This window comes from Nocardia spumae (assembly GCF_020733635.1).
Lineage (GTDB): Bacteria > Actinomycetota > Actinomycetes > Mycobacteriales > Mycobacteriaceae > Nocardia > Nocardia spumae.
This window is the reverse complement of record NZ_JAJFZL010000001.1, coordinates 1,325,820-1,381,186: the sequence shown is the minus strand read 5'-3', so window position 1 is coordinate 1,381,186 and position 55,367 is coordinate 1,325,820. Positions and strand designations below refer to the sequence as shown.

Here is a 55,367-nt window from a genome sequence, read left to right as displayed (position 1 = left end):
TCCACCGATACGCTGGCCCGCTTCAAACGGCTCGACGGCTACGACGTGTTCTTCATGACCGGTACCGACGAGCACGGCCAGAAGGTACAGCAGGCCGCGCGGGCCGCGGGCGTGAGCGTCGAGGAATACGCCGCCCGCAATTCGGATGTGTTCGAGCGAATGGACAAGGCGCTCGATATCTCCTACGACCGTTTCATCCGCACCACCGACGAGGACCACCTCGCCGCCAGCATCGCGATCTGGGAGCGGATGCGGGCCGCGGACGACATCTACCTCGATACCTATTCGGGCTGGTATTCGGTGCGCGACGAGGCCTTCTACACCGAGGAGGAGACCACCGTCACCGAGGACGGGACGCGCGTCGCGACCGAGACCCGGACGCCGGTGGAGTGGACCGAGGAGTCGAACTACTTCTTCCGGCTGTCGAAATACCAGGACAAACTGCTCGAACTGTACGAGACCACACCGGATTTCATTCTGCCCGCGACGCGGCGCAACGAGATCGTCAGTTATGTGAAGGCGGGTCTGAAGGATCTGTCCATTTCGCGCACCACCTTCGACTGGGGTGTGCCGGTACCCGGCGATCCGGCCCACGTGATGTACGTGTGGGTCGACGCGCTCACCAACTATCTGACCGGGGTCGGCTTCCCCGATACGGAATCGGCCGCCTTCCAACGATTCTGGCCCGCGAACGTTCACATCATCGGTAAGGACATCACCCGGTTCCACACCGTGTACTGGCCGGCATTCCTGATGTCGGCGGGTATCGAATTGCCGAAACGTGTCTTCGTGCACGGCTTCTTGTTCAACAAGGGCGAGAAGATGTCGAAATCGGTCGGCAATACCGTGGATCCGCTGGATCTGGTCGAGCAGTACGGACTGGACGCGGTGCGGTTCTTCCTGCTGCGCGAGATCTCCTACGGTCAGGACGGTTCCTACAGTCACGACGCCATCGTCGGCCGGATCAACAGTGATCTCGCCAACGAATACGGCAATCTGGTGCAGCGCAGCCTCAAGATGGTGGCCCGCGATTTCGGCTCCGCCGTACCGGCTCCCGGTGAATTCACCGCCGCCGACCGGGAACTGCTGGACCGGGCGAACGGACTGTGGGAACGCTGCCGCGAAGAATTCGACGGCCAGCAGATCCACCTCGCGCTCGAGGCGATCTGGCTGACACTGGGTGAGACCAACAAGTACTTCTCCGCACAGCAGCCGTGGGCACTGGCCAAATCCGGGACGCCCGAGGATGTCGCACGCGAGGCCACGGTGCTCTACGTGACCCTCGAGGTGCTGCGGATCGTGTCCATCCTGGTGCAGCCGGTGATTCCGGGCTCGGCGGGACGGATCCTGGATCAGCTCGGGCAGACCGCCCGCACGTTCGCCGATCTCGACACTCCGATCGAGGCCGGACTGGCATTACCCGCACCCGAACCGGTCTTCCCGAAGTACGTCGAGCCAAAAGACTAGGCGCACGGCCGGTATGGATCCGGAATTCGCCGAACGGCACCGCAGCACCCGCGCAGAGACGCTCGGTACGCCACGGGGCCGGCTCATCGACGCGATGGTCGAATGTGTCGGTGCCCGTGGTTACGCGGCCACGACACTGACCGATATCGTCGGCTCCGCCCATGTCTCACGCAGCACCTTCTACGAGCACTTCGTCAACAAGGAGCACTGTTTCGCCGAGGCGGTGCGTACGGGTGTGCAGATGGTACGCACCCGGATCGCCGAGGAATTGACCGAACTGCCGGCGGCCGCGGATCCGCGCCACCGGATCGCCACCATGATCTCCACGTTCTGCACGGTCATCGCCGCCGAACCGGATTTCTCCCGGTTGATACTGGTGGAATCCCTGTTGGTCGGCACCGCGACCGCGGAGCTGCGCGATGCCGCCGTCGACAGCTTCACCACGATGTACCGGCAGTTCCACGATCAGGCCCGTGCCCTCGACCCCGCCGTGCCGGAAGTGCCGGACGATCTGATCGCGCTGGTGCCCGACGCGATCGGTGAACGCACCCGGCGAGTACTGATCAACACCGGTGCCGGGCGGGTGCCCGAATTGGCCCCGACCTTCATCGAATTCGCCCATACGGTGCTCGGTCTGACGCCGGCGGCGGTGCACGCCTAGGCGTAACCGGCGACCGGGCTCACCGCGCGCGAGCGGCGAGTACGGCGTCGTAGAGCTCGCGTCGCGATACCCCGCCGACCCGGGCGGCCACCTGCGCGCAGGCATCCTTGAGCCGGGTGCCGTCGGCCACCAGCTCCTCGACCTCGGCGACGAGGTCGACGGGATCGGCCGAAACCGGTTGTGCCCCTTCGACCACCACCGTGATCTCCCCGCGCGCACCCTCGACGGCCCACTCGGCCAGTTCGCCGAGACCGCCGCGCACGACCTCCTCGTAGGTCTTGGTCAGCTCCCGGCACACCGCGGCGCGGCGATCGGGACCGAGGATGTCGGCGGCGTCGGCGAGACAGTCGGCGAGCCGGTGCGGGGACTCGAAGAACACCACCGCGCGGGATTCGGCGACCAGCGTGCTCAGCCATTGCCTGCGCTGCCCGGACTTGCGCGGTGCGAAGCCGTCGAAACAGAACCGCTCCATGGGCAGTCCGGACAGCGCCAGCGCGGTGGTCACCGCCGAGGGGCCGGGCAGGCAGGTCACCGGGAGATCGTGTTCGATACAGGCCGCCACCATCCGGTAACCCGGATCGCTGACCGAGGGCATCCCGGCATCGGTGACCAGCAGGACGGTCCGTCCGGATTCGATCTCGCCGAGCAGCATCGGAATTCGGGCCGTCTCGACGTGGTCGTAGAAGCTGACCACCCGGCCGGTGATCTCGACCTCGAGCGCCTTGGCCAGCGACCGGGTGCGACGGGTGTCCTCCGCGGCGACGATCTCGGCGCTCGCCAGCGCCTCCCGCAACCGAGCCGATGCGTCGCCCACATCGCCCATCGGCGTCGCCGCCAGCACCAAGCGCCCGCCGGGCTCGCCCATCGCCGTCCTTTCCCCGAAACACCGATCCGTACCCCGACCATCACACCGCACCCGCGCGGCGGGCCGCCACGCAGGTCGGCTCACCGCCGCGCGGCCCACCCGTGGACACCGCCTACGATCGGTGCGTGACCCAGCTGACCGATACGCGACCGGCGATCGGCGGGGGCCCGGCTTCGTCCAGCCCGGCGCCGCTGCGCCCCACCCCCGATTTCGGGCCCACCGATCGGGCGCGGGGCTGGCTGGTGACGATATTCCTCACCGCGATCGCCGCGGTCACCCGGTTCACGATGCTGAACTACCCGACCGATGCCGGCACCCCGGTATTCGACGAGAAGCATTACGCCCCGCAGGCCTGGCAGATGGTCACCGGCGGTGGCGTCGAAGACAATCCGGCTTACGGGCTGGTGGTGCATCCGCCGGTCGGCAAGCAGATGATCGCGCTGGGCGAGGCCCTGTTCGGCTACACCAGCTGGGGCTGGCGGTTCACGGCGGCGGTCTTCGGATCGGTGCTGATCTTGCTGGTCATCCGCATCACCCGGCGGATGACGCGGTCCACGCTGATCGGCGCCTTCGCGGGGGTGCTGCTGATCGCCGACGGGCTGACATTCGTCTCCTCCCGGATCGGCATGCTCGACATCTTCCAGGCGGTCTTCGTCGTCGGCGCCTTCGGCTGCCTGATCGTCGACCGGGATCAGGTACGCGAACGGCTGGCCCGCGCCGATGCGGAAGGGCGCATCACCCTCAGTGTTTTCGGGCCGCGCCTGGGTGTGCGGTGGTGGCGGTTCGGTGCGGGCCTGCTGCTCGGCATGGCCTGCGGCACCAAATGGTCGGGCATGTACTTCATCCTGTTCTTCGGGCTGATGACGGTCTGCTTCGATGTGGCGGCCCGGCGCGCCTACGGGGTCACGCGGCCGTGGGCCGGGACCGCGGTCCGAGATATCGGCCCGGCGCTGTACGCGCTGGTGGCCATTCCGCTGCTGGTCTATCTGGCCACCTACTGGGGCTGGTTCGCCAGTGAGGACGGCTACGACCGCTATTCGGTCGGGAACGCGGTCGGAACGGGCGGCACCTGGTCCTGGATTCCCGATGCGTTGCGCTCGCTGTGGCACAACCAGGCCGAATCGCTGAAATTCCATGAGAGTCTGACCAACTCGGCGGGCAATCATCACCCGTGGGAGTCCAAGCCCTGGTCGTGGCCGATGGGGCTGCGCCCGATGCTGTACTACTACGCCGACAACGGTGTCACCGGATGCGGGCAATCGGTCTGTGTGAAGGCGGTGATGCTGATCGGCACACCCGCCATGTGGTGGCTGTCGCTGCCGATGCTGGCGTGGGCGCTGTGGCGCTGTGCCACCCGCTTCGATTGGCGGTACGCGGCGATGCTGGTCGGCTACGGCGCCGGCCTGCTGCCCTGGTTCGCGGATCTGGACCGGCAGATGTACTACTTCTACGCGGTGCCGATGGCCCCGTTCCTGGCCATGGGCCTCGCCCTGACCCTCGGCGATATTCTCGGCCCGGCATCGCTGGTGCGCACCCGATCGGGCCGCTGGTTCACGGTGGCCGGAGAGCGCCGAAGTCTCGGACTATTGCTGGTCAGCCTGTATCTGGGCCTGGTGATCGCCAACTTCATCTGGCTGTGGCCGATTCTCACGGCGCTGCCGATCACCCCCGGCAACTGGCACGACCACCTCTGGTTACCGAGCTGGCGCTGAGCCGGACTACTCCCGGATCTCCCCCAGCGCGGCCCGCACGAACCGCAACGCGGCCTCGTCGTCGAGTCCCAGCCGGCGTATCGCCGCGACGTAGTCGGTCGCGGCGCGCCCGGCCGCATCGCGGGTCGGATCGCCCGAGGAGGCGATGAACGAACCGAGCCGCCCGCGGGTTTCCAGCACCCCGTCCTGCTCCAGTTCGCGATAGGCCCGGGCGACCGTATTGGGTGCCAGTCCGAGCTGGACGGCCAGCGCTCGCACCGTGGGAATCTTCGTCCCCGCGGTGAGCTCACCGGACTGCACCCGGGCGACGATGCCCAGCCGCAGTTGCTCGTAGGGTGGCACCGTCGAATGATGATCGACCGGGATATCCAGCATCGGCGTCTACACCTCGTCGCGCGACAGCGGGCAGGACAGACAGCGGGGCCCGCCACGACCGGATCCCAGTTCGGACCCCGGAATGGTCAGCACTTCGATTCCCGCATCGGACAGCCGGCTGTTCGTATTCTCGTTTCGTTCATAGGCGACCACGACCCCCGGTGCCAGCGCGAGTGTGTTGTTGCCGTCATCCCACTGTTCCCGCTCGGCGGTCACTCCGTCCAGCCCCGTGTCGATGACGCGCAACTTGTCGATGCCCATGGCCTCCGCCGCCGCGGGCAGGAACGGATCCGGGCCACTCATCCGCACCGACTCGCCGTCGGAGCGAATAGTGAACGCGCACAGTGAGTTCTGCACGCCCGGATACATCACCACCGCATCGGTGTCGACCATGGTGCAAACGGTATCCAGATGCATGGTGGCCCGATTCTGCGCGATCGGCACCACCAGTACGGTATGCGCCAGCGCATCGTCGAACAGGCTGCGCGCCAAGGCTTCCGCACCCGCCGGTGAGGTGCGCTCCCCCACGCCGATGGCGACCACGCCGGGCGCGAGCAGCAGGACGTCGCCACCCTCCATCGGGGCGGTGTGGGATTCGTAGGCCCGGCGCACCCCGAGGAACCGCGGGTGGAAGGCGTAGACCAGATCGGTGAGCGAGGTTTCGCGCGCACGGGCCGGCAGAGCCAGCGAGGTGATCGCGACCTTCGGCCCCACCCAGAACGAGGAATCGCGGGTGAACAGCAGATTCGGCAGCGGGTCGATGACGAAATCGGTGCCGTGATGCATCCGACGGACCAGCGAGGCGGTATCGGGTTCGAACGGTAATTCGTCGAAAGTCATCCCGGCCATGAGGATTCGCGACAGGTCCGGTGCGGGTACCGCGCGCAGATAGGTCTTGAGATCCTCGGCCAGCGCGAAGCCGATGCGCCGGGCGTCGACCGCCGCGGTGATGCCCATACTTCGCCCGGCGCCGCTGACCGCCAGCGTCTCGGTCAGCAGATCGGCCAGCAGTAGCACCTCGACTCCGCGGCCGCGCAGGACATCGGCGAAGGTCTCGTGTTCCTGCTGCGCGCGCTCCACCCACGGGATGGCGTCGAAGAGCAGCTGATCGTTGTTGCGCGGGGTGAGCCGGCGCAGCTCGTCCCCCGGGCGATGCAGCAGAACCGCACGCAACGTCCCGACCTCGGTCGTCACGGAAAACGGTCGCGCCGGGGGCACAGCCTCTGTTCCCATATCCCGACCGTAATGTGCCGCCGCCCGGTTGGCACGAAATTGTTCGCCTACCACGCCGGATCCGGAGCCCGAGTTGCCGGTTCTCGCCCGGCGCACCGATTACCTGAAGTATGGTTTAGGTATGCAGCATACGACCTGGCACGCCAAGGAGCTCACCCCCGGCCAACTGTCGGAACGCAGTGGGGTCGCGGTGTCGGCACTGCATTTCTACGAACGCGAGGGGCTGATCGCCAGCCGTCGCACGAGCGGCAACCAGCGCAGATATTCCCGGGAAACGCTGCGTCGGGTGGCATTCATCCGGATCTCGCAACGCGTCGGCATTCCGCTCAGCGAAATTCGCAAAGCCCTCGACACTCTACCCGAGGGACGCACTCCCAATCGCAAGGATTGGGAACGATTGTCGGTAACTTGGCGAACCGACCTCGATCAGCGCATCGAACAGCTCACCCGGTTGCGCAACAGTCTCACCGACTGCATCGGCTGCGGCTGCCTCTCGCTGGGCAGCTGCCGGATCGTCAACTACCACGACCGCCTCGGCGACGAGGGGCCCGGCGCTCGCACGCTGGATGTGAACATCGACTGCGCCCGTCCCGAGGGCTGCGAAACACCCTCCGGAACAGCGGAATCCGCCGAATCGGAAGCCGCCGGAACCGGAGCCGACGAATTCTGCGAGATCAACGAAGGAATCTGTTGAACTGATCGTTCGCGCGCCGCATCGTGAACTCGTAGGGCCAGGCGAACTTACGCGCCCACCAGTAGCCGAAGCGCACATCGAAGGAGGTGTACACGATGAAGCGGTTCTTCTCGATACCGCGCAGAATCGCGCGCGCCGCCTGGTCCGGCGAGACGGCGTGGGACTGAAAACGCTTCACGTAGCGTTTGATTCGCGGATCGTCCCGGTCCACACCGGCGATCTCGACGGTTTCCACCAGATGGGTGTTCACCGCGCCCGGCACCACCAGATGCACCGTGATCCCGTGCCGGGCCAGATCGAATCGCAGCACCTCCGACACACCGCGCAGCCCGAATTTGCTGGCGCTGTAGGCGGCGTGCCAGGGGAAGGCGAGCAGTCCCGCCGCGGAGGACACATTGACCAGCGCACCGCCGCGCCCGCCCTTGACCATGGCAGGCACGAAGCTCTCGATGACGTGGATGGGGCCCATCAGGTTCACATCCACCATCGACCGCCAGTGCCGATGCTCCAGATTCTCGACCGTCCCCCAGGCCGAGATCCCGGCGACGTTCATCACCACGTCGAGGCTGCCGTGGCTGCGGTGGACATCCTCGGCGAACAGCGCGACGGCCTCGTGGTCACTGATGTCGAGCGCCCGCGATTCGAGTACTTTGCCACCGGCCCGCCCGATCTCGTCCACGGTGTCCGCGAGACCGGTGGCGTCGATATCGGTGAGGACCAGCTCGGCGCCCTCGGTCGCGGCGGCGATCGCCGTCGCCCGACCGATTCCGCTGGCCGCACCGGTGACCAGAGTCTTCTTGCCGCTCACGGACTTCAAGCGATCACGCACGCCGTTCCTCGAATGCTCTACGGTGATGCCCGTCGCAGCGGGACATCCGGACTGACTATCTCCGTTGCCCAGGAGCATACGTGTTGGCGGACACACCGCGCCCGCACCGGGCCGATACCCGATGCCACAGCTACGACATTCCGCTCAATACCGACAGCATCCCGGCGACGGCCACCGGCCACGGGAACTGTTCGGCCCGCGACCGCGCGGCCAGTCGGCGTTGTCCGGCCGGACGGGCGAGCACATCGGTGACGGCGTCGGCGAAGGCCGACGGATGATCCGCGGCCACCGCCCCGCATTCGGCGGTGACGATATCGGCCAGCGCCGAGGACCGGCTGGCCACCACCGGCGTCCCGGCGGCCAGCGCCTCCAGCGCCGCCAGCCCGAACGTTTCGTGCGGGCCGGGCGCCAGTGAGATGTCCGCGCTCGCCAGCAACGTCGCCACCTGTGTCCGGTCGTCGATGAATCCGGTGAAGTGCACCCCCGGGCGGCCGTCGGGCAGCGCCGCCACCCCGCGCGCCTGCCGGACCAGCGACTCGCGCCGCGGGCCGTCCCCCACGACCACCAATCGCACGTTCACCCCGCCGCGCCGCAACCGTTCCACGGCCTCGATGCTGCGATCGACACGCTTCTCCACCGACAGCCGCCCGCAGTGCACCACCAGATGCGATCCGCCCAGTCGCGCCCGCAGCGCACGATCGTGGCGATGCGGTGCGAACAGCTCCAGATCCACACCCAGCGGCACCAGCGCGACATTCGGCACGTCGATCCGCTCGAACTCGGCGCGGGCGAATCCGGTCGTACACACCACCATGTCGTACTCGGCGGCGGTGCGGCGATTGGCGATATCGGCGGCCCGGCGGGCGACGGAGGTCGGCAGCACCTGTCCGAGCAGCCGATCCAGTCGCTCGTGCGAAATCATCACCGACGCGATGTCGCGGTGGCGCGCCCATCGGCCGAAGCCGCGCAGGGTCAGCCGGTCCGACACCTCCAGCGCATCCGGCGCGAGCCCGGTCAGCACATCGGCGACCGGACGGGGATCGGCCGCGCGGTACCCCCCGGTCCACGGAATCGCCAACGCCGGCACGGTTATTCGCACCACCCCGCTGGGCAGGATCTCCTCGCCGCGGCGCGCTCCCGGCACGATCAGCACCACCTCGTGCCCGGCGGCCACGTATCCGGCGCCGAGGTGATGCAGTGCGGTGCGAAGTCCACCCGAACGCGGACCGTAGAAGTTCGCCAGCTGAGCGATGCGCACGCGCCGATCGTCCCGGCCGCGGGAACCACCGGGGCCAACACGGGGTGAATCCCCGCGGAAGGCTCGGCTAACCGCGAGCGGGCCGGACCCGGATCATGCCGTGGGCCCGTTCCGAGCCCAGCCGGGACAGCTCGGCGCGCACCGGGACCCAGTCCGCGTCCGCGAACCGGACCCGGAAGACGAATTCTCTTGTAGCGTCGCCGTGTTCATCGGCGAGAACGGCAGCGCAGGTCGCGCGGTAGATCTGCCGATCATCGGGATGCAGTACCGGACGTTCGGTGGTCCAGCGTTCCAGCGGCGGCGGGGGCGCACTCGTCCACTCGTAGACCACGCCCATCGCCAATTCGACGAATCCGACGCCCGCGACCGCCGACCGCGATACGGCCCGGGTTATCGCCAGATCGGTATCCGGCCGGGGCGGGCTGACATCGGTGATCTCGTGCAGCAGGGCCCTGGTGATGTGCGCGGTCCGGGGCGCGCCGGCATCCCTGGCCACCAGGTGCGGATCCGCGCGGTGCACCCGCACCACCAGCTGGAAAGTGCGGACGATCTCGTCGTCACCGCGGATCGCCAGCTCACCGTGCCAGCGGCCGGAGGGGTCGGTCCCGGCGATCACGGCGGTGTAGCCCATGCGCTCGTCGAAACGCACCATCCGGCCGAATACCTCCGGGGGCGTCCGCACCACCCGCACATCGCCGGGCGCGCGGGCGAAGGCCATTTCCTCGAGTCCGGGTCCGTGATGGGCGAGTTCGGTATCGGAATCCCAATCCCAGGCCGCGACCACACGCCGCGGCGGCGGCTGCTGATGGGCGGCGCCCAGCCACAGATGCACACCGTGCACGGCACCGAAGGAACAGAAGATCGGGACCGCGATCGCGGTACAGCCGCCTTCGGACAACACGATTCGGCCCGCGGCCACGCGGCCGTCCGCATCGGGAGTTCGCGCGGGCACCGCCGCGACCGCCGCGTCGACCGCGGCGGCGGCCACAGTGGTGGCCGCCGTCCCCAGTGCGCGGCCGGCCCGCGACAGATTCGTCCATTCCCGGATGCGGTGCCCGTCCGCGACGATGGTCGGCTCCAGGCTCGGCGCGAGCGTTTCCACCAGGAGCCACGGCGAGCCCACGGTTTCGACGTCGGTCATACCCGCGAAGTCAGATCCGGTGCGCCCCACGGGAAACCCGTGGGAGTTCGAGGTCGAGTGGGATGCGCCCTTCGGCGAGATGCGATTCGGCCTCCTCGGCGGGCATCGGCCGCGCGATCAGGAAGCCCTGGGCGCGATAGCATCCGAGACCGACCAGCGTGCGCGCCGCGACCGCCGTCTCCACGCCCTCGCCCACCACGCCGAGCCCGAACGAGCCGGCGAGGCCCACAATGGATTTCACAATCGCCAGATCGTCGGTACTGGCGCCGAGCCGCTGCACGAATCCACGATCGATCTTGACCGCGTCGACCGGAAGCGCCTTCAGATGCGACAGCGAGCTGTAGCCGGTCCCGAAATCGTCGATCGCGATCTGCACCCCCATGCGCTTGAGGCCGCGCAGCGTCACCTGGGTGCGGGTCAAATCCGAGACCACGACATGCTCGGTGATCTCCAGGCAGATCGAACTGCCGTCGATGCCGTGGCGGCGCAGCACATCCTCGACGCATTCGACGAAGTCGAGGCTCACCAGCTGCACCGGCGAGACGTTGATCCGGATCACCACATTCGACGCCAGTCCGGCGCGACGCCACTTCGCGAATTGCGCACAAGCCGTCCGCAACACCCATCGTCCCAGTTCACCGGCCAGATTAGTCGCCTCGGCCACGCCGACGAAGGCGCCGGGGGGCAACAGTCCCCGGGTGGGATGCTGCCAGCGCACCAGCGCCTCCAGCGCGACGATACGACCGGTCCGCAGGTCCACCTCCGGCTGATAGTGCAGCAGCAGCGATCCGTCGGAGACCGCGCCCCGCAGATTCAGCTCGACATCGTCTTGGAGCTCGAACTGCGCGCGCATGGCATCGGTGAAGACCGCGACCCCGTTGCCGCCGCCGGATTTCGCCGAGAGCAGGGCGTGATCGGCCCGGCGCAGCACATCGGCCACCGTGGTCTCCCCGGGCATACCCAGGGCCACCCCGACGCTGGCGCCGCGACTGACGGATTCTCCGCCGACCGACACCCGCCGGGTGATGAGCTGCTGGATCCGGGTGGCCTCGAGTTCCGCGGCCACCGAATCCACCGGTTTGGCCGGCACGATCACGAATTCGTCGCCACCCAGGCGCGCGATCATGTCGTGCGGGTCGAGATGTTCCTTGAGCCGGGCCGACAGCGTGCGGATGAAGTTGTCACCCGCGGTGTGGCCCAGAAAATCGTTGAGCGCCTTGAGCCGGTCGAGGTCGAGGAAGAACGCGGCGACCGGTCCCGGGCTGCCGGGCCGCAGCCGTTCCTCCATATGCTCGAGCAGCGCCCGTCGATTGGCCAACCCGGTGAGATCGTCGTGCAGGGCGATATAGCGCAGCCGCTCCTCGGCGACGACGCGCGCCTGCAATTGGGCCAGCAGCGCCGCGATCGCCTTGAGCACATTGATTTCCCGCGTACTCCACTCCCGGTCGCCCATCTTCATGAAGCCGAGCAAGCCGGTGGATTCACCGCGGGAGATCAGCGGAACGGCCGCCGTCGTGACATCGCCGAAGCCGGAGGACCGGCGAATCGTGTCGAGATAGTCGGAGAATTCCGGGGTGGGCCGGGCGATCATCGGTTCGGTCGCGTGTTCGATGGCCCGGAACACCGAATCGGCGCGATCGAAATACACGACGCGCAACGGATCGGGGTCGGGCACGTCCGGGCGGGGCGGCCATTCCGCGATCAATACGGTCGCGCGCCGTTCCCGGTCGGTATGGCGGACGAAACTGAAATCGACGTCGAAGTAGTCGACCAGTTTGGCCAGCACTCGTTCGGTCGCCGCCACCATCGTCGTGGCGTCGACACCCATCAACTCCGCAGCGACCTGCGTCACCAGTGAGTCGAGCGTTCGCCGAGGCACCTTGTCTCCGATCGCGCTATCCACGGCATGTCACGGGAAGGACGTCCACGCCCCGAGCGTCGATGGCTCTGCCCTGAACCGACGCTAGTGTATCGACGTATCGCCATGAAATCGCGGCGAGTTCGCGGAGAGGTGCGTCGAAGAATTCGCCGGGGCCCGATCCGGGGCCGAAATCCGGGGTGCGCGCGAGGTCGTCAACAGCCATATCGGCGCAGCGCACCGGTGCGGCGTCCAGCCCAGTCATACGGTTCCTACTCTGTTGCTGCGCTCTGTTGCTGCGCGACCTTCCGGCCGAATCCGCACGGCAAGCGGTACCGCCGGTGTCGGATAGGGCCACCTAGGGCAGTATCCGTCATCGCAACGGAATTGACCAGACGTCTGGCAAATCTTCCGAAACCAGTGTCGAAGGTCCGTAATCGGACCAGGTCATCGCCCTCGGGTTGAACCGGACACAGAAGAAAACGACCGGGCGGTACAGATTTGGCTACCTGTCGGCAATCTCTTGTTCACACCAGAATGGAGATGAACAGCTCCAGCCGGTCAGGGGCCTGCCACACCTCGATTTCCTCGCAATAAGCCCGGGTGATCTCGGCCGATGCGGTGGCATCGTCCACCTGCGCCCAGACATCCTCCACCGGATCGTGATAATCACCATTCGGCTCGAATCGGGCATAGACACCCTTGGGCACCCGGATCATCACATCGCCGACCGGCAGTTTGTGCGGCGCCGGATATTCATAGCTGACCAGCACGTTGTAATTTCCGGCCGGATCGGGCACATATACGGTGTAGAGCGAACCGCCGACCTCCCGGTCACGCAGCCGATCCCGCAGGAATTCGATCAGCTCGCTGTTGCTGACCTTGAAACTCGGGCGCACCCGCGGCACCACCAAACCGCCGTAGATCGCCGCGTCGCGGACCACGATCGAAAAGGTCATCGCGGATCTACCGCCAGATACAGATCGATCTTGTACGCGTGTGGATAACACTCGAAATCCCCGGTGAACGTGCGTCTGATCTGGTTGTGCTCCTCGGCGTAGGCGATCTGAGTCCACAGATCGGTCATGATCTGCGGGAAATTCCCGACCGAGGAGAAGCGCGCATAGGGCCCGGCCGGCAGGCGGGACACGATATGGCCGCGGGTCACCTGATCGAACGAGGAGCATTCGTAGCCGACGATCTGCGTGTTGAACGTCCCCGGATCGGGCGCGTAGTCGGTGTAGGCACACGCCAGCGGCCCACCCAGTTCCTGATGCAGGACGGCGGCCCAGGCCGCCTCGAGATCACGATCGCGCAGTTTTCCGAGCGCACGTTTCGGACTGCGCACCGGTAGCCCGGCGACCCACGTCTCGTCCCGTTCGACGATTTCGAACTGCATGCAAGAACTCTCTCGATGTGATCGCGTTGGGCCGCGCAACCGGTGCTGCGGCGGACCGTCCGGCTGGAAACGTCATGCTATCAACATCGAACCGAGGCGATCCGCGCCTCGCACCGGCACCAGACTGAACATTCGACCAGTTCAACCGCAGCGACCGAACGGTCCGCCGGCCGGCCGAACCGGCACTCCAGCAGCGTCCGAGCCCTGGACACGGCCACATCCGAGCGAGCCGAAATTCTCGCCAACCGCCCATCACCGGAGAATTCGCAGATTTCGGATGCCGATGCCACCTTCGCAAACGTTGAGCAATCAACCTGAGCGGGTATGACACGGCCCCCGGCAAACGGGCAGACTCACAGGCACGACGACGACACGGGAGGCTCGATGGCGCCCAGCACCACCCACAGCGAACCGGTGCGGGCCGGCGCGGCGGCCCCACGGTGAGCCCCGAATATCCCGATCTCGCCGCCATGGACGAGGCCCTGATCGACTGCCGCGCCTGCCCGCGTCTGGTGGCCTGGCGCGAACAGGTGGCCCGCGACAAGCGCGCCGCCTTCCGCGACGAAGCGTATTGGGGTCGTCCGGTAACCGGATTCGGCCCGTCCGACGCCGCCATGCTGGTGGTGGGCCTGGCACCGGCGGCGCACGGCGGAAACCGCACCGGCCGGATGTTCACCGGCGACCGCAGCGGCGACGTTCTGTTCGCCGCCCTCTACGCCGTCGGCGCCGCCACCCAGCCCACCGCCATCGCCCGCGACGACGGACTGCGCCTACTCGGCACCCGGGTCACCGCACCCGTGCACTGCGCACCACCGGACAACAAACCCACCGTCGCCGAACGCGACACCTGCCGCCACTGGCTGATCACCGAACTCGAACTACTCGCCCCGACAGTTCGCGCCATCGTCGTTCTCGGCGCCTGGGGCTGGCAGGCACTCCTGCCCGCCCTCGACCGGGCGGGCTGGCAGGTCCCCCGCCCCCGCCCGAAGTTCGGTCACGGCGTCCACTATTCGATCGAGCCCGCCCGCTCCGGCCGCCGAGACCTGGAACTGTTCGGCTCCTACCACGTCAGCCAGCAGAACACCTTCACCGGCCGCCTCACCCCCACCATGCTCGAGCAGGTCCTGACCACCGCCGCCACCGCCGCCGGCCTCACCCTCACACCCCCGCGCCCGACCCCCGATCGATGATCCGACCAGCGGATTCGGAATCTCCCACCGGCACCTGCTAAAGTTCTCCTCCGTTGGCCCGGTACCGGGCCACGGGGCTATGGCGCAGTTGGTAGCGCGTCTCGTTCGCATCGAGAAGGTCAGGGGTTCGATTCCCCTTAGCTCCACCCACCGAAGCAGCCGCAGGTCATCGACCTGCGGCTGCTTCGCTGTGTGGCATTGCGCGAACACGTTGCGTGGTTGACAGTGGGGTGGCCGTGCTCGAGCACGAACCGCGACGACGAGTTCGAGCGCGGAGATGTCGGCGTGTGCCGGCGTCCGGTGGCACCTTCTGCTGGCGGCCACTTGCCCGATACGTATCCGGCCGTACCCGGTTAGGGCTCGGCTAGTGCTCCGACCTGGGTATTCCGACCTTGATGGTGTGGCTAATCTGGAAAGATGCGAGGAGTCGGAACCCGGGGTGGTTCCCGTACTCGGGCGCGGGCGGCATCAGTGGTAGCAACGGCGAGCCTCATGTCCAGGATTACCGGGGCTTTCTTTTTCGTCGGCGGACTGCTCGCTGCCGTGGTGACCGCACTGACAGGCGACGGGCCGGGTAGTCGCGCGGTCGTGTTCGGGGCAGCGCTGGTCGCGGTGCTCACCGGCATCCTGGTGTATCTGGTGGGTGAGCGGATGCCGGTGCGCGCGCACCCGATCTTGGTATCGCTCGGGACCGTGCTGATCACCGTTGCCATTCATTGGCTCCCCGGCGATACCGCCGCGGTCACACTGTCGTCGATATACGTGTTCGTTGCGTGCGATGCCGCGTTCTTCTTCAGCACGTACGTCACCGGCCTGGAGATCGGGTTCGCCGTGGTGTGCTGCATGGCGGTGTTGGGCACTCGCGAGCACCTGCAATGGTGGACCGGGGTGATCGCGGCCGGGGTGACCGTGATGGTCGGTGTGGTGGTCACGATTGTGGCCCGCCGAGCCGCAGAAGCCGACATCGATCTGCTTACCGGCCTGCTCAATCGGCGCGGTTTCGATCGGTTGCTGAACGCCGAGATCGCCAAGGCCGGGCGGCTCGGCCAACGCCCCGCGCTGGTGTTGGCCGACCTGGACCGCTTCCAGACGGACGACAACGGCCACCTCGACCAGCCCACGGGTGATGCGGTGCTGCAGCACGTCGCCGACACCTGGAGTGAGCTGTTGACGCCGGAACAGACGCTGGCCCGGCTCGGTGGCGACCTGTTCGCGGTGCTGCTGCCGGACACGACCGAACGGGCCGCGGTCGGGCTCACCGACCGCATGCGCGCGGCGACAACTACCGGCTGCTCCGCCGGCGTCACGTCATGGCAGCCGCGTGAACCGGCGTCGATGCTGGTCAGCCGGGCCGATGTGGGCCGGTATCGGGCCAAGCAGGCAGGTCCCAACCAGACCAGGCTGGAATCCGGGCAGCGCGTTGCCCTGGCTGAGGAACTGCGCCGGGCCATCGCGGGAGACAACAACCTGGAAGTCCGGTACCAGCCGATCGTCAGCCTGCCGCTCGGCGACAAGGTGGTCGGTGTGGAGGCGTTGCTGCGCTGGTCTTCGGCCACCGAGCCTGGCCTCGGCACGATCGAGGTGATCCGCGCCGCGGAGGAGTACAACTTGATTGCCGCCCTGGGCCAGGCCGTACTACGCCGGGCCTGTGTGGACGCAGTCGCGCTGCGGAGAACTGTCGCAGATCTCGACCTCACGCTGAACGTCAATGTCAGCGGTCTGGAGCTGGCCGACAGCGATTACGGCGATCGGGTACGGAGTACTCTGCGCAGCACCGGCTGGCACGCTGGGCAGCTGGTGCTCGAGGTCACCGAGACGCAGTTGGAGGCCGAGTCACCGAACGCGATCGACAACCTGAGCGCCTTGCGGAACGCCGGCGTACGTATCGCTATCGACGACTTCGGCACCGGTTACTCATCGTTGAGCAGGCTGGCCGCCATTCCAGCGGACATCCTCAAGGTGGACCGGTCCTTCGTCGCGGCGATCACCGCGGACTCACCCGCGCCACCGCTGCTCGGGGTGATCAAGGCGCTCAGCACCGCGCTCGACATGGAGGTCATCGCCGAAGGGGTCGAGACCGCGCACCAAGCGGCAGTGCTCACCGACCTCGGCTTCTCGCTCGTGCAGGGCTACCACTACAGCGGCCCCCAAACCGTGCAGGCGATCCTCGACGAACTCGCCACGCAGCGCGGCACAGCCGCGCACAACGAGCAGTGATCACCGGCACCTGTACCGACCGGGTTTCCGTTGCGCACACAGGCGCCCATTCGACGGCTTCCACAACTCGATAACGAGCACAGCACGCCAATGGCCGCCACCATAACCACCGGGGTGCCGCTGCGTCGGCCTTCGAGGTGCACGGCCAGCCCGTCGATGACCAGATCGCTGGGCGCGCTCGCCAGCAGCCCAGGCAACTCGGCCGCGAGAGCGTCGCTGCGCGGCCACCAGGCCCCGTCGACGTAGCCGGTCTTCGCCGAACCCGGTTTCAGCCGCAGTCGCGGCGCTTGCTCGTCGACCGCGCTGGACTCTCCTCCCGATGCCTCTGGGTGTTGTCGTGCGTCATATCGGCGCCCCTGCCTCGGCCGCGGATCGGCCGATTCCCGATGTCACGGTCCGGGCGGCGGGCCCAGGTGTCCTGACGTCGGGCGGTTGGCCGTGTCCGGGGCCGTGCACCTGGATGTGGTCGTCGCTGTCGATGCGCCGCTGGGCGCGACTGGTCGCGTTCCATTCGAAGCCGATGCGCATCGTGGGCCCGAGCCGTGGGGTGACGGCACTGATGAGGTCCACCCGGGTGAACCCGCCCGGCATGACGCGTAGGCGGGTGGTGGCGTGTCGTTGAGGCCCCGGGCTATCGGCTCGACGAGTCGTGCGGGTCGACGGCGGCGACATCCGCGACGGCGTCGGCGATGGCGCGGAAATCCTTGCACAGGATGGCGCCGTGATTGCTGGCGACCTTGGTGCTGCGGATGTTGGGATTACCGGCGCACAGTGTGTCGAGGCTGGTGCGGATGCGTTCCTGCTCGTCGTCGCGGCTGCCCAGCGACGTCCCCGACGCCACCACATAGCGCACCGGGACGGTGAGGGCGTCCAGAACGGGGCCGAGCTCACGCTCACGAGAGAGCTTCCCGAGCTCGATATTGCTCTCGGCCATCTGCGCGGCGGTCATCCGAGGCGTGAGCCCCGTCGGGCGCAGCAGCGGCATGAACAGGTTCAGTCGCCGGAACAGCTTGCGGATGCGCTGTTCCATGGCCGCGTCGAGCCAGTCGTACGGGAACGCGCCGTCGACCATGACCGCGCCCAGGGCCCGGTCCGGATTCCGGGCGACCCAGTGCGCCGCGACGACCGCACCATACGACCACCCCACCACCAGGGCCCGATCCACGCCCCGGGCCGCGAGCACGGCGTCGACGTCCCGAACGGCCGCCTCGAAGGAATAGTCCGCTGAACGCTTCGATTTACCGCGCGCCCGCTCGTCGTAGGTGATGTGCCGATAGTCGGACCCGAGCGCGGCGACGACCCGCCGCCAATACCCCCGAGTGGCGAACTGACCGTTGAGATAGATCACCGGAATACCGGAACCACCGGTGTCGGTGACGGCCAGGGCGGAGTCCTCGACCGGCACGAAACCGGACCACTCCGACGAGGTCTTGCGGAACTTCTTCGCTGCGATGCTCATGCGGACAACTCTCACGGGACCGGCTGATAGCGACCTGACACTCACCTGACACATCCGCTGACCCGTTGTCCGCCCCGCTCACAGGTGGCCCACCGGGTGGGCGACGACGCCGACCCACGCGGGCCGTGCCGGAACCGATACCGCTCGTTTCGCCGACACGAAGTCGTGAATGTCCTGTTCCCGCGGGATTCGCGGATAGGTTGCCAGAATGGATCCCGCATTCGATCCGCCCGTGGTGGCGTCCGCGTCCGACACCGGTGTCGTCCTGGATGTGGCCGGTATCGGTATCCACGACCCCATCGGCGTCGCCGACCTGTACCTCGAGCTGGCCGACGGCACTCGCCGGCAGCTGCCCGCCCCACTGCGGGACTGGGCGATCACCATGCTGGCCACGCACGGCCGTCATACGGCGATCGACGAGTTGCCGGTATTCCCCTGCCGGGTCGAGTTCGGTGTTCTGCACGGCCGCATGTACGCCATCCCGCAACCGTCGAGCTGACGCCGTCCGCGGGAGCCGCTATCACCGACGCCGTCTATGTCCTGGCGTCGGAGGCCGGGAAGGCATCGCCGACGGGAGCCATGCGGTTCGGTGCCAGTTGTACTCCGGCGAGGCCGGACCAGCACAAGCTCGCGGTCGTCGCGACGGCTTCGTTCTTGGGCAGCGGCTTGCCGGTGGCCGCCCAGTCCCGTGCGCACGACTGAGCGATCGCCACCAATTCGGCCGTGATCAGCCAGCCGTACTCGGCCTGGGGCAAGGCATACGGCGTGAGCGCTCGCGAGACGGTATCGGTGCAGATCGTCGCGGCCTGGTGCGCCATGCGCTGCGCAGACGGTTCGTCGACGACCGCGGCGCCGGCCAGCAGGGCGGCACTGCGCGGATGGATATCGGCGAAGTCGAACACCGCGGATACCGTCGCCGCCACGATGGCACGCATCCCCTGCGCGCGATCGAGTGCCTCGGTGAGCGTCTCCTCCAGCACCTGCACCGCGTCGTGCAGGACCACCAGATACAGCTCCAGCTTGCTCGAAAACGACTTGTACAGCACCGGTTTGCTGATCCCGGCCCGGCACGCGATCTCATCCATACTCGCTGCGCGGTAACCGCAGGCGGCGAACAATCCCGCCGCGGCGGCCACGATCACGCGCCGCCGTTCCTGCCTGGCCCGCGCCATCTGCCCATCCACCGCCGGCCACCTCCTCGCCGTTCACCGTACCCACGCCCGCTCCCCGCACCGACACCGATACCGATACCGGCCCGCCCCGCGGTCGGCGTGCGCTCGGCCCGGCAACCCTCGCCCTCTCGGCGCCCCGGCGTGCCCCGCCACCGACCCGGTATTGCCGATCCGATTCGTACCGGGTGGGCGGTGTCGGCCCGGGCGCGCCCGTTCTCTCGTAGGCTGACTGTGAGCGAACGGGGAGGGTCGTCTGTGCCGGACCGCCGGGTCCGGCAATGGAGGAAGGTCCTCGCGGATGGACACTCGCGAGGTTGCCGACATGGCGCGGGACTGGTCGGCAGCCCTGGTCGATTGCGGTGACGTGCCGACATCTCTGCCGCACGACATCCGCCGGTCGACCGCGAGATGGATCGTCGAGCTGGAAGCCGCCCTGTCCGCCGAGTCGTTCGACCCGTCACCCGCATATCGCGTGGGCGTCGAGATGGTCCGGTCGAACCTGACGGTTCCCGCCATGATGACCCCGACCGCGGCGGTGCTGGCCGGTTTGCTGGAGCGCTCCCAGCTGCCGGATCGCGCGCGGCGGTTCGGGGCGCTCCTGGGCGAGCTGGCCCGCGGCTACAGTACCGAGTTGCTCGCGGTCCACATCCGCAGTGAGGAAGTTGCCGACCAGCGCTTCCGCGTGCTTTTCGACAACGCCGCGGTGGCTATCGCGCTCTACGACAGCGACGGGATCACGCTGGAGGCCAACCCTACGACGGCGCGGATGGTCGGGATGACCCCGGAAGACCTGCAGGGAGTGGCCGGTCTGGACCTGATGCATCCCGATGATCGCGACAAGCTGCGTCAGGTCGTCGTCGATCTGTACCGGCGCAAACACGGCACCGAGCGCTTCGAAGGGCGCTTCTGCCGTCCCGACGGCACCGTCTGCTGGGGCGCGTGGACGATGACCGTGGTGCCCGGTGTGGGCGGACGTGGCTTGCGGCTGCTCGCGGTGGGCGAGGACATCACCGAACGGCGGGCCATGCAACAGAAACTGTGGTGGCAGGCCCGGCACGACCCGTTGACGGGTCTGCCGAATCGCCTCTTCCTGCTCGAGCGGTTGGAGGCCATCGTCGCGGCCGCCCGTCCCGACGATCACATCGGCTTGTGCTTCCTCGATCTCGACGAGTTCAAGATGATCAACGACCGCTACGGCCATCGCGCGGGAGACAGCGTCCTGGCCGAGGTCGGCCGCAGACTCGACGCGACCCTGACCTCGCCGTCGGTCACGCCGGCCCGCATCGGAGGCGACGAGTTCGTCGCCCTGCTCGCGCCGCCCTGCGACGACACAGCGGCCCACACGGCCGCCGAGACCATGCTCGCCACGCTGCGAAACCCGATTCCGATCGGTCGCGGCGATCTGCTGTCGCTGTCGGCCAGCATCGGCGCCGTTGTCACCCCGGTCGCCGGCGCGAAGGCCGAAACACTGTTGAACGACGCCGATATCGGCCTGTACCGCGCCAAGGCCGCCGGCCGTGGCACCTGGGTGCTGCACCGCACCGACAGCCGCCCCTCGACCGGACAGTAGACAGGCGATAGCCGCGGATCAGACGGTGACGGTGGCGGGCTGTGCCGCGTTCTGACCGCGGGCCCGCCGGACCACCGCGATCGTGATCGCGATCAGTACACCGAAGGTGACCACCATCATCACGGTGGACAGCCACACCATGGTCGGGATGGGCAGCTGATAGACCAGCACCAGCCGCAGCGCGGCTTCGAGACACAGCCCGGCGCCCCAGACGATGCTCAGCAGGTTGAGCACACGCCGCATCTGCGGGCGAGTGCGGTACCGCTCCTGGAAGGCCGTCGCCGCGTCCGCGGACATGCCGCGTTGCGCGCTCACGTAGATCAGCGGCTTGCCGACGATCACGCTGAGCAGGAACGCAGCTCCGATCAAGGCGGTGGTGAAGGAGTCCTTGGCGACCACGAAACGCGCGTCGCCGGAGACGAAGGTCAGGACGAGCCCGAGCGCGAAGCTCGCCAGGATCACCGCCGCGAAGGGATCGAGCCGGCGCTTGCGCACGATCTCGGCGATCACGAACGCTCCCGACACCACCGTTCCGGCGCTGAGGGCGACCACATCGCTCGCTCCGGCGGCGTGGAGCCCGTAGTAGGCGGCCATCGGCACCCCGGCGTCGCGGAGCAACTGGCGGGCGAGGACCTTGCGGTCCATTCCGGGGGCGGATGCGGTGGTACTCATGTGCGCTCCTGAACTGGCTGTTCCGATGTCCAGACCGACGCTAGGCGCACCGGCGAGCGCGCACCCGACCCGTTCGTCATCGATCGACCATGACAGATGTCATGGTGTGAATCCCGCGAGGTCGGCGTTCTCGTCGTCCGCGTCACCGTTGGTGAACGCGGCGGTCGCGAAGCCCGGGCCGAACGAGGCCGAGGCGACCGCGGAGACCGGGGAGACCGGATCGTCCGACCAACCCCATTTGCTGCCGATCACCGCCGGCATTCGCGCGGTTCCCCAATTCTGTGCGGTTCCGTCCGCGGCGATCGGGCTCGCGGTGGCCATCCAGACCAGCATGGGCGAGCCGGGATCGCTGAGCTCCTTGGCGACGAGGAATCCGGCGACGTCGCTAGCACTGGTGTAGGAGTCGCCCCAGAACGAACCGCGCCGCGTCGCAGTCGATCCGAACTCCGCGGCCGTGGCATCGATGGCGCCCGGATACTTGCTGTCCAGCGCGCTCGCGGCATCGCTGTCGGAGAGCTGGATCGCGCGCTGCGCCAGCTGCCGGTCCGATGCGGACCGATCGCCGTAGCGCAGGACATAGTCGACCAGATATAGCTTGATGATCGACAGGGCAGGACGTGGTTCATCCGAATTGGCTGTGCCGCTATCGATTCCGGGAACCAATGACACGATCGCGAACGACGTGCGCGGGTTCATCGCGATCGGTTCGTCCGCCTCGACCGGACTCGCCGTTGCCGTACCACTCGCTATCAGCAAGGCCGCGACAGGTGCCACCAGAGTTCTCCGCACGAGTGAGTTCTCCCTCTCGGTCTGTCCGAGGGCCCGGCCGGGCGGCCGCGGCCTCGGTGCCAGTTGGGTAGAGCAGGATCACGTCATGTTCGGGCCGAGCTGCGCACATGTTGTGCATCGATTCCACTACGTCACCGATGCTTCGCGGCCACGCCACGCCCAACGGATGCTTCGGCGGGTCGTCGGGGCCGATGACTCGGCTCGACCGGGCGGTCGGGACAGGCGTCGTCGATCGGGCCGGCGGTTTCCGGCGCGCCTGCGGCGCATCGTCGCGCGCGGACCGCAGAATCGCCGGTCATGGCGATCACCGTGGGACGCAGGTCCGCACTCGCATTGCTGGCCGGGCTGCCGTTGCTGGCAGCGGGAACGGCAGGGGCACAATCGGCGTTGCCGGGGGTCGGTACCGATCCGCGGCGGGTGCCCTCGCGGTACACGATGACCGCGTTCCGCGCCCACAGCGACTCCACCATGGCGGTGTACGAGTCGGTCGACGGCACCCGGTTCACCCCGGTGGCCGAGCGTGCGTACACGCCGCGGAACGGGCTGGTACGCGATCCCAGCGTGCTGCTGCACACCGACGGCTGGTACTACCTCACCTACACGATGGCCCCCGACGCGACCTCGATCGGTGTGGCACGAAGTCGCGATCGGATCACCTGGACGGCGATGGCGCCGGTGCCGATCCTGGTACCGGGCCGTCTCGAAGGGGCGTGGGCGCCGGAATGGTATGCCGATGCGGCGGGCCGGGTCGGCATCCTCGTTTCGCTGACCTGGGGGCACGGCTTCACCCCGCATCTGGTGGTGCCGCTGGGGCACGACCTGTCCGCTTGGGCTCCGCCGCTACCGCTGCTGAATCTGGGCCCGCGCGGTCCGGGTTCACTGGGCTATATCGATACCCAACTGGTCCGCCTGGACGGGCGGCTGTACGCGTTCGTGAAGAACGAGGATACGAAGCTGATCGAGCTGGCGGTGGCCGATAATCCGCTGGGCCCGTACAGCTTTGTGGCCGAGGGAGATTGGGCCGGCTGGGGCGGCCCGCGCGAAGGACCGTCGGTGGTGGTGCTGCCCGACGGCGGGCATCGCATCTATCTCGACGCCTACACCGAGGGCCGCTACCTCTACAGCGACAGCTACGACGGGTTCCGGACCTGGTCGGCGCCGGTCGAACTGCCCGGCCTTTCCGGCGTCATCCGACACGGCACGGTGCTCGCCGAATTCGGTTCGCCGACAACACCGTGACAACGGCGCCGACCATTCCCGCCACAGCCGAGGGGGTCAGGCTCCGGCGGCCAGGCGCAGCACCAGCACACCCGCGATGATGGCGGCGAACGAGAGCATCTTCGGCGCGGTGATCTTCTCCTTGTAGACGAGTGCGCCGAGTACGACGGTGCCGATCGCCCCGATGCCGGTCCAGATGGTGTAGCCGACCCCGACATCGAGGGTGCGTAGCGCCAAGCTCAGCGTGAAGATGCCGGCCGCGGCGGCCACCAGGGTGAACACCGACGGCCACAACCGGGTGAACCCCTTGGTGGCGTTGGTGCCCAATGCGAAGGCGACCTCGAATACCGCGGCGATCAGCAGATAGATCCAGGACATGACGGGACTCCCCGAAAAATAGTGAGACAGTGGATGATTCAGCGGAACGAACAGCGGGCAAGGTTCAGGCCGGCCGGACGACGATGTCGGCGGCGGCGGTCACGGTGGTGAGCTTGTCGGCGATCTTCAACCCCAGCACCCCGCCGATGATCAGCACGAAGGCCAGCACCTTCGCCGGGGTGATCGCCTCGTCGAACACCACCGACCCGAAGATCACCGTCCCGACCGAACCGATCCCGGTCCACACGGTGTAGCCGACCCCGACATCCAGCGACTTCAACGCGAGGGACAGGAAGAAGATCCCGCCACCGGCAGCGGCGGCCGTCAGTAGCGACGGCCCCAGCACGGTGAATCCGTGGGTGGCGTTGGTCGCCAGGGCGAACACGATCTCGAAGACGGACGCGATGAGCAGGTAGACCCAGGCCATGGGAATCTCCTCGGATTAATTGTATGTATGTGCAAGTTTATGTCGACGAAGAAGATCATGCATGTACAAGTAAACTGATGTCAAGCAGGTGCCGGCCACCCCGGCCGGTCCCCGGGTAGGCCCAGGAGTCGACGATGTCATCACAGGCGGAAACCGGTGCCGACGCACGGATGTGGAATCGGCTGCTGATCCTGCACGCTCATGTCGAGAACCGGCTCGCGACCACGTTGCAACGCCGCCACGGTCTCGGCCTGTCGGAATATCGGGCCCTGGGCTTTCTCGACCAGGCCGACGACAGCGAACTGCGCATGCAGGAACTGTCCGACAAGCTCGGACTCAACCAGAGCTCGGTGACCCGGCTGGTCGGCCGGCTCAATGCCGCCGATTTCACCTACCGCGACGCCTGTCCCGACGACAAACGCGGCGTGTACACCGTCCTCACCGACGCCGGCCGCACTCGCTATCGCGAGGCCCGCGGCACCTACGACGACACCCTGACCGCCGCGCTCGACGACATCGCCGGCACCGACCCCGCCATCGCCTCGATTCTCGCCACCGCCCGCGAAGCCGGGTAGTTCCCGGGCATCGAACCCTTCGGCCGACTACCTCGTTCTCACCACAGAGCAACCCGAAGCTTCGATCCGATGAGAGGTCGCCATGACCGATCTGTCACCGTTTTACGCCGACGTCCAGGCGCACTACGACCTGTCCGACGAATTCTTCGCACTGTTTCTCGACCCCAGCCGCACCTACAGTTGCGCCTACTTCCGGGAACCGGATCTCACCCTGGAACAGGCTCAGCTCGCCAAGATCGATCTGTCGCTCGGAAAATGCGATCTGCACCCGGGGATGACGCTGCTCGATATCGGCTGCGGATGGGGTTCGACCATGATGCGCGCGATCGAGAAATACGATGTGCGCGTGATCGGCCTGACACTGAGCCGAAATCAGTTCGAGCACGTGCGCGAACTACTGACCACCCTCCCCCGGCCCGCCGGTGAGGTGCGGCTGTGTGGCTGGGAGGAGTTCGATCAGCCGGTGGACCGGATCGTCTCGATCGGCGCCTTCGAGCACTTCCGGCGTGAACGCTACGACGCCTTCTTCGACCGCTGCCACCGGCTCCTTCCGCCGGACGGCCGGATGATGCTGCACACCATCATCGGATTCCACCGTCACCAACTCCGCGAGCTGGACATTCCGGTGACCCACGAATATCTGGCCTTCTGCAAATTCCTGATCGACGAGATATTCCCGGGCGGTCAGCTACCCCAGCCGCAATGGGTCTCCGAGTACGCCGCACGCGCGGGTTTCCGAACTCAGGACGTCCAGTCTCTGCAGCCGCACTACGCCCACACCCTCGACCTGTGGGCGCGGGCATTGCGCGAACACCGCGCCGAGGCGATCGCCCTCACCTCGGAAGCCGTCTACGACCGCTACCAGCGTTATCTCACCGGCTGCGCCGACCTGTTCCGCGACGGTTATATCGACGTCCGCCAGCACGTCCTGCTCGCCTGACAGCTGGTGCGCCGAAACGACTGCCGCCGTGCGCCTTTCGCCATCGGAGACCGCGATCGGCGGTGATCGGCGACCGCGATACGCCTATCCGTCCGATGCGACCGCCTGATTCCGGAACCGAGCCAAGGATTCCCACGACCAGCCGAGGGATCCGGCGGCGAGGTCGGCGACGACGCCGTCGAGCCAACGGATTTCCGCCTCGGTGACCGCGCGCCGATATTCGTCTTCGAGCATCGTGACGCGCGGGAGCCCGAACCGCGCGGCCTGCGATATGCCCGCCTCGAGCTCGGACAGGTCGGCGCGCAGCGTATTCACACGACGTTCGAGTTCGGCCCGGGCGCCCTCGGGACCGAGCAGCATCAGGAAGGACAGCGCCGCGGGGAATTCCGGGAACTCGTTGCGGGGAGTGGAGACCATGTCGGTGATCCAGGCGAGGCAGGCGGCGCGGCCCGACTCCGTGATCTCGTAGACGGTACGTTCCGGGTACTGCTGATCACGGCCCGTCGCACGCACCGCGACCAGCCCGGCGTCCTGCAGCCGCGCGATCGTCTTGTACAGCTGGGCACGCTGACCCACGTTGACGACCTTGTCCTTACCCCACTCCTTGATCCGGCGCTGGATCGCGTAGGGGTGCATCGGCTCCAGGTGCAGGATGCCGAGCACCGCCATGGCGAGCGGGGATCGCTTGAACCGGTCCGATGTGGTCATGTCACCCATCCTACTAGGTGCGGTACAACTAGATTCTCAAATACTAGTTGCTTAGACACTAGTTTGTATGCCACTATTGAGGAGCAGGCGAACTCGACCACTGAGATCCGAAAGGACCCGAACCGATGACCACCAAGACCGACACCGTCCGCATCCACGCCGACCACGAGAGCACCAAACGCCTCGGCGACTGGACCCACGCCACCGATTTCGAGATCAAAGCCCGCTACGCCGGCGTCGTCATCGATCTGCGCTCGCCGTGGATCGAGGGCGAGGGCCCGATCGAGGTTCATGCCACGCTGGACCACGCCATGGTCAAGCTGCTGGTTCCCGACGACGCCGTCATCGACCGGAGCGAACTGGAATGGAACGGGCGCGGGCGGGTGAAGGACTTCGCCGAGCCGCGCGACGCCGCCGGCCGCGTCATCCGGCTGACCGGCACCAGCGCCAAGAGTGAATTCCGCATCCACCGCGGCGGCATCGCGATCCTCTCGGCGTTGTTCACCCGCGAGTTCTTCGACGATGCCAAGCAGGCACACAAGCAGGGGCGCACCCCGACCCTGGCCGATCCGGCCAACGCACCCCGCTGAAACGAGGTGGGGTGTCCGGCGGCGGCAAACGCCGGACACCCCCCATCGAAACCGAAGGCCCGGAAGCTACCCGGCGGCGAGCGGTTCGATCCGCGCCAGAGTCCGGGCGCTGCCGTCGACCTCCAGCTGTACTCGCAACCCGTCCTCGTCCGGCCACGCGCGGATCAGCACCTCATCGCCGGCCATCACCGGCCCGGCATGCTCGAGGATCACCCGATAGGGCGCTGCCGTGGCATCGGGAAAGCGGGCGAGCGCCTCCTCCACCGCACCCCAGTGCACCGCGTTGTTGACATGTCCATAGCGGTCGACATCGGTCACCCGCAGCGGGAACGGCCGCGGCTCGGCGCCGGTGCCGGCCCGCGCGCGCAGCGCGGGCCGCCACTGCAATCGATGCTGGGTGGTCGCCGCGAGCATGGGCGCCATGAAACGGTCGCTCATCCGCGCCGGACGCCCGGCCTCGATATCCACATGAATCAGGAACATCTCGGTCTCGATCAGGCCACCGTTCTCGCTGCGCACCTGAATGCGCATGTTGCACCACCGATTCGACAGCGCCGACGGCCAGCGCCGTAGATGCACCCGATCCCCGAACTCGATGGGCCGCAGGACATCCATGACCGTGCGCCGCACGATCCACCCCGGATGCAGATCCCCCTCGTCGACCACCTGCAGATGGTCGTAGCCGATGTCCTGCAGATACCGGGCCACCGCATCGAGCCGCAGCCGCTCGGCGCCATCGGTATCACCGAGCCGGACCGGCCAATGCTCATGGAACGCCCGGCTCTCATCGGCACAGGGTGTCAGCGGAAACGCGATATCGGCCAACCGGTCGGCGGTAGCGGCGCTCATGAACGCTCCTTTCGCAGGTCCCGCGTCAGCCTATCGACCGATCACGCCCGGGCCCTTCGATGCCGATGGCCTCCACCCGGGGGTGAACCACTGCGCGGCGTCGGTGACACGGCATCGCAGCCGGACAGCGCCGCACAGAGCGCTGGCGCCCCGGTGCGCGGCAGACGCCGATACGCGACTCCGCGGCCCGCGACCGTAGCAGTGCGCGACTCGGAGAAAATCCGCCCGATCGGCCGACCGCCCGATCGGCAGCGGAACCGTTCGACTACAACCGCAGCCGACTGGCCGCCACGCCCCAGAAGACACGGCGGTCCAGAAGATCGAAATCCCAGCTGTTGACGATCCGATGCAGGATCGCAACTATCGCCGAGACGTCGAAATCCTCGCGCCGGGCGGCGCCGGTCGATTCCAGCTCTGTCACGACATATTTGGTCGCGGTCTCCGATGTGTACAACCGATTCCCCTTTCAGATGTGCGGAAACACTCGCCTACTGAAACATCGACGATCCGATGCGCCCCGACCCTGCATCGGCTTCTTACCGGTTGCAGACCATCGATTCATCCGCAACCGCAAATTTAGGAGGATTTAATTCCTACCTGTATATAGCACAATTCCGGCAGTGCCGCGCTCCAAAAAGCGATGGTCGCCAGAAGATTGCGGCGCGAACCCGAGCGCGACCGGCAACCGGAACTCCAATACCGTCCCGACCGTATGGTCTGTACCCGCACGGCTGTCGTACGCCCGTCACTCTCCGGTGAGCAAATCTGGAAGTAGGGTTCCGGTTACCGGTCGAACGAGATCACGCCGGTCCGGACCAGCGCCGAAGGAAAAGCGTTGCATCGCCTGCGATAGCTCCGAGCCGTCGCGGCGGTACAGATCACCCCCACCGCAACCGCGGCCGGACAACGCCGATCATCCGGCGCCGGCGCCCGAGTTTCATCGCCCCCTTCAGTTACCACCCAATTTGCGGATTAGGTCACGAAACGGCAACCCCGCGCGCGGCGCGAAACGATACCGGTACCGGTATTACCTGTTCAGCCGCATTGACTCCGGCCGGAGCAGCAGCGAAAGCCCGCCGCTGGGCGACCGCCGCGAACAGATATTTCGCTTTCGAACGCAATGCGAGAATGGATGTGATAACTACACAAGCGGCCGCTACGGGAAAAGGAGTGCTACTTTCCCGCGTCCTTCGCACCGTCATCGACCGCGAGATGGCGGATACCGAGCTTCTCGGCGAACAGGTGCCGCTGCACGATCCAGCCCGCGGCCGACAGCGCCACCCACGCCGCGGTGGCCAGGAACTGCTGCCACCCCGAGTCGGGTTCACGCAGGAACGACAGCTGATCACTCGTGCGGCCCAGGCCACTCAGCACCATGCTCGCGCCACCGATCGAGGTCAGCCACAACAACGCCCGCGCCCGGAACCGTTCGGCAAGAAACGCCCCCGCCACACACACCGCCAGGATCACGATCATGCTCATCGCCCAGTTCTTGTCACCGGGCTGGAATACCGTGGCCAGCTTCGCGCCCACCATCGCGCCGGTCAGACCACCGATCGCATACGCCGCGAAGGTGAACACCAGCGATACCACCACCCAGGTTGTCACCGCGCCGATCAACCCGAACAGCAACAACGTCCAGAACGACGGATCGAACAAATCGGCGATCAACCACCCGATACCGAACCCGATCGCCACCACGCCCAAGTGCACCGATCGGATCCCGTAGAAACACAACAACGCACCCACCAGCACCACGACAAGGCCGTTCATGGGATCAGTCTCGCCCGAGACACCGGTGTTCGAACTCATCCCCTGCGGGTGAACCGCGACGCGGATCGCGCGCGACCTGATCGCGCCCGATCGAGCGCCTCGGCCGCTATGCGATCGTCCCCGGGCGTGAGCGCAGCCCGGGGACGACCGCCCGGCACCGGCCGGGCGTCAGCGTGTGGAATTCCCGTCGAGAGCGGGGCCGCCGTCGCCCGAGTGATCCGACCGGCCACGGGCCTCGAGTTCTTCGGCGAGAATCGGGATGCCCACATTGCAGGCGTGAATGCCGAGCACACTGACCATCTCGAGCACGGTCACGATCTGTTCGGGAGCCACGCCCAGTTCGAGGGCGGCTCGGATGTGGCGACGCACCCCCGGTGAGTACATGTGGGTGCACGCCGCGTCGATGGCGATGCTCAGCAGTTCGACGAATTCCGGTGGGAAGACATCTCTCGCGATGGGTGTGGCATGCATGGCCATGAATCGTTCGGTCCATTCCGGATCCCAGGCGTAGAGCTGATTCCAGAGTGGATTCCAGTTTCCGCCGGCCCGCATGCGGTCGACGACCGGTGTGGGCACCGGCGGGGACGAATCGAACACGACACCTCCTGAGGAGAATTCGGCACGAAAGGCGTTGCCGGACAACTATTTGACGGGCGCGGGCTGCGCCGGATCCTTGCAGTACGGGAGTTCCGGCGGGCACGGGGCCAGAATCGTGGAGAAGTACTGGATGGCCGAGAACACGGTGATGGGGCCGCCGGCCAGGATGAGTCCCGCCATCGATCCCACAGCACCGAGGGTGGCGGCGCCCAGCACACAGCCGGCGACGGTCGCGCCGACGAACGGGGCCAGCAGGACGATCACCGGGCTGGAGATCGCCGCACCGACCGCCCCACCGACCAGACACCCGATTCCCCCACCGATGACCGCGCCGAGCACCGCGCTGACGCCTGCGGCGATGGCGATGCGCTGGCCGAACGCGCCCAGCGCTTGCGAATCGCGCGGTGTGAACGATTCCACGGCCTGCCCGGCGGAGACGATGTCGCCGCGGGCCGGGGCCCGGGTCGGCCGCCCATTGCCACGATCCGGTGTGAGTACAGCGGTATCACCGTCGATACGCGCGTCGATCGGGTAGGCGGTGTCGTCGATATCGAAGGTCAGCGGTACGGCGGCCACCGGCCGATCGGCGCGATCGGTGAGAATCAATTGGTCGGCGACGACTTTCAGCTTGCCGTCGGAGGTGGTCACGACCGCCGAGTCCGCCCGTCGCCCGATCTCGTAGTGCACGGCGTCGGCGGTGGGCCGCGCCTGCGCCGTGCCGGTGGTGACGGCGGCGGCCGCCACCGCGAGCGCAGTGGTCAGGGCAGATTTCGTCAACTTCATCGAATTCCTCATCGTTGGTGGTGAACAGCGGCGAGTTTGCGCAGGCCGGCCGGGTACAGGTACTTGCCCGCCGCGAGCGCGGCGATCGCGACGAGATAGGCCAGGGGGGCCAGCCGCAGCGCGGTGGTCAGGTCGTATCGATCGGCGAGCAGGCCGACGACGAACGGGCCCAATGCCATTCCGAGCAGACTGTTGGACAGGGTCAGCGTGCCCATCGCGGAGGCGCGCACCGACGAATGGGTGAGCGTGGCGACCATCGCGGCGGTCGGTCCCGACGATCCGCCCGAGAACCATGCGCCGATGCCGATCAGAATCAGTTGTGCCGCACCGTGTTCGATACTGAATCCGACGGTCAGGCAGACCAGCGAGATCGAGCAGAACGCGATCGCGGTCAGCCATTTGCGGGACAGGTCACGACGGCCGATCCGGTCGGTGATGATGCCGCAGCACACCATTCCCGCGCCGACCAGCAGGACGACACCCGCCGCCGCGACGGCCGCGGTGTCGGCCGCCAGACCGTAGACCCGATTGAAGAAACTCGGCGTCCACGCCAGCAGGACCGCGGCCGCGAACAACTGCACGCCACCACCGAGGTAGGCGCACAGCACCGCCGGATTGGTGAACAGCGAGGAGACCGGAGCTCGAAACCCGTCGCGCTCCACTGGCTCCGCGCTTTCGGAGTCGGCGTGCCGAGCCAGTTTCGCCTCGCTCACCAGCACCCGGAACAGCGCGGCCAGAATCAAGCCGGCCACCGCCATCGTGACGAAGGACCAACGCCAGCCGAGGTGGACCGCGATCGCGCCACCGGCGGCGACACCCAGTACCGAACCGAATGAACCACCCGCCATGAACGCCCCGCTCAGGGCGGCGTGTATCCGGGGCGCGAAGACACTCAGGACCACCGCGATACCGACGCTGCCGTAGGCCGCCTCCCCGACTCCCACCAGGAACCGAGCGCCCAGCATCTGGTGGTAGTCGGAGGCGAGCGCACAGAGCAGGGTGGCGATACTCCACAGGGTGGCCATCAGCACCAGGCTCTTGACCCTGCCCCACCGATCGGCGAGCAGTGACAGCGGGAAGGTCAGCAATCCGACCATCAGCGCTACCACGCTGTTGAGCGATCCGAGTTGTGAGTCCGTCAGACCCCATTCGGTTTTCAGCAGCGGAAAGACCGCGCCGAGTACCTGCCGGGACATGTAGTCGGCGAGCAACAGTCCGAAGGCGAGGGCGAAGACCAGCCAGGGATACCGCCGCGCACGGTCCGGCGTCGGCGCGGAACCGGTCGAACCGTCGGCCACCGGGACCTCGGGGGTGGTGTTCAACTGCATGGGTGCTCCTACGAACCCGGCGGGCGGCGCACCCGCTCGCCGGAGCTGTGAAAGGTACGAGCGCCGGCGAATGCGCCGGGCCGCTCGCGGACCTGTGGTGAGGTGGCGGATCGAACCCCTACCTCGATGTGATGGAGACAACAGTAAGGCCGAAATATCTCTCATGCTTTACTCTGAGGGACACAGATCCGAACAATCTGGGACATCGAGGGGTGCTGATGAAGCCCTTGGCGCGGTACGCGGCATTGAACGACTACGTCGATCTCGGGCAGTCTCTCGGGCTGGATCCGGCTCGCCTGGTACGCGAGGCCGGACTCGATCCCACCAGTCTGAGCCTGCAGGATCGGTGGGTTCCCGCCTCCGCCGTCACCGAACTCCTGGAGCGTTCCGCCGCCGAATCGGGGCGGGAGGATTTCGGACTGCTGCTGGCCGAACGACGGCGCCTGTCCAACCTGGGACCGTTGAGCCTGGTCATCCGCGAGGAGCCCGATGTCCGCAGCGCGCTCGAGCTGATGGTTCGCCATCAGCACACCTACAACGAATCCCTGCACATCCGGCTCAGCGAGCGCAACGGCATCGGCCATGTCCGGCTGCGCCTGGATCTCGGCGAACGCCGCAGTACCCGGCAGGCCACCGAGCTGGCGATGGGTGCGATGCAGGGGATTCTGCGCGGATTCCTCGGCGCGCAATGGCACCCGGTCGAAACCACCTTCACCCATTGCGCGCCCCGGGACCGCACGACCCATCTGCGGTTGTTCGGACCCCATCTGACGTTCGATCACGAGTTCACCGGAATGACGCTCTACACAACAGATCTCGACACCTCGAATCCGATGTCGGATCCGCTGCTGCGGCCCTATACCCAGCAGTTCCTCGATTCCGTGGACACCGGACACGACACGGCGGTGCGCGATCGGGTGCAGGAACTCGTCGAACTGCTGCTGCCGACCGGGCGGTGCTCGGCCGATCAGGTGGCCCGCAGCCTGGGCGTGGATCGCCGCACGGTGCACCGCCGCCTGGCGGACGAGGGATACACCTATTCGGAGATCCTCGACTCCACCCGCATCGATCTCGCGCGCCGGGTGGTGGGCAATCAGGCGCGTTCACTCACCGAGATCGCGGAGATGCTCGGCTTCTCCAGCCCGGCCAGCTTCACCCGCTGGTTTCGCGGGCATCACGACTGCAGCCCGAGCCAATGGCGTCGGGCTGCGTCGAAAGATAGTGGTGGACAGATCAATTCAACTGAACGGTAGGTCCGGTGCAGTAGCGAGAGCGGGCGATCCGGCGCCGGGTTCAGCGGGGTGCCGTGGACGTTGCGCTCCGGCCGGATGTATCGCCGGCCCGCAATTCGCGTTTGAGGATCTTGCCGCTCGCGGTCATGGGCAAGGTCTCGGCGAGTTCGACGCGTCGCGGATACTTGTAGGCGGCCAGCCGTTCTCGGCACCAGGCGATCATCTCACCGGGATCGGGAGACGAATTCGGTTCGGGGACGACGAATGCCATGATCTCCTCCCGTAATGCTCATCGGGAACGCCGATCACGGCGCAGAGCGAGACGCCGGGGAAGGTCAGCAGGGTTTCCTCGATCTCACGCGGATAGACGTTGAATCCGCCGCGCACGATCATGTCCTTGGCCCGGTCGACGATGTAGTAGAAACCGTCGGCATCGCGCTCGGCGAGATCCCCGGTGCGTAACCATCCGTCCCGGAGGGTCTCCCGATTCGCCTCCGGCCGGTTCAGATACCCCTTCATCACGTTGTGGCCGCGAATCGCGAGCTCGCCGACGACACCCGAACCGGCGACCGTATTCCACTGCCCATCGATGAGCCGCGCCTCGATCCCCCAGACCGGCACGCCGATGGATCCGGGCCGCGAATCCCGGTGCGGATCAGCGAAAATCGCCAGTGGCGACGTCTCCGACATGCCGTACCCCTCGAGAATCCGCACACCGAAGCGCCGTTCGAAACGCGAGAGGATCTCCACCGGCAGCGCCGCGCCGCCGGATACGGCACGACGCAGGGTGGCCGCCATGACATCGGTGTCGACACCGTCGCCGATCGCGTGCAGCAGACCCCAATACATGGTGGGTACGCCGGCGAAGAACGTGATCCGTTCCTCCGCCATCAGCTCGAGCGCGGTCGCGGCGTCGAACCGCGGCAGCATCACCAGCGTCGCGCCGGTGGACAGGCCCGCGTTCATATTGATGGTCTGTCCGAACGAATGGAACAGCGGCAGGGCCACCAGATGAGTGTCGGGCCGCCCCGATCCGCTGTCGAACAGCCGGTTGGCGGTGAGCGCGTTCAACACCATATTCGCGTGCGTGAGCTCGGCACCCTTGGGCTTTCCCGTCGTCCCGCTGGTGTAGAGAACCACCGCGGTGTCATCCGGCTGCCGGGGCACCGTCTCGAAGGTGGACGGCTGGGACGCCAGCGCCCGATCCAGTGTCTCCACGCCTGGATACGGTGACGGCGCGGCCGGATCCGCGGTGATCACGAACATTTCCCGGCACCCCGGCGTCCGGTCGAAGGCTTCCGTTCCGTAGGCGCCCGTGGGCAATTCGGGGGTGCCTTCGAAGCAGAGGTAGATCCGGGCGCCGGAATCGCCGAGGTGGTAGGCGATCTCGGCGGGCTTGAGCAGAATGTTGAGCGGGACGACGACCGCGCCCGCCTTCAGGATTCCGTAGTAGACAGCGGGGAAGTCGGACAGGTTCGGACAGGTCAGCGCCACCGCCTCGCCCGGCTCCACCCCCCAGGCGACCAGGAGATTCGCTACGCGATCGGCGCGGGCGTTCAGCTCGGCATAGGTGGTCCGATCCGTCCCCATGCGTACGGCGTCGGCATCCGGGTGCCGGCGCGCGGAATCCTCCAGCAGCATCGCGAGATTGAGCACGGTCATCGTCCTCGGGTGTCGGTGAGCACGGGTGCGCCGGTCGCCGCCAGCACGTCGGCCTCGGTGACGCCCGGTGCGCATTCACGCAGCGCCAAGCCGTCCGCGGTGACGTCGAGGACACACAGGTCGGTGATGATTCGCTGCACCACTCCCGCACCGGTGAGCGGTAATGTGCAGTGGCGCAGAATCTTCGGTGCCCCGGACCGGTCGGTGTGCTCCATCAGCACGATCACCCGGCGCGCGCCGTGAACGAGGTCCATGGCCCCGCCCATCCCCTTGACCATATGCCCGGGCACCATCCAGTTCGCCAGGTCACCGGTCGCCGAGACCTGCATGCCGCCGAGGACCGCGGTATCGATATGGCCGCCACGGATCATCCCGAAGCTGGTCGCGGAGTCGAAATAGGTCGCGCCCGGACGGACGGTCACGGTCTCCTTGCCGGCGTTGATCAGATCGGCGTCGACCTCGGGGTCGGCCGGATAGGGGCCGGTGCCGAGGATGCCGTTCTCCGAATGCAGGGTGACGTGGATATCGGCGGGCAGGTGGTCGGGGATCAACGTGGGCAGGCCGATTCCGAGATTGACGTACTCACCCGAGCGCAGTTCCCGTGCCGCCCGCGCCGCCATCGCGGGCCGATCCCAGCCGGCACGCGTCGTGACATCGGTCATTTCGATTCCTCCGCTCGCACGGTCCGCTTCTCGATCAGGCCCCGCGCGGGGCCGGTGACCACGATGCGATCGACGAATATGCCGGGAAGGTGCACCGCATCGGGATCCAGATCGCCTGCGGGCACGATCGTTTCGACCTCGGCGATGCAGACGCGTCCGGCGGCGGCGACCAGCGGATTGAAATTGCGCGCCGACTTGTTGAAGATCAGATTTCCGGCGGTATCACCGATCAGGGCGTGGACCAGCGCGTAGTCGGTGGTGATCGCCTCCTCGAGCACATACCGTTTCGGGCCCGCCGGTCCGCTGAAGGTCGCCACCGGTTTCGGTGGCGAGGCGACGGCCACGGTCCCGTTCGGTCCGTAGCGCCAGGGCATACCACCCTCGGCGATCAGCGTTCCTACCCCGGCGGGCGTGTAGAAGGCGGCGATGCCCGCTCCCCCGGCGCGCAGCCGTTCGGCCAGTGTCCCCTGCGGAGTGAGCTCGACCTCGAGTTCGCCCGACAGGTACTGTCGCGCGAACTCCGTGTTCTCCCCGACGTAGGAGGCGGTCACTCGGCGGATCCGTTTGTCGGCCAACAGGATTCCCAGTCCGTGCGCGGTGGTGCCGCAGTTGTTGGACACGATCTCGAGCTCGTCCGGACCGGCCGCGGCGACCGCCTCGATCAAGGTGGCCGGGATGCCGCACAGTCCGAATCCTCCGACGGCCACCGACGATCCGGATTCCAGATCGGCGACCGCGGCCGCGGCGGACGTCATCACCTCGGTCATCGGGCGCCCTCCCGGAAACCGGACGGACGGCCCAGATCGACGGTCTCGGAGAGCAATTCGCGCGCCCGATCCCACCGGCCGAATCCGGAGGCGGGATTGAGATGTCCGACATCACCCAGGTCGACCAGCCGGCTCCCCCAGGCCTCGGCCATACCGGCCACCCGTCGCCAGGACGCCAGCGGATCGGTGGTGCTCGCGGCCACGATGCTCGGGAAGGGCAGCCGGCGGCGCGGAATCGGATTCCAGCCGTGGCGATCCAGCTCCTCGGCGGTGGGATATCCGGACGGGAAAGGGGTTTCGACATCGGCGGGTGTGGCCAGCAGCGCACCGTGGATGTCCCGGGTCGGCCGCTGCGCCCAGTGCACGGCGATCATCACCCCCGCGCTGTGGGCGACCAGGACGACCGGGCCCGCCGCCTCGGACAGCACGCGGTCGAGCGCGTCCACCCGGGCCGTCAGGCTCAGCTTGTCGTGTTCGAGCGGCGGCACGATGTGCACCCGATCCAGTTCTGCGGCGAGCCTGGTCTGCCAGTGCTCGGGTACGTGATCGCGCAGACCGGGCACGATCACCACGGTCGGGTCGATAGCGGATTGCACGGTGCGACAACTCCTTCTGTGAGGTGGCGAACTCGCCACCGCGACGGCGCCCGGACTCGGCTGGGCACGGCGAAACCGGCGGGCGGCGACGGTGTACCGCCCGCCGGAGTACGTGCGCCCGGGCCGGCCCCGCGGCCGCGCTCAGGCGTGGTGGGTGAATCCGACCTGACCGGGCGTGCGATTCGGTGCGAATCCGACCTTGGCCAGCGTTTCGTCGGCATCGGCGTAGGTGGTGCCGATCTTGTAGATGTCGCGGGCCTCCTTACCGGTGGCGACCTCGCGGCCCAGCTCTCCGGCGATCCGGACCAGCTGCTGAATCTGCTGGACCGAGGTCATCTTCTGCCCCTTGCGACCCCAGATCGTGTCCTCGTTACCGCAGCGGGTGTGCAGGCCCATGGCGATCGCCATCGCGTTGACCGGCAGTACCGAGCGCATCAGGGTCTCGAGGGTCAGGCACGCGCCATCCGGTACGCGCTGGATGAAATTCATGATGTTGTAGGGGTTCGGTCCATCGAACCCGCCACCGATACCGACCCAGGTCAGATTCAGCGGACCGGTGTACACGCCGCGGCGGATCAGCCGTTCGACCGTTTCGAGTTGCGGGATGCTCGACAGCTGGAAGTGCGGCTGGATCCCGGCGGCCTGCAGGCGGCGCAGATGCTCGGCGACCCAGGTGGGTCCGGCCGGCACCGTCATCTCCCGGTAGGCATCGGCCAGTTCCGGCCGCTCCATCGAGGTGCCGGCGATATCGTCGGCGGTCATCAACTCCATGATGTTCATCTGGCTGGTGTTGATCGCGATCGTCACCTGATCCGGCTTGGGATCGAGTTCGGCCAGCATGTGGCGGGTGTCGTCGGAAAGCCACTTGGCATCGGCGCCCTCACCCTCGGGCGCGAACGAAATCGACCCTCCGACCTGCAGGATCATCTCCGGGACGGCCTCGCGAAGCCCGGCGAGCAACTCGTTGAACTTCGACAGCCGCTTGGAACCTTTACCGTCGAGTTCACGCACGTGAATGTGCAGCACGGTGGCGCCGGCCTCGTAGCAGTCGACCGCTTGCTGGATATGCTCCTCCATGGTCAGCGGCAGATCGTCGCGGAAATCGTCGGGCTCCCACTCCGGGCCGTACGGCGCGCTGGTGATCACCAGCTTGTCCTGGTTCTCGGGAAACAAGGCGTCATCGTGAAAGAACATGGCTGTACTCCGATCGGAATGAATTGTTACGGAACGACTTTCAGAAAGGCTTGTCGCCGATGATCCCGGCGCGCTCCATCTTGCGGACGTCGGGGAAATAGTCCTGCACCGCGTAGTGCTGGGTGCACCGGTTGTCCCAGATGGCGAAACTGTTCTCGCTCCACCGCCAGCGCACCTGATATTCGGGAACGCTCGCCTGCCGGACGAGGTAGTTGAGCAATTCGGAGGCGCCGGGCGCGTAGTCGATCCCGAACCGCACATTCTCCGGAGTGTGGTAGTTGACGAAATGCGTGGTGAAGGCGTTGACGAACAGCACCTTCTCACCGGTTTCGGGATGGGTGCGCACCACCGGATGTTCCGCGTCCGGGAACTGCTCGTGCAGCCGCAGGCGTTCCTCGGCGGGCCGCATCGCGCCGAAGCTCGCCTCGATGGAATGCCGGGCCCGCAGTCCGGCGATCCGCGATCGCACCGATTCGGGCAACCGCCGGTACGCCTCAGCCATATTCACCCAGATGGTGTCACCGCCGACGGCCGGAGTCTCGACACAGCGCAGCACACATCCCATGGGCGGCGCCGCACGCCAGGTCGCATCGCAGTGGAAGGCGTTCTCGTAATGCTCCGGCGCGCTGTCGAGATCCTTGTAGATCCGCACCAGCCCCGGATGGTCGGGATCACTGCCGAGCACCGGGTGGTCCTCCAGCGGCCCGAAACGCTGTGCCAGCGCGACATGTTCGGCGCGGGTGATGTTCTGATCCCGGAAGAACAGCACCTTGTACTCGAGCAGTAGTTCCTTCAGCGCGGCGAACAGGGTGTCGTCGCGGGCGACCTCGGCGAGATCCAGATCGAACAGTTCCGCGCCGATGGTGCAGGTCAGCGGCCGCACGCCGAAGATTCCGGATCGTGTCGAAATATCCATGGGGGCAACGCTTGTCATGACAGTCCTTCCCGATCCACGGTGAATACCGATGAGCCGATGCTCGTTCCCTGCTCCAGATCGCGATGCGCGGTGATCGCGTCCGCGAGTTCGTAGCGCTGATTGACGTCGATCCGGATGCGGCCGGCGGCCACGTGCGAGAACAACTCTTCGGCGAGTTCGGCCCGCTCATCCGGATCGGCGATGTAGTCGGCCAGTGCCGGCCGGGTGACGAAGACCGAGCCCTTGATCGCCAGCTGCATGGCATTGATCGGCGGCACCGGTCCCGACGCCGTGCCGAAACAGACGAGCAGTCCGCGCCGCGCCAGCGAGTCGAGTGACGATTCGAAGGTGGTCTTGCCGATGCTGTCGTAGACCACCCGGACTCCGGTCCCGCCGGTGAGCTCGCGAACCCGATCGGCGACGTTCTCCCGGGTGTAGACGATCACGTGGTCGCAGCCGTGCGCCCGGGCGATCTCGGCCTTCCGCTCGGTGGAGACGGTGCCGATCACGGTGATACCCAGCAGTTTCGCCCACTGGGTGAAGATCAGCCCCACCCCGCCGGCGGCGGCGTGCAACAGCACCGTATCGCCCGGGCGCAGCGGGTGGATGCGACGCAGCAAGTACGCCGTGGTCAGCCCGCGCATGGTCATCGCGGCAGCGGTCTCGAAGGAGATCTCGTCCGGAATGCGGATCAGATGTTCGGCCGGCATCACCCGCTCGGTGCTGTAGGCACCGAGCGGACTGCCGGTGTAGGTCACCCGATCACCCGCGGCGAAGTCGGTGACAGCGGGCCCGACCGCCTCGACGACTCCCGCCGCCTCCACCCCCATACCCGCGGGCAGCGCAGCCGGGTACAGTCCGGTCCGGAAATACGTGTCGGCGAAGTTCAGGCCCACGGCCCGGTGGCGAATCCGCACTTCACCCGGACCCGGGTCGCCGACCTCGACCTGCTCCCATCGGAGCACCTCGGGCCCGCCGGTCTCGTAGAAGCGAAAGGCTTGTGCCACAGAACATCTCCTCCTCCGACAGGGCCGCGAATCATCGCCGGGGAACTCCCGGCGACGCACAGCCCGCGGCATTTCGGTCGATCGTGCGGACGGCGGACCGTTCACGGCCGGCCACCTCGCTGTGTGATGCACTCAACGGTAGGCACCACGCCCGGACTTTGCTTACCCCTTCGGGACAGATTTCTTAACATCTGGGGACATTGGGCAGAACTGGCCGACGTCGGCCGCACGCATCTTCGCCACTCCGAATCCGCCCGGCCGGGAAGACCCGGCCGTACAGTTGTGGCGTGATCCGGATTCCGGAGTCCTTCTCGGACAACAAGATCGCCGGCAGCGGCCCGCTCGGCCGAGAGTGGATCGCGGATCCTTCCTCCCGGCCCGGCAGACCTCGAATCGGGCCCGTTCGGCCGTATGCGGCGCCACTCCCACGTCGGCAATGAACCTCTGCGGTTGCGAGCGTTTTATTCTCGTGTGTGAGAATAGCATTTCCATCGCGACCTCGGCAGCGCACGGTACGTTCGTGCACGCGCACGGGGACCACTCCCCCGCAGATCGACCCGGTTTGCCGAAGACTCTCGGCATACGGCTGAACTCGAACGATCAACCGATGGGAGCTCGATCAGTGAATATTCGCCGTACCGCAGCCGGTGCCGCACTCGCCGCCGCCGTCTGCGCCCTGCCCGCCACCGCCCTGGCCGACGATCCGGAATTCCCTCGCGACGGCGTGATTCCGAGCGGGACCTACCACATCGTCCGACACCCTTCCAATGTGCTCGGATCGCCGCTGGAGAACTGCGATCTGCAGGTCTTCGTCGACCGGGTGACCGTGGCCCTGATCTGCCCCACCTGGTCGATGACCGGACGGCAGAGCCCGGTGGGGCCGGACGAGACGACGGTCGCGTTCGACCGCGGACCGATCGGCATGGACCTGCGGGATATCGATCCCCGTCAGGGGTCGTGGATCGGGACGATCAGTATCCCGAACACCCCCATCGCCGCCCCCTATCCGATGGCGGGCCTCACCCTGCAGCGGCGCTGATCCGAGCCGGGCACCGGGGATGTCACACCTCGATGCCCGGCGTCGTCACCCTGACGAACACATACACCGGGGTGCACGAAAGGACCACTGCCATGAACATCGCGTACTACATCGTCGGGGCCCTCGCCGCGCTGTGGATCGGATTCTCGGGCTATTCGCTGTTCAACAAGAGCGACTTCGTCGTCGAGCCGTTGCGGACCTACGGGGTCCCGCGCAGCTGGTGGAATCCGCTGGCACTGGCCAAATCCGCTGGGGCACTGGGACTGATCGCCGGGTTCTTCGTACCGCCGATCGGTATCGCGGCCGCGATCGGACTGATTCTGTACTTCCTCGGCGCGGCCGCGACCACCATCCGCGCCCACTCCTACTCGACAACCGTCTTCCCGGTCCTGTACCTGATTCCGGCGGCGGCCACCCTGGCTCTGCAGTTGGCGCGCTGATCCGGATCCCCCCACGGATGGATGCGGTACCTTGTCCCCATCGGCGAACATCGATGTTCGCAGAATCCGAGGAGCTGGCATGGTCGAATACCTGCACCGGGAACGGGCGGTCGTCTACGACCGCGGTGGCCGAGGCGATCCGGTCGTGCTGCTACACAACGCCGGTGCGCAGCGGCGGATCTGGGACGATCAGTTCGAGGTGCTGCGGCGCGATCATGAGGTCTTCGCCCTGGATCTGCCCGGCTACGGGGAATCCGAGCAGCCGCGCGGTTACCGCCTCGCCGATTACGTGGAGATGCTCGGGGGATTCCTGGACGCGCACCGGCTCGACGAGGTGGCACTGATCGGCAACTGCCTGGGCAGTGCGACCTCGCTGAGCTATGCCATGGGCGACCCGGCCCGGGTGCGTGGTCTGATCCTGGTCAACCCGCTGACCTGGAATACCGTGCGCCGCGGCGATCAGGCCCCGCTCATGTGGTTCGACCGGTTCGTATCACTGGCCCCGCTGGCCCGCCGGCTCGCACTGCCCGGGCCGGTGGTGTCGATGATCGTGACCAATCAGCTCGGACCGCGCGGACGACGCCGCAAGCTCCAGAATTCGCCACGGCTGCAAGCGTATTGGCGGGACCGTGGCCGGCTTTTCGCCCTCGACCGGCTGGTCCAGGACTTTCCCGCCTTCGCCGCACTCGACGAATTCGAACCCGGTCCCGAGTTTCCGCCGATCTGCACCGTCTGGGGCCGGCGCAACCGCATCCTGTCCGCCCGCGCGGGCGCGCGACTCGACGAGACCCTGCGCCCCCGAACCCGGCTCGTCCTCGACGATTGCGGACATCTGCCGATGGTCGAGGATCCCGATACCGTCACCGCGGCGATCACCACCTTCCTGGCCGGACCCGGCACCGCCCACCGCGCCCCGGGACCCGGGTGTGGCGGAACATCCGTCTCGCTGAGCGAGACGCATTCCGGCGCACCCGAATCCACGGCGTCACCGACCGGCTTCCGGATGTGCCGCGTCACATCGCGGTCTCGATCCGCGACAGGCGTCCTGAGCGGGGTAACGCGTCGCGGTCGAACATGGATCAATCGATGACGGCACCTACCGTGTCAGGAGGACCCCATGCACTCGGTCCCGCGCCGCAGCGACCATGACATCTCGACCCACCGTCTCGTCCGGGACGTGCACGCACCGCGGCGGCCATACCGCGTCGCGGTGCTCGCGGCGGGCCTGGTGTTCGCGGCGGCCTGTTCGTCGAATTCACCGGCCTCGGAGGGTCCGCACACGGTCCCCCGCCGAGTGACTCCCGAATCGGTCACCGGCGAGATCACCTCCGCCACAGCATCGATCGCGATCGCCGTACCGGACTCGGCGTTCCCCGGCGAAGGTATCAGCGGCGGCGCGGCGGACAAGCTGCAGCAATCCGTCGATGCCGGGCATCAGCCGTGGCGGCTGGACGAGGACTCGGTGGTGCGATCCTTCGTCTCCGGCCGATTCGGCTGGTCGCAGGCCACCATCACCTACGGCCGCCACGATGTCGCCTTCGTCACCGGGCCGGACGGCCGGCGCGTCGCCCTGCGGCTGGCCCAGCCGGCGCGGCGCGACAACGGCGGCATCTGGGTGGTCGAATCCGGAAATCGGCTGTAGCGCTACCGCATTCGATCGGCGCAGGCGAAGGCGGCCGCCCGCCGATCACACACCGCCGCCCGCACCGTGGCCGCCATCCGATCGAATCGCGCCCGGCCCCGCAACCACTCGTCGGCGCTGCGCTCGATACTGTCGGCGGACCAGCCGCGGCACAGGCCCGGGAGTGCGGACACCGCGTGCAACAGTGCGATCAGCGCACCGATGCGATCCGATTCCGGATGCGAGTCCAGCAGGACCCGGTGCAACGCGGTGCGCAGCGCGTCCTTGCGCTCGATATCGACGGTCGGCCGGCGAACTGCGGGCACGATGCCGAAGCGCCGGAACCTGATCGGTGACACCCGGCCCGAACGGTCCAATCGAGTGAACAGATCACGACGCAGCATCCCCTCACATCTGGCCGCCGTGCGCATCGATCGCATCGAGAGCACCTGTGGCGCAACCACACCCGGTGCGACAGGGACGGGGGCACCCTCGGGCGACTCCAGTATCACAGCGGCGGCCAGCACGGCCGACAGCGCCGTCCGGTCGACCGTCGGCACACCCTCGCGATCCTCGTGCAGCAGCCAGAGCAAGTCCTCGGCGATCAGCGTCATATCGGAGACCATGCCCGATCACGGCTGTGCGGACGCTGAGGATGCCCGGACCGCGAGAGCGTGTCGGGCGTGCCACCCCGCGCGCCGGGGCCACGCGCCGCACCGGGCATGCTGTGAGGATGCGTGTGCTGGTGGTCGAAGACGAGCCCCGGCTGTCCGCCACCCTGCGGCGCGGCCTGGAACTGGAAGGTTTCGTCGTACAGCAGGCCCACACCGGCACCGACGGGCTGTGGTGGGCCACCGAGGACGAATTCGACGTGATCGTCCTCGACATCATGCTGCCCGAGCTCAGCGGCTACGAAGTGCTGCGGCGGCTGCGCGCACGCGACATCACCACGCCGGTTCTGATGCTGACCGCGAAGGACGGCGATTACGATCAGGTCGACGCGCTGGACCTCGGCGCAGACGACTATCTCACCAAGCCGTTCTCCTTCGTGGTGCTCAACGCGCGGTTGCGCGCGCTGCTCCGCCGCCGGAATCCGCAGCAGCCGGATATCCTGACTTCCGGCGATCTCCGGCTGGACCGGCGCCGCCGCTCGGTTCATCGCGCGGATATCGAATTGTCGCTGACCCCCAGGGAATTCGGACTGCTGGAATATCTGCTGCGACACCAGGGGGTCGCCCTGACCAAGACCGAGATCCTGCGCAATGTGTGGGATGCCCACTACGACGGTCCGGAGAACGTGGTCGAGGTGTACATCGGCTATCTGCGCCGGAAGATCGATACGCCGTTCGGTCGCAACAGCATCGAAACCCTGCGCGGTGTCGGATATCGCTTGATCGATCCCGCGACGACCTAGCCCGGCTCACCCTCCGATGGCGCCATCGGCAGGTCGACGACGAACCGAGCACCGCCCCAGGGCGATTCGCCGACCAGGACCGCACCGCCGTGGGCGCCGACGATCTCGGTGACGATGGCCAACCCGAGGCCCGAGCCGCCGGTGGTGGTGCGGGATCTATCGGCCTCCAATCGCACGAACCGCCGGAATATCCGCTCCCGATCGGCGATCGGGATTCCCGGACCGTCGTCGTCGACCACGACCCGGGCTCGGCCCTCCGGCGCCTCGGTCGCGACCCTGACGCGTGCACGAGCGTGTGCCACAGCGTTGTCCACGATATTGCGCAGCGCCCGGGCCAGCCGATCCGGATCACCGACCATCCGGACCGGCCGGATCGCGGTGTCGACGGTGATGTCACCGCGCAACCGGGCCGAGGTCGCGGCGGCATGGGCCAGATCGTCGAGATCCACATCACCGGTGTGCAATTCGAGCCCGCGCTCATCCGCGGCGGCGAGGGTGAGCAGATCCTCGATCAGTCGGCGCATCCGCTGCGCCTCGGGCAACAGCGTGCCGTCGATCAGTTCCGCGTCCAGCGCCTCGGGCCGATCGCGGGCCAATTCCAGCGCGGCCGTGACGGTTGCCAGCGGGCTGCGCAGTTCGTGCGAGGCATCCCCGACGAACCGGCGCTGCGCTCGGTGGCCGGCCTCGACGCGGGCGAGCATATCGTTCATCGTCTCGGCCAGCCGGGCGATCTCGTCGCGCGGTGGTGGTACCGGCACCCGCTCCGACAGCTGCGTGGCCCCGATCCGGGCGACCCGGTTCCGAATCGCCTCCACCGACCGCAGCGAACGGCCGACCAGCAGATAGGTCGCCGCGGCCGCGGCCAGCACCACCACCGGCGCTCCGATCGCCAGCAGCAGACCGGCCTGCGCTACCGCCCGTTCCACCGATTCGGTGTCGACGGCGACCAGTACCTGGTAGGCGCCGACCCGGCGGCTCGCCACCCGGAAATCGTCACGGTATCCCGTGGATGCGGGCAGCCCTTCCGCCCTGTCGACCCCCGCGGGCGGGTCGGCCAGCCGACCGTGCCCATCATTGAAACCCCAGATCGGCGAGCCGTCGCCGCCGACCACCTGGGCGGCGGCGATCCGTCCGTCTTCGGTACGCGGCAGCGCGGCGATCCGGCCGGGGTCGGGCGCGAGCAGACCGGCGAGCTCGGTGGCGCGCGACGCGGCGGCCGAATCGAGCTCGTCGACGAGGGAGCGGTTGAGCAGCCACAGCATCGCACACGCGGCGATCACCAGGACCACGCCGACCGCCAGCGCCGAGACCAGCGCGGACCGAATCCGCAGCCCCCAGAGCGACGGCCGCAGCCACTGCCGGAACCGATTCACCCGTCCATCATCGACCACCGCGGCCGGCCCCTCGCATCGGTCTCAGCGTGATCTCAGCGAGCGACGGGCAGAATGCCGCCGTCCATCGGATATGCGGTCGCGCGCGGCGGCGGCCGGGAAGGGATCGACGTGACGAGCCTGGCACCGGCCCGCACCGGCTATAAACTCCCCCAGATCACGGCCCTGTTCTGGGTCCTGAAGATCGCCGCGACCACCCTCGGCGAAACCGGTGGCGATCTGCTGGCCCAGACCTTGGGACTGGGCTACGCCGCGGCCTCCCTGCTGTTCCTCGCCATCTTCGTGATGAGTGTGCTCGCGCAGTTGCGGGCCCGCCGCTTCCACCCCGCGCTCTACTGGACGGTGATCGCGGCGACCAGTACGGCCGGCACCACCATGTCGGACCTGATCAATCGGGGCCCTGGTTCCGATACCTCCACCGACGGCGGACTCGGCTACGGCGCCGGCGCGGCCCTGCTGATCTGCGGACTGGCGATCGTCTTCGTGATCTGGCGGTTCAGCGGGCAGACCTACGACGTCGCGAATATCCATACGCTGCGCGGCGAAATGCTCTACTGGGCGGCGATTCTGTTGTCGAACACACTGGGTACCTCACTGGGCGACTATCTGTCCGACAGTTCGGGACTCGGTTATCGCGGCGGTGCCGCACTGATCGGCGCGATCATGCTGGTACTGCTGCTCGCCCACTACTACACCCGTCTCTCCGGGGTGCTGCTGTTCTGGGCGGCGTTCATCCTGACCCGCCCGCTCGGCGCCACCGCAGGCGATCTGCTGTCGAAACCGCGAGACAGCGGCGGCCTCGGCTTCGGCACCTACGGGACGTCCGCGGCGCTGCTGGCGGTACTGGTCATCGGCATCGGCTACAGCCAAACCCGGGCGCGCCGGCTCGACCGTACTGCCGCGGCCTCGGCAGGCGGTGACGACGACGATCTCCGCCGGGTCGGGATCCCGGATTGACCGCCGCGACATGCCCGCGGCGGGACTCGTAACCTGGATTCATGCCCGAAACCGCCACCCGGTCGATCGACACCGGGCTCGAACGCGCGGCCGAGGTGCTGTCGGGGCGGCGGATCGTGGTGCTGACCGGGGCGGGGATCTCCACCGACAGCGGTATCCCCGACTACCGTGGCCCGGATTCACCACCTCGCAATCCGATGACCTATCAGCAGTTCGTCGGCGATCCGGTCTTCCGGCAACGCTATTGGGCGCGCAACCACGTGGGCTGGCGGCGGATGGATGCCGCCCGGCCCAATCCGGGGCATCGGATACTGGCCCGGCTGGAACGCGGTGGCATCGTCGGCGGGCTCATCACACAGAACGTGGATCTGCTGCACACCAAGGCCGGACATCGCCATGTCATCGATCTGCACGGCACCTACGCGCGGGTGCGCTGCCTGTCCTGTGACGAACTGATCTCGCGGATGACCCTCGCCGACCGGCTGGAGGAGGCCAATCCCGGATTCGCCGAACTGGCCACCGCGACGGGTATCGAGGTCGCGCCCGACGCCGATGCGGTGGTCGGCGAGACCGACAGCTTCCGCATGGTCGACTGTGCGCGCTGCGGCGGCATGTTGAAGCCCGATATCGTCTACTTCGGCGAGAACGTGCCGAAAGACCGAGTCGGCGAGGCCTTCTCGATGGTCGACGCGGCCGAGGCGGTACTGGTTGCGGGCTCGTCGCTGACCGTCATGTCGGGTCTGCGGTTCGTGCGGCACGCCGCGAAATCCGGTAAGCCGGTGGTGATCGTCAACCGCGGCCGGACCCGGGGCGACGAATTGGCCACCGTATGTATCGATTCCGGATGTTCGCCCACGCTCGCCGCGCTGGCCGAGGCACTCACACCCGCGACGCCGTCCGGAAATGCGCCCACACGACAAGTTGTCGATGGACCGCGGCCCATCGACAACTCGTGAACGGTATTCAGTTCCAGCCGGGTTGAGCTTGGCGCTTGATCGGCGGGGACGAGTTGGCGAGGATCTCCAGGTCCTCCAGGAACCGTTCGATACTCTCCGACTTCGCCTGCGGGGTGCTCACCTGGTCGCGCACCTTCTCCTCGGTGATCGCGAGCATCGCGGCCGCCAGATCCGTTTCCAGATCGCGCACCATCTGACGACGCAGCTGTGCGACCTGATCGCGGCCCTGCCGTCGTACCCGCTCGACCTCCGCGGCCGCCGCTTCCCGCATCTGCGCCACGATGTACTCGGCATCGGCGCGCGCGTCGGCGCGGATCTGCTCGAGTTCGGCGTGCGCTTCGGTCAGGGCGTTTTCGTAGGACCGCTTGGCCTCGTCCAACTGTGTGGCGGCGTGATCGCTGTCCGCGAGCTGTTTGGCGATCGCGTCCTGACTCTTGGCCATCAGCCGCTTCACCGGCGGCACAACCCATTTCACGACGATGAGGATGATGACCACGAAGCCGAACAGCTGACTGAAGAAGACCGGCCAATCGAAGGTGATCTGGTATCCGCCGGCGGCCAGAACACCGCCGTTGGTATGAATCATTACGACTCCCGTCCCCTCCTGCGCCCGGCTGTACCGGCGTGCCGACTGTCACCGACCACCTGATCGGCGAGCGATTGCGCCAGCGGCTCGACCTCGAGTCGCAGTTCGGCCTTGACACGGTCGGCCTCCGCGCGCAGGTGACCGGCGGATTCGGCGACGATGCCGTCCACTTCCGCCTGTGCCTGCGTGCGCAGGTCGTCCATGATCGCCCGGCCCTCGGCCCGTGCCTCGTTGCGGATGTCGGCCGCCTCGGTACGGGCCTGTTCCAGGGCCGTCTGATATTTCGCCTCGGCCTCGGCGAACACCTGTTTCGCCTCTTTGGCGTTGGCGGTGGTCGTCTCGACCCGCTCCTCGCGTTCGGTCAGCACCTTGCGGATCGGCGGAACGACGAAGAACCAGATGACTCCGAGCACGATCAGGAAGATGATCAGCTCGACGAAGAAGGTGCCGTTGGGAATGAGGAAGTTCCCATCGGCCACCACATCGGTTCGCGCGGACATCTCGCCGATTACTTACCGGGAGTCGCGAATACGAACAACGCCATGAATGCGAGGTTGATGAAGTACGCCGCCTCGACCAGACCGACGGTCAGGAAGAAGTTACCGCGCAACCGGCCCTCGGCCTCGGGCTGGCGGGTGACGCCGTTGATCAGTGCCGAACCGGCGAGCCCGTCACCGATACCCGCGCCGATGGCGCCACCGGCCATGATGAGGCCACCGCCGATGAGGGCACCTTGGACGATTGCTGGATCTGCTGCCATTATTCTCTTCCTGTTCTCCAACGTTGACCGATCGGCGGGGCCGGTCGGGACTGCCGTTCAGTGGTTTTCGTGCTCCAGCGTCATGGACTGACTGAAGTAGAGGACGGTCAAAAGCGAGAAGATGAACGCCTGGATGGCGCCGACGAACAGATCGAACAGCTTCCAAATGGCGTTGGGGCCCCACGCGATCCAGTACGGGAACAGTGCGATCACCGCGACCATGACGCCGCCGGCGAACATATTTCCGAACAATCGCAGTGACAGCGACAGCGGTTTGGCGATCTCCTCGATGACGTTGATCAACACCATCGGACCCCAGCCTGTGTGGCCCTTCAGCAACTGTTTCACATGCGTCAACGGACCACGTCGTTTGACACCCGCGGCGTGGTAGAAGACGAACACGAACAATGCCAGCGCGTAGACGAAATTGACATCGGATGCGGGCGGGAAGATGAATTCGCCGCGTCCGTACTGCACCGGCAGCACCGATATCCAGTTCGACAGCAGGATGAAGGTGAAAAGCGTTACCGCCAGCGGCAATACGAAAGGCGCGATCCGCATTCCGATCGCCGATTCCACCTGCCCCCGCATCTGCACGGTGACGGTCTCGAAGAACAACTGCACGCCGTTCGGCACGCCGGAGGTGATCTTCATGCGGAGGAATATCGCCAGAGCGATGACGATCACGGCGGCGACCGCGGTCGAGATGATGGTGTCGACGTTGAACGTCAATCCCCACAACTCGGCGGTGGCGTGGTGACCTACTTCGATCTTCGGCTCTTCCTCGGCCAGGATCATCGTCGCGATGTTGCTGCTCATGACTGCTGACGGAGCCCTCTCCACTCGGGCACAACGGTATGCAAGACGAGGATGACCTGGAACAACGCGAGCCCGAAGAAGATGCCGACCCCGTTCGGGCGCGTCAGGAACGCCACGATGATCGCCAGCACGGTGACGATGATCAATCGCGCGGCCGTGGACATGGCCAGCATCTGCTTATTCGGTGATTCCGAGCGGGTGATCCTGGTGACCGAACGCAACGTGAGTTGGGCGTTGGCCCATCCCAAGCCCAGACCGATACAGATGAAAACACCCAGCATCAACCGATCCAGCGGACCGGTTACCACCAAAGCCAGCACACCGAATGCGGCTACCATATAGCCCGCACGGCGCAGCCGGAGTTTGTCGATACTCACTGCGACACCACCATCGCCGCCATCCCACCTCGTAGTAGGTCGTGATCGAGGTCAGCTTACACAGACCAACCTTCTTGCGTAGCAACATTTTTGATCTTCATATACTTGATCTTGAATTTTGCGGTGGACACACCGACGTATTGGTTTCAGCCATCACCGGGCTACCGAATTTCCTGCCATGCGACCTGCGAACAACGCCCAAATTACGGACATTCCGGACACCTGGCGCAGCATGTCGGCAATAGTAAATTCGCGGTCAAATATTCATATATCCCAAGTAATACAGACGGCGTGTCGGCGGTATTTAGTCTTGAATGCCCGAATTGTCCGAATCAGTCCTGATGACCTATCGATGCCTTATATATATGTGTGTCGTGTACGCGTCCGCCGGCGCCGCTCTCGGGCAGCCGTCCGTCCCCGATGCTCGGCCCGCGGACCGCAAGGCGACCCGCCGTGATGGCCGAGGTTTCGCAAACCGGTGCGCACAAGCCGCCCTGATCCCACAAATTTTGCGTTCTACCAGGCGTTCCCGGACAATTTACAGTCGAAGGGTTACCGTGTCTGCTGCTGGGTAACTCACCCACCGGGCCGCCCCGGCCCGTCCGATGAAGGGGAAGCGAAGTTCCCGAGAGACGCCCGTTGGTTTCCGGGGTCTCGCCACGCTTGGTTGCAGCTTCACACGTTGAGGAGGCAGTACCATGAGCAGTATCCCGTCAGGCTCGGATTCCTCGGACCCGTCCGGCTCCAGTCCCTGCGAGTACGACGACTCCCTGCACGATGCGGAATCGGCGTACTCGGTTACCTTGGACGACGCCGCGTTGGACCCGGAATCCTTGATCTACAAGCTCCACGGCTCCGGTGCACCACTGCACATCGTGATGGTCGCACCCCCGTATTTCGAAGTACCGCCCGCAGGTTACGGCGGTGTCGAAGCCGTGGTGGCCCAACTGGCGGACGCATTGGTCGCGCGCGGGCACCGAGTTACGTTGCTCGGCGCCGGCCGGCCCGGCACTACTGCACGGTTCATCCCCGTATGGGACGACATCCTCGCCGACCGCCTCGGCGATCCGTTTCCGGAAGTGCTCAACGCGCTCAAGGTTCGGCGCATCATCACCGAACTCGCGCAGAGCGAGCGGATCGATGTCGTTCACGATCACACCTTCGCGGGGCCGCTGAACGCTCCGATGTATTCCGCACTCGGCATTCCGACCGTGGTCACGGTGCACGGTCCGGTCGACGGGGAAGCTCAGGAGTACTACAGCTCGCTGACCGATACCGCGCAGTTCGTCGCCATCAGCGATCGGCAACGCTCGCTGGCGGAGAATCTCAACTGGGTCGGCCGCGTCTACAACACGGTGCGCCCGGCCGAATGGCCGTTCCAGACCCGCAAGCAGGACTTCGCCCTGTTCCTGGGGCGCTACGCCCCGTACAAGGGTCCGGATCTGGCCCTGCATGCCGCACACGAGGTGGGGATCCCGCTGGTGCTCGCGGCGAAGATGAACGAGCCGCCCGAGAAGGCCTACTTCGAATCCGCGGTGCGTCCGCTGCTGCGGGACACCGATTTCGTCTTCGGTGAGGCCGATCAGATCGCGAAACGACTGCTGCTCGCCTCGGCGCGCTGCCTGTTGTTCCCGATCCGGTGGGAGGAGCCGTTCGGCATCGTCATGATCGAGGCGATGGCCTGCGGTACGCCCGTGGTGGCATTGCGCGGTGGCGCGGTCGAGGAAGTGGTCGACCACGGCGTCACCGGAATCATCTGCGACGATCCCGCCGAATTGCCCGCGGCCATCGCCGCGGCGGACGAGATCGACCCGGCGGCCTGCCGACGCCGGGTGGTGGAACGGTTCTCGGTCGACCAATTGGGCGCCGGTTACGAGAGCGCGTACTACACCGCGATCGATAAGACCGCGGCGGTTCCGATCCCGGCCGCACCCGACGGCGTCCCGCTGATCCGCCCGCTGTCGACGGTCGGAAACAGCTGAGGGACAAGGTCGTCGGAAACGAACACCAGGTAGATACACAGAGGTACCCCGCATCCGGTCCGCGTCAGCGCGCGACCGGATGCGGGCGTCAGCGGGGCAGGCCGCCGAACCGCCCCTCCCAGCGCACCAGGACATCGGCCAGGATCCGGGCCAGTTCGCGCTGATCCTCGGTCGGCAGATCCGCCAGCAGTCCGGCCTCGTAGGCCAATTGGCGCGGCATCAGCCGATCGATCAGGGTGCGGCCGTCGGCGCTCAACGCGATATGCGATACCCGGCGGTCCCGGGTATCGGCCCGCCGCCCGATGAGCCCGCGCTGTTCGAGCCCGCGCAGCCGTTTGGTGACCGCGGCCGGCGAGGCGAAGGTTTCGCGCGCCAGCCGGCTCGGGGTCAGTTCCCCGCCGACCCGGCGCAGCGCCAGCAGGATGTCGAACTCCGGCCGGGTCAGTTCCTCCTCGCCCAGCGGTGCGTCGGTGACCTGCTGCAGCAGCGCCGCGCACCGGTTGATGCGGCCCACCACCGCGATCGGGCTCAGATCCAGTTCGGGAGCCGCACGCGACCACTGCCGCATCACCTCGGCGACCGCGTCGTCCGCGAGCACCGGCTCGGGCCGCTCCGCGGACATCACGACACCGCCACGAGCGAGCGGACCGGGAGTCGATCCAGCAACTGATGGCCGGTGCGCTCGGCGGCGACGATACGTTCGTCGGGCAGCGGACCGCTCCACCATTCCCCCGCCGCTGTGTCGGCACACGTACGCACCTCGATCAGAGCGGCGGCCAGCCGGGCCCGATCCGCTCCGGCTCCGGTACCGGTATCGATGGCGTGGCGGGCGCGGCCGATGGCCGCATCCAGTTCACGCAGCGCCGTGGCGACCCGATCGGCGACTCTGCGATTGGGGATCACGAAGCAGATCACCACCGCGACCACGGCTCCCACACAGGTATCGAGCCAGCGATCCCACCCGAGTTCGGAGGCCGGGTGCGGAGTGGCGAATTCGACCATCGCCAAGGCCATCGGAGTGATGAAAACCGTAGCGACCCAGTAGTTCCGGGAGATGGTCGCCTCAACGACCACCTGACAGATCAGCGCCATCACCACCAGCGTCACCGGGCTGTGCACCCACGGCCCGACCGCTGTGAACAGCGCGACGCCCACGAGATTGCCCAGCACGCGTTGCACAGTACGCTGCCACGACTGCGCGGTGTTCACGACGATCAGCACGGCCGCGGTCATCACCGCCCAGTAGGGGCGATCGACGCCCAGCGCCAACGAGATCCAGCCCGCGAGCGCCGCGCCGATGGTGACGCGAGCGGCCAGCGGTAGCCCCGGTGCGACCGGCCGGAAGGCCCGTGCCACCCGGCGCAGACTCTCTCCCCGGACGGTACCCGCGCGGCCCAGACCGATACCGCGGATCTCGGACTCCTCCGCGGCGGCGCAGTCGACGCGCGGTACCGCGCCGCCGCGGCGCAGGATGCGGCCGTACTCCTCGAGGGCGCCGGCGCCGGCCACCGCGCTCCCGGTCTCGGTGGCGGACAATGTATCCGGCGCGGCATCCACCTCCGCGGCGTCCACGGTCCGGGCGTCGGACGGATAGAGCCGATAGTCCGGCCCGGCGGGTCGTGTTGTGGCGGCCAGGGTTTCGGCGCGGGCCAGCAGCCCCGCCAGCGCGGTGAGCTGGGCCGTGGTACGCGCGGTGGGCGGAACGCGGGTGAGTGCGGTCCACCCGGCCTGCACCGCGACCGCGGCATCGTGGCGGGCGCGGGGTACGGCCGCGTCGCCGAACGGCACACGTAACAACCGGGCCGTCGCCTCGAGCGCGCGGGCCACCGCCAAGCGTTGCGGACCGTGCGGGCGCACGAGAGCGGGCGCCATACAGACACACCACGCGAGGACCCCGCCGAGCAGAATCAGGCCCAGATGTCCGGGCAGTTGCCCGGTCCGCTGGGGGATGAACGCGGCGCTGGACACCACGAAGGTGAAGATGATGTTGCCGGGCGGCCCCATCCGGGAGGCATCGCATACGAGTTTGTACAGACCGGCGAGGACCGCGATCACCAGCACCCGGATCGCCGCGGACTCGATCAGCGCGGAGGTCGTCAGCGCGACGGCGGTTCCGGCGAACATCCCGAGGACGACCCAGGCCAGTGTCCGGGCGCGCGCGACATAGGGCAGGCCGTGACCGTACAGCGCGCACAATCCGCCGGCGCTGGTGTAGAAGGCCAGCTGGACCCGCCCGGTGGCCAGCAGCACGATCTCCGGTCC

At 67.1% G+C, this 55,367-nt stretch carries 60 protein-coding genes, 1 tRNA gene and 1 pseudogene (2 of these 62 cut by a window edge); 22 read left to right on the top strand and 40 right to left on the bottom strand.

The annotated features are described in order from the left end of the window. Together metG and LKD76_RS05385 are read left to right on the top strand one after the other, a co-directional pair. Positions 1–1,467 carry the 3' portion of a methionine--tRNA ligase gene (gene metG, locus LKD76_RS05390; RefSeq protein ID WP_227979847.1) on the top strand. The gene continues 111 nt to the left of window position 1, outside the view, so the window shows 1,467 of its 1,578 coding nt (coding positions 112–1,578); its start codon lies beyond the left edge, outside the window; it ends in the stop codon at positions 1,465–1,467. A gap of 13 nt (positions 1,468–1,480) precedes the next feature. Further along, positions 1,481–2,128 (top strand): TetR/AcrR family transcriptional regulator, encoded by a 648-nt coding sequence (locus LKD76_RS05385; protein WP_227979846.1) that lies wholly within the window; start codon positions 1,481–1,483, stop codon positions 2,126–2,128. Between the two features lie 19 nt (positions 2,129–2,147). Here LKD76_RS05385 and rsmI read toward each other — a convergent pair whose 3' ends face one another. Further along, complete coding sequence (gene rsmI, locus LKD76_RS05380) at positions 2,148–2,993, bottom strand: 16S rRNA (cytidine(1402)-2'-O)-methyltransferase (RefSeq protein ID WP_227979845.1); 846 nt, start codon at positions 2,991–2,993, stop codon at positions 2,148–2,150. 125 nt (positions 2,994–3,118) lie between these two features. Between rsmI and LKD76_RS05375 the strand changes: the two genes are divergently transcribed. Continuing rightward, positions 3,119–4,705 (top strand): dolichyl-phosphate-mannose--protein mannosyltransferase, encoded by a 1,587-nt coding sequence (locus tag LKD76_RS05375; protein WP_227979844.1) that lies wholly within the window; start codon positions 3,119–3,121, stop codon positions 4,703–4,705. Between the two features lie 6 nt (positions 4,706–4,711). Here the strand turns inward: LKD76_RS05375 and LKD76_RS05370 are convergent, their stop codons facing one another. Both LKD76_RS05370 and arcA read right to left on the bottom strand, forming a co-directional pair. After that, on the bottom strand, positions 4,712–5,080 hold the full coding sequence (locus LKD76_RS05370; RefSeq protein WP_227979843.1) for a GntR family transcriptional regulator: 369 nt from the start codon (positions 5,078–5,080) through the stop codon (positions 4,712–4,714). A gap of 6 nt (positions 5,081–5,086) precedes the next feature. After that, positions 5,087–6,313 (bottom strand): arginine deiminase, encoded by a 1,227-nt coding sequence (arcA, locus tag LKD76_RS05365; protein WP_227979842.1) that lies wholly within the window; start codon positions 6,311–6,313, stop codon positions 5,087–5,089. A 121-nt stretch (positions 6,314–6,434) separates the two neighbouring features. Between arcA and soxR the strand changes: the two genes are divergently transcribed. Further along, positions 6,435–7,007 (top strand): redox-sensitive transcriptional activator SoxR, encoded by a 573-nt coding sequence (gene soxR / locus LKD76_RS05360; protein ID WP_227979841.1) that lies wholly within the window; start codon positions 6,435–6,437, stop codon positions 7,005–7,007. Here the strand turns inward: soxR and LKD76_RS05355 are convergent. The 6 genes from LKD76_RS05355 to LKD76_RS05330 form a co-directional block, all read right to left on the bottom strand. Next, positions 6,988–7,836 carry an SDR family oxidoreductase gene (locus tag LKD76_RS05355; protein ID WP_227979840.1) on the bottom strand — a complete coding sequence of 283 codons (849 nt, stop codon included), beginning with the start codon at positions 7,834–7,836 and terminating at the stop codon, positions 6,988–6,990. The two genes, soxR and LKD76_RS05355, sit on opposite strands and share 20 nt — an antisense overlap. 130 nt (positions 7,837–7,966) lie before the next feature. Further along, entirely contained in the window at positions 7,967–9,094 is a 1,128-nt protein-coding gene (locus tag LKD76_RS05350; RefSeq protein ID WP_227979839.1) for a glycosyltransferase, read from the bottom strand. A 67-nt stretch (positions 9,095–9,161) separates the two neighbouring features. Then, positions 9,162–10,235 carry a GAF domain-containing protein gene (locus LKD76_RS05345; RefSeq protein WP_227979838.1) on the bottom strand — a complete coding sequence of 358 codons (1,074 nt, stop codon included), beginning with the start codon at positions 10,233–10,235 and terminating at the stop codon, positions 9,162–9,164. 10 nt (positions 10,236–10,245) lie between these two features. Continuing rightward, entirely contained in the window at positions 10,246–12,063 is a 1,818-nt protein-coding gene (locus tag LKD76_RS05340) for a putative bifunctional diguanylate cyclase/phosphodiesterase (protein WP_227985102.1), read from the bottom strand. A gap of 557 nt (positions 12,064–12,620) precedes the next feature. Next, positions 12,621–13,052, bottom strand: coding sequence for an effector binding domain-containing protein (locus tag LKD76_RS05335; RefSeq protein ID WP_227979837.1), 432 nt, complete (start codon positions 13,050–13,052; stop codon positions 12,621–12,623). Beyond that, a complete protein-coding gene (locus tag LKD76_RS05330; RefSeq protein WP_227979836.1) occupies positions 13,049–13,492 on the bottom strand; it encodes a GyrI-like domain-containing protein in 444 nt (147 codons plus the stop codon). Before LKD76_RS05330 ends, LKD76_RS05335 begins: the two co-directional genes overlap by 4 nt. A 470-nt stretch (positions 13,493–13,962) precedes the next feature. Here LKD76_RS05330 and LKD76_RS05325 point away from each other — a divergent pair, with 470 nt between their 5' ends. The 3 genes from LKD76_RS05325 (at position 13,963) to LKD76_RS05315 (ending at position 16,899) form a co-directional block, all read left to right on the top strand. Continuing rightward, positions 13,963–14,682: a uracil-DNA glycosylase gene (locus LKD76_RS05325; RefSeq protein WP_227985101.1), complete on the top strand. Its 720-nt coding sequence runs from the start codon at positions 13,963–13,965 to the stop codon at positions 14,680–14,682. Positions 14,683–14,755: 73 nt separating this feature from the next. Continuing rightward, positions 14,756–14,828, top strand: a tRNA-Ala gene (locus tag LKD76_RS05320). Positions 14,829–15,174: 346 nt separating this feature from the next. Beyond that, positions 15,175–16,899, top strand: coding sequence for a putative bifunctional diguanylate cyclase/phosphodiesterase (locus LKD76_RS05315; RefSeq protein ID WP_227979835.1), 1,725 nt, complete (start codon positions 15,175–15,177; stop codon positions 16,897–16,899). Here LKD76_RS05315 and LKD76_RS32270 read toward each other — a convergent pair. The 3 genes from LKD76_RS32270 to LKD76_RS05300 all read right to left on the bottom strand — a co-directional run bounded on the left by LKD76_RS32270 (position 16,818) and on the right by LKD76_RS05300 (position 18,358). After that, positions 16,818–17,171: a DUF5994 family protein gene (locus LKD76_RS32270; protein WP_372465972.1), complete on the bottom strand. Its 354-nt coding sequence runs from the start codon at positions 17,169–17,171 to the stop codon at positions 16,818–16,820. The two genes, LKD76_RS05315 and LKD76_RS32270, sit on opposite strands and share 82 nt — an antisense overlap. A 70-nt stretch (positions 17,172–17,241) precedes the next feature. Beyond that, the gene (locus tag LKD76_RS05305) at positions 17,242–17,469 is read right to left on the bottom strand and encodes a hypothetical protein (protein ID WP_227979834.1); all 228 of its coding nucleotides are present in this window, start codon (positions 17,467–17,469) and stop codon (positions 17,242–17,244) included. Positions 17,470–17,530: 61 nt separating this feature from the next. Then, complete coding sequence (locus LKD76_RS05300; RefSeq protein WP_227979833.1) at positions 17,531–18,358, bottom strand: alpha/beta fold hydrolase; 828 nt, start codon at positions 18,356–18,358, stop codon at positions 17,531–17,533. 208 nt (positions 18,359–18,566) lie between these two features. On the opposite strand from LKD76_RS05300, the gene LKD76_RS05295 reads away from it, so the two are divergent. Next, positions 18,567–18,857: a hypothetical protein gene (locus LKD76_RS05295; RefSeq protein ID WP_227979832.1), complete on the top strand. Its 291-nt coding sequence runs from the start codon at positions 18,567–18,569 to the stop codon at positions 18,855–18,857. A 34-nt stretch (positions 18,858–18,891) separates the two neighbouring features. On the opposite strand, the gene LKD76_RS05290 is transcribed toward LKD76_RS05295, so the two are convergent. Next, positions 18,892–19,530 carry a TetR/AcrR family transcriptional regulator gene (locus LKD76_RS05290; protein ID WP_227979831.1) on the bottom strand — a complete coding sequence of 213 codons (639 nt, stop codon included), beginning with the start codon at positions 19,528–19,530 and terminating at the stop codon, positions 18,892–18,894. A 298-nt stretch (positions 19,531–19,828) separates the two neighbouring features. On the opposite strand from LKD76_RS05290, the gene LKD76_RS05285 reads away from it, so the two are divergent. After that, positions 19,829–21,100 carry a diguanylate cyclase domain-containing protein gene (locus LKD76_RS05285; RefSeq protein WP_227979830.1) on the top strand — a complete coding sequence of 424 codons (1,272 nt, stop codon included), beginning with the start codon at positions 19,829–19,831 and terminating at the stop codon, positions 21,098–21,100. 18 nt (positions 21,101–21,118) lie between these two features. Here the strand turns inward: LKD76_RS05285 and LKD76_RS05280 are convergent, their stop codons facing one another. Both LKD76_RS05280 and LKD76_RS05275 read right to left on the bottom strand, forming a co-directional pair. Beyond that, on the bottom strand, positions 21,119–21,772 hold the full coding sequence (locus tag LKD76_RS05280) for a VC0807 family protein (RefSeq protein ID WP_227979829.1): 654 nt from the start codon (positions 21,770–21,772) through the stop codon (positions 21,119–21,121). A 99-nt stretch (positions 21,773–21,871) separates the two neighbouring features. Further along, positions 21,872–22,546: a hypothetical protein gene (locus LKD76_RS05275; RefSeq protein WP_227979828.1), complete on the bottom strand. Its 675-nt coding sequence runs from the start codon at positions 22,544–22,546 to the stop codon at positions 21,872–21,874. A 312-nt stretch (positions 22,547–22,858) separates the two neighbouring features. On the opposite strand from LKD76_RS05275, the gene LKD76_RS05270 reads away from it, so the two are divergent. Then, a complete protein-coding gene (locus LKD76_RS05270) occupies positions 22,859–23,800 on the top strand; it encodes a glycoside hydrolase family protein (protein WP_227979827.1) in 942 nt (313 codons plus the stop codon). 36 nt (positions 23,801–23,836) lie between these two features. Here LKD76_RS05270 and LKD76_RS05265 read toward each other — a convergent pair whose 3' ends face one another. Next, complete coding sequence (locus tag LKD76_RS05265) at positions 23,837–24,157, bottom strand: DMT family transporter (protein WP_227979826.1); 321 nt, start codon at positions 24,155–24,157, stop codon at positions 23,837–23,839. Between the two features lie 64 nt (positions 24,158–24,221). Then, a complete protein-coding gene (locus LKD76_RS05260; RefSeq protein ID WP_227979825.1) occupies positions 24,222–24,584 on the bottom strand; it encodes a DMT family transporter in 363 nt (120 codons plus the stop codon). Between the two features lie 134 nt (positions 24,585–24,718). Here LKD76_RS05260 and LKD76_RS05255 point away from each other — a divergent pair, with 134 nt between their 5' ends. Beyond that, on the top strand, positions 24,719–25,159 hold the full coding sequence (locus tag LKD76_RS05255) for a MarR family winged helix-turn-helix transcriptional regulator (protein ID WP_227979824.1): 441 nt from the start codon (positions 24,719–24,721) through the stop codon (positions 25,157–25,159). Positions 25,160–25,241: 82 nt separating this feature from the next. Then, entirely contained in the window at positions 25,242–26,099 is an 858-nt protein-coding gene (locus LKD76_RS05250) for a cyclopropane mycolic acid synthase family methyltransferase (protein WP_227979823.1), read from the top strand. A gap of 84 nt (positions 26,100–26,183) precedes the next feature. Here the strand turns inward: LKD76_RS05250 and LKD76_RS05245 are convergent, their stop codons facing one another. Further along, positions 26,184–26,807: a PadR family transcriptional regulator gene (locus LKD76_RS05245; RefSeq protein WP_227979822.1), complete on the bottom strand. Its 624-nt coding sequence runs from the start codon at positions 26,805–26,807 to the stop codon at positions 26,184–26,186. A gap of 125 nt (positions 26,808–26,932) precedes the next feature. On the opposite strand from LKD76_RS05245, the gene LKD76_RS05240 reads away from it, so the two are divergent. Continuing rightward, entirely contained in the window at positions 26,933–27,397 is a 465-nt protein-coding gene (locus LKD76_RS05240; RefSeq protein WP_227979821.1) for a hypothetical protein, read from the top strand. Positions 27,398–27,463: 66 nt separating this feature from the next. Here LKD76_RS05240 and LKD76_RS05235 read toward each other — a convergent pair whose 3' ends face one another. From LKD76_RS05235 to LKD76_RS05210, 6 genes are all read right to left on the bottom strand, one after another. Beyond that, positions 27,464–28,246 carry an acyl-[acyl-carrier-protein] thioesterase gene (locus LKD76_RS05235; RefSeq protein ID WP_227979820.1) on the bottom strand — a complete coding sequence of 261 codons (783 nt, stop codon included), beginning with the start codon at positions 28,244–28,246 and terminating at the stop codon, positions 27,464–27,466. A 265-nt stretch (positions 28,247–28,511) separates the two neighbouring features. Further along, positions 28,512–28,667, bottom strand: a complete 156-nt coding sequence (locus tag LKD76_RS05230; RefSeq protein ID WP_227979819.1) for a hypothetical protein — start codon at positions 28,665–28,667, stop codon at positions 28,512–28,514. Positions 28,668–29,419: 752 nt separating this feature from the next. After that, on the bottom strand, positions 29,420–30,019 hold the full coding sequence (locus LKD76_RS05225; protein ID WP_227979818.1) for a DUF4203 domain-containing protein: 600 nt from the start codon (positions 30,017–30,019) through the stop codon (positions 29,420–29,422). 168 nt (positions 30,020–30,187) lie between these two features. Beyond that, positions 30,188–30,571, bottom strand: a complete 384-nt coding sequence (locus LKD76_RS05220; RefSeq protein ID WP_227985100.1) for a carboxymuconolactone decarboxylase family protein — start codon at positions 30,569–30,571, stop codon at positions 30,188–30,190. Between the two features lie 90 nt (positions 30,572–30,661). Beyond that, complete coding sequence (locus LKD76_RS05215; protein WP_227979817.1) at positions 30,662–31,399, bottom strand: DUF8020 domain-containing protein; 738 nt, start codon at positions 31,397–31,399, stop codon at positions 30,662–30,664. 8 nt (positions 31,400–31,407) lie between these two features. Beyond that, on the bottom strand, positions 31,408–32,727 hold the full coding sequence (locus LKD76_RS05210) for an MFS transporter (protein WP_227979816.1): 1,320 nt from the start codon (positions 32,725–32,727) through the stop codon (positions 31,408–31,410). Positions 32,728–32,945: 218 nt separating this feature from the next. On the opposite strand from LKD76_RS05210, the gene LKD76_RS05205 reads away from it, so the two are divergent. Continuing rightward, complete coding sequence (locus LKD76_RS05205; RefSeq protein ID WP_227979815.1) at positions 32,946–33,980, top strand: AraC family transcriptional regulator; 1,035 nt, start codon at positions 32,946–32,948, stop codon at positions 33,978–33,980. A gap of 40 nt (positions 33,981–34,020) precedes the next feature. Here the strand turns inward: LKD76_RS05205 and LKD76_RS05200 are convergent. The 7 genes and pseudogenes from LKD76_RS05200 to LKD76_RS05170 all read right to left on the bottom strand — a co-directional run bounded on the left by LKD76_RS05200 (position 34,021) and on the right by LKD76_RS05170 (position 40,763). Next, positions 34,021–35,615, bottom strand: a pseudogene (locus tag LKD76_RS05200) (long-chain-fatty-acid--CoA ligase). A 2-nt stretch (positions 35,616–35,617) separates the two neighbouring features. Beyond that, complete coding sequence (locus LKD76_RS05195; RefSeq protein WP_227979814.1) at positions 35,618–36,283, bottom strand: 3-oxoacid CoA-transferase subunit B; 666 nt, start codon at positions 36,281–36,283, stop codon at positions 35,618–35,620. Continuing rightward, complete coding sequence (locus LKD76_RS05190; RefSeq protein WP_227979813.1) at positions 36,280–37,050, bottom strand: CoA transferase subunit A; 771 nt, start codon at positions 37,048–37,050, stop codon at positions 36,280–36,282. Before LKD76_RS05190 ends, LKD76_RS05195 begins: the two co-directional genes overlap by 4 nt. After that, the gene (locus LKD76_RS05185) at positions 37,047–37,646 is read right to left on the bottom strand and encodes an RBBP9/YdeN family alpha/beta hydrolase (protein WP_227979812.1); all 600 of its coding nucleotides are present in this window, start codon (positions 37,644–37,646) and stop codon (positions 37,047–37,049) included. The genes LKD76_RS05190 and LKD76_RS05185 overlap by 4 nt, the downstream gene beginning before the upstream one ends. Positions 37,647–37,787: 141 nt before the next feature. Continuing rightward, entirely contained in the window at positions 37,788–38,840 is a 1,053-nt protein-coding gene (locus tag LKD76_RS05180) for a beta-keto acid cleavage family enzyme (protein ID WP_227979811.1), read from the bottom strand. A gap of 40 nt (positions 38,841–38,880) precedes the next feature. After that, on the bottom strand, positions 38,881–39,774 hold the full coding sequence (locus LKD76_RS05175) for a TauD/TfdA dioxygenase family protein (protein ID WP_227979810.1): 894 nt from the start codon (positions 39,772–39,774) through the stop codon (positions 38,881–38,883). Then, positions 39,771–40,763: a quinone oxidoreductase family protein gene (locus tag LKD76_RS05170; protein WP_227979809.1), complete on the bottom strand. Its 993-nt coding sequence runs from the start codon at positions 40,761–40,763 to the stop codon at positions 39,771–39,773. The genes LKD76_RS05175 and LKD76_RS05170 overlap by 4 nt, the downstream gene beginning before the upstream one ends. Positions 40,764–41,370: 607 nt before the next feature. Between LKD76_RS05170 and LKD76_RS05165 the strand changes: the two genes are divergently transcribed. The 4 genes from LKD76_RS05165 to LKD76_RS05150 all read left to right on the top strand — a co-directional run bounded on the left by LKD76_RS05165 (position 41,371) and on the right by LKD76_RS05150 (position 43,884). Then, complete coding sequence (locus LKD76_RS05165) at positions 41,371–41,802, top strand: hypothetical protein (RefSeq protein ID WP_227979808.1); 432 nt, start codon at positions 41,371–41,373, stop codon at positions 41,800–41,802. 92 nt (positions 41,803–41,894) lie between these two features. After that, positions 41,895–42,242, top strand: a complete 348-nt coding sequence (locus LKD76_RS05160; protein ID WP_227979807.1) for a DoxX family protein — start codon at positions 41,895–41,897, stop codon at positions 42,240–42,242. A gap of 79 nt (positions 42,243–42,321) precedes the next feature. After that, a complete protein-coding gene (locus tag LKD76_RS05155) occupies positions 42,322–43,332 on the top strand; it encodes an alpha/beta fold hydrolase (RefSeq protein WP_227979806.1) in 1,011 nt (336 codons plus the stop codon). A gap of 27 nt (positions 43,333–43,359) precedes the next feature. Further along, the gene (locus LKD76_RS05150; protein ID WP_227979805.1) at positions 43,360–43,884 is read left to right on the top strand and encodes an acyl transferase; all 525 of its coding nucleotides are present in this window, start codon (positions 43,360–43,362) and stop codon (positions 43,882–43,884) included. A gap of 2 nt (positions 43,885–43,886) precedes the next feature. On the opposite strand, the gene LKD76_RS05145 is transcribed toward LKD76_RS05150, so the two are convergent. Then, positions 43,887–44,477, bottom strand: a complete 591-nt coding sequence (locus LKD76_RS05145) for a GPP34 family phosphoprotein (RefSeq protein ID WP_227979804.1) — start codon at positions 44,475–44,477, stop codon at positions 43,887–43,889. Positions 44,478–44,596: 119 nt separating this feature from the next. Here LKD76_RS05145 and LKD76_RS05140 point away from each other — a divergent pair, with 119 nt between their 5' ends. Next, on the top strand, positions 44,597–45,277 hold the full coding sequence (locus tag LKD76_RS05140; RefSeq protein WP_227979803.1) for a response regulator transcription factor: 681 nt from the start codon (positions 44,597–44,599) through the stop codon (positions 45,275–45,277). Here the strand turns inward: LKD76_RS05140 and LKD76_RS05135 are convergent. Beyond that, a complete protein-coding gene (locus LKD76_RS05135; protein ID WP_227979802.1) occupies positions 45,274–46,650 on the bottom strand; it encodes a sensor histidine kinase in 1,377 nt (458 codons plus the stop codon). The two genes, LKD76_RS05140 and LKD76_RS05135, sit on opposite strands and share 4 nt — an antisense overlap. Positions 46,651–46,788: 138 nt before the next feature. On the opposite strand from LKD76_RS05135, the gene LKD76_RS05130 reads away from it, so the two are divergent. Both LKD76_RS05130 and LKD76_RS05125 read left to right on the top strand, forming a co-directional pair. Next, positions 46,789–47,625 (top strand): COG4705 family protein, encoded by an 837-nt coding sequence (locus tag LKD76_RS05130; RefSeq protein WP_227985099.1) that lies wholly within the window; start codon positions 46,789–46,791, stop codon positions 47,623–47,625. 41 nt (positions 47,626–47,666) lie between these two features. Then, entirely contained in the window at positions 47,667–48,581 is a 915-nt protein-coding gene (locus tag LKD76_RS05125; RefSeq protein WP_227979801.1) for an NAD-dependent protein deacetylase, read from the top strand. A 7-nt stretch (positions 48,582–48,588) separates the two neighbouring features. Here LKD76_RS05125 and LKD76_RS05120 read toward each other — a convergent pair whose 3' ends face one another. From LKD76_RS05120 to LKD76_RS05100, 5 genes are read right to left on the bottom strand one after another with little or no spacing between them, the layout of a single operon-like run. Then, complete coding sequence (locus LKD76_RS05120) at positions 48,589–49,167, bottom strand: F0F1 ATP synthase subunit B family protein (RefSeq protein WP_227979800.1); 579 nt, start codon at positions 49,165–49,167, stop codon at positions 48,589–48,591. Then, positions 49,167–49,667: a F0F1 ATP synthase subunit B gene (locus tag LKD76_RS05115; RefSeq protein WP_227979799.1), complete on the bottom strand. Its 501-nt coding sequence runs from the start codon at positions 49,665–49,667 to the stop codon at positions 49,167–49,169. The genes LKD76_RS05120 and LKD76_RS05115 overlap by 1 nt, the downstream gene beginning before the upstream one ends. An 8-nt stretch (positions 49,668–49,675) precedes the next feature. Continuing rightward, the gene (locus LKD76_RS05110) at positions 49,676–49,927 is read right to left on the bottom strand and encodes a F0F1 ATP synthase subunit C (RefSeq protein WP_025352811.1); all 252 of its coding nucleotides are present in this window, start codon (positions 49,925–49,927) and stop codon (positions 49,676–49,678) included. 57 nt (positions 49,928–49,984) lie between these two features. Continuing rightward, positions 49,985–50,746 (bottom strand): F0F1 ATP synthase subunit A, encoded by a 762-nt coding sequence (atpB, locus tag LKD76_RS05105; RefSeq protein WP_227979798.1) that lies wholly within the window; start codon positions 50,744–50,746, stop codon positions 49,985–49,987. Then, positions 50,743–51,123, bottom strand: coding sequence for a hypothetical protein (locus tag LKD76_RS05100; protein WP_227979797.1), 381 nt, complete (start codon positions 51,121–51,123; stop codon positions 50,743–50,745). The genes atpB and LKD76_RS05100 overlap by 4 nt, the downstream gene beginning before the upstream one ends. 878 nt (positions 51,124–52,001) lie before the next feature. Here LKD76_RS05100 and LKD76_RS05095 point away from each other — a divergent pair. Beyond that, complete coding sequence (locus tag LKD76_RS05095; protein ID WP_227985098.1) at positions 52,002–53,105, top strand: glycosyltransferase family 4 protein; 1,104 nt, start codon at positions 52,002–52,004, stop codon at positions 53,103–53,105. A gap of 88 nt (positions 53,106–53,193) precedes the next feature. Here LKD76_RS05095 and LKD76_RS05090 read toward each other — a convergent pair whose 3' ends face one another. Continuing rightward, a complete protein-coding gene (locus LKD76_RS05090) occupies positions 53,194–53,727 on the bottom strand; it encodes a MarR family winged helix-turn-helix transcriptional regulator (protein ID WP_227979796.1) in 534 nt (177 codons plus the stop codon). Continuing rightward, positions 53,727–55,367: the 3' portion of an FUSC family protein gene (locus LKD76_RS05085; RefSeq protein WP_227979795.1), read on the bottom strand. Its footprint extends 135 nt past the window's final position; only the last 1,641 of its 1,776 coding nucleotides appear in the window; its start codon lies beyond the right edge, outside the window; it ends in the stop codon at positions 53,727–53,729. Before LKD76_RS05085 ends, LKD76_RS05090 begins: the two co-directional genes overlap by 1 nt.

Excerpts from the sequence above, each read along its gene's own strand:
- LKD76_RS05115 (WP_227979799.1), bottom strand. The coding sequence starts at position 49,667 with ATGTCCGCGCGAACCGATGTGGTGGCCGATGGGAACTTCCTCATTCCC.
- LKD76_RS05225 (WP_227979818.1), bottom strand. The coding sequence starts at position 30,019 with ATGAACGGCCTTGTCGTGGTGCTGGTGGGTGCGTTGTTGTGTTTCTAC.
- LKD76_RS05335 (WP_227979837.1), bottom strand. The coding sequence starts at position 13,052 with ATGACCTTTTCGATCGTGGTCCGCGACGCGGCGATCTACGGCGGTTTG.
- LKD76_RS05090 (WP_227979796.1), bottom strand. The coding sequence starts at position 53,727 with ATGTCCGCGGAGCGGCCCGAGCCGGTGCTCGCGGACGACGCGGTCGCC.
- LKD76_RS05220 (WP_227985100.1), bottom strand. The coding sequence starts at position 30,571 with ATGCGGGCCGGCGGAAACTGGAATCCACTCTGGAATCAGCTCTACGCC.
- LKD76_RS05210 (WP_227979816.1), bottom strand. The coding sequence starts at position 32,727 with ATGCAGTTGAACACCACCCCCGAGGTCCCGGTGGCCGACGGTTCGACC.
- LKD76_RS05330 (WP_227979836.1), bottom strand. The coding sequence starts at position 13,492 with ATGCAGTTCGAAATCGTCGAACGGGACGAGACGTGGGTCGCCGGGCTA.
- LKD76_RS05150 (WP_227979805.1), top strand. The coding sequence starts at position 43,360 with ATGCACTCGGTCCCGCGCCGCAGCGACCATGACATCTCGACCCACCGT.
- LKD76_RS05300 (WP_227979833.1), bottom strand. The coding sequence starts at position 18,358 with ATGAGCATCGCAGCGAAGAAGTTCCGCAAGACCTCGTCGGAGTGGTCC.
- LKD76_RS05270 (WP_227979827.1), top strand. The coding sequence starts at position 22,859 with ATGGCGATCACCGTGGGACGCAGGTCCGCACTCGCATTGCTGGCCGGG.
- LKD76_RS05110 (WP_025352811.1), bottom strand. The coding sequence starts at position 49,927 with ATGGCAGCAGATCCAGCAATCGTCCAAGGTGCCCTCATCGGCGGTGGC.
- arcA (WP_227979842.1), bottom strand. The coding sequence starts at position 6,313 with ATGGGAACAGAGGCTGTGCCCCCGGCGCGACCGTTTTCCGTGACGACC.
- LKD76_RS05190 (WP_227979813.1), bottom strand. The coding sequence starts at position 37,050 with ATGACCGAGGTGATGACGTCCGCCGCGGCCGCGGTCGCCGATCTGGAA.
- LKD76_RS05240 (WP_227979821.1), top strand. The coding sequence starts at position 26,933 with ATGACCACCAAGACCGACACCGTCCGCATCCACGCCGACCACGAGAGC.
- LKD76_RS05195 (WP_227979814.1), bottom strand. The coding sequence starts at position 36,283 with ATGACCGATGTCACGACGCGTGCCGGCTGGGATCGGCCCGCGATGGCG.
- LKD76_RS05175 (WP_227979810.1), bottom strand. The coding sequence starts at position 39,774 with ATGACAAGCGTTGCCCCCATGGATATTTCGACACGATCCGGAATCTTC.
- LKD76_RS05165 (WP_227979808.1), top strand. The coding sequence starts at position 41,371 with ATGGGAGCTCGATCAGTGAATATTCGCCGTACCGCAGCCGGTGCCGCA.
- LKD76_RS05160 (WP_227979807.1), top strand. The coding sequence starts at position 41,895 with ATGAACATCGCGTACTACATCGTCGGGGCCCTCGCCGCGCTGTGGATC.
- LKD76_RS05295 (WP_227979832.1), top strand. The coding sequence starts at position 18,567 with ATGGATCCCGCATTCGATCCGCCCGTGGTGGCGTCCGCGTCCGACACC.
- LKD76_RS05280 (WP_227979829.1), bottom strand. The coding sequence starts at position 21,772 with ATGAGTACCACCGCATCCGCCCCCGGAATGGACCGCAAGGTCCTCGCC.
- LKD76_RS05290 (WP_227979831.1), bottom strand. The coding sequence starts at position 19,530 with ATGGCGCGGGCCAGGCAGGAACGGCGGCGCGTGATCGTGGCCGCCGCG.
- LKD76_RS05265 (WP_227979826.1), bottom strand. The coding sequence starts at position 24,157 with ATGTCCTGGATCTATCTGCTGATCGCCGCGGTATTCGAGGTCGCCTTC.
- LKD76_RS05215 (WP_227979817.1), bottom strand. The coding sequence starts at position 31,399 with ATGAAGTTGACGAAATCTGCCCTGACCACTGCGCTCGCGGTGGCGGCC.
- LKD76_RS05285 (WP_227979830.1), top strand. The coding sequence starts at position 19,829 with ATGGACACTCGCGAGGTTGCCGACATGGCGCGGGACTGGTCGGCAGCC.
- LKD76_RS05095 (WP_227985098.1), top strand. The coding sequence starts at position 52,002 with ATGGTCGCACCCCCGTATTTCGAAGTACCGCCCGCAGGTTACGGCGGT.
- LKD76_RS05260 (WP_227979825.1), bottom strand. The coding sequence starts at position 24,584 with ATGGCCTGGGTCTACCTGCTCATCGCGTCCGTCTTCGAGATCGTGTTC.
- LKD76_RS05235 (WP_227979820.1), bottom strand. The coding sequence starts at position 28,246 with ATGAGCGCCGCTACCGCCGACCGGTTGGCCGATATCGCGTTTCCGCTG.
- LKD76_RS05125 (WP_227979801.1), top strand. The coding sequence starts at position 47,667 with ATGCCCGAAACCGCCACCCGGTCGATCGACACCGGGCTCGAACGCGCG.
- LKD76_RS05370 (WP_227979843.1), bottom strand. The coding sequence starts at position 5,080 with ATGCTGGATATCCCGGTCGATCATCATTCGACGGTGCCACCCTACGAG.
- LKD76_RS05155 (WP_227979806.1), top strand. The coding sequence starts at position 42,322 with ATGGTCGAATACCTGCACCGGGAACGGGCGGTCGTCTACGACCGCGGT.
- LKD76_RS05180 (WP_227979811.1), bottom strand. The coding sequence starts at position 38,840 with ATGTTCTTTCACGATGACGCCTTGTTTCCCGAGAACCAGGACAAGCTG.
- LKD76_RS05205 (WP_227979815.1), top strand. The coding sequence starts at position 32,946 with ATGAAGCCCTTGGCGCGGTACGCGGCATTGAACGACTACGTCGATCTC.
- LKD76_RS05340 (WP_227985102.1), bottom strand. The coding sequence starts at position 12,063 with ATGGGTGTCGACGCCACGACGATGGTGGCGGCGACCGAACGAGTGCTG.
- LKD76_RS05145 (WP_227979804.1), bottom strand. The coding sequence starts at position 44,477 with ATGACGCTGATCGCCGAGGACTTGCTCTGGCTGCTGCACGAGGATCGC.
- LKD76_RS05120 (WP_227979800.1), bottom strand. The coding sequence starts at position 49,167 with ATGATTCATACCAACGGCGGTGTTCTGGCCGCCGGCGGATACCAGATC.
- LKD76_RS05140 (WP_227979803.1), top strand. The coding sequence starts at position 44,597 with ATGCGTGTGCTGGTGGTCGAAGACGAGCCCCGGCTGTCCGCCACCCTG.
- LKD76_RS05315 (WP_227979835.1), top strand. The coding sequence starts at position 15,175 with ATGTCCAGGATTACCGGGGCTTTCTTTTTCGTCGGCGGACTGCTCGCT.
- LKD76_RS05325 (WP_227985101.1), top strand. The coding sequence starts at position 13,963 with ATGGACGAGGCCCTGATCGACTGCCGCGCCTGCCCGCGTCTGGTGGCC.
- LKD76_RS05245 (WP_227979822.1), bottom strand. The coding sequence starts at position 26,807 with ATGACCACATCGGACCGGTTCAAGCGATCCCCGCTCGCCATGGCGGTG.
- LKD76_RS05385 (WP_227979846.1), top strand. The coding sequence starts at position 1,481 with ATGGATCCGGAATTCGCCGAACGGCACCGCAGCACCCGCGCAGAGACG.
- LKD76_RS05255 (WP_227979824.1), top strand. The coding sequence starts at position 24,719 with ATGTCATCACAGGCGGAAACCGGTGCCGACGCACGGATGTGGAATCGG.
- rsmI (WP_227979845.1), bottom strand. The coding sequence starts at position 2,993 with ATGGGCGAGCCCGGCGGGCGCTTGGTGCTGGCGGCGACGCCGATGGGC.
- soxR (WP_227979841.1), top strand. The coding sequence starts at position 6,435 with ATGCAGCATACGACCTGGCACGCCAAGGAGCTCACCCCCGGCCAACTG.
- atpB (WP_227979798.1), bottom strand. The coding sequence starts at position 50,746 with ATGAGCAGCAACATCGCGACGATGATCCTGGCCGAGGAAGAGCCGAAG.
- LKD76_RS05345 (WP_227979838.1), bottom strand. The coding sequence starts at position 10,235 with ATGACCGACGTCGAAACCGTGGGCTCGCCGTGGCTCCTGGTGGAAACG.
- LKD76_RS05250 (WP_227979823.1), top strand. The coding sequence starts at position 25,242 with ATGACCGATCTGTCACCGTTTTACGCCGACGTCCAGGCGCACTACGAC.